This is a genomic window from Sporolactobacillus sp. KGMB 08714 (genome assembly GCF_036598985.1).
In the GTDB taxonomy this organism is placed as follows: domain Bacteria; phylum Bacillota; class Bacilli; order Bacillales; family Sporolactobacillaceae; genus Sporolactobacillus.
Map to the genome: position 1 here is coordinate 1 of NZ_JAUUBW010000004.1, position 57671 is coordinate 57671.

General features: G+C 49.9%; 55 protein-coding genes and 2 riboswitches (1 of these 57 running past the window's edge). Of the genes, 17 read left to right on the forward strand and 38 right to left on the reverse strand.

The window, feature by feature from the left end:
- Positions 1 to 679: 679 nt before the first annotated feature.
- From Q6A92_RS02595 to Q6A92_RS02610, 4 genes are read right to left on the reverse strand one after another with little or no spacing between them, the layout of a single operon-like run.
- On the reverse strand, positions 680 to 1045 hold the full coding sequence (locus Q6A92_RS02595; RefSeq protein ID WP_274397742.1) for a HesB/IscA family protein: 366 nt from the start codon (positions 1043 to 1045) through the stop codon (positions 680 to 682).
- Positions 1046 to 1103: 58 nt separating this feature from the next.
- A complete protein-coding gene (gene dapF / locus Q6A92_RS02600) occupies positions 1104 to 2006 on the reverse strand; it encodes a diaminopimelate epimerase (RefSeq protein ID WP_274397743.1) in 903 nt (300 codons plus the stop codon).
- A 20-nt stretch (positions 2007 to 2026) separates the two neighbouring features.
- Complete coding sequence (locus Q6A92_RS02605; RefSeq protein WP_274397744.1) at positions 2027 to 2257, reverse strand: hypothetical protein; 231 nt, start codon at positions 2255 to 2257, stop codon at positions 2027 to 2029.
- A gap of 22 nt (positions 2258 to 2279) precedes the next feature.
- On the reverse strand, positions 2280 to 2618 hold the full coding sequence (locus tag Q6A92_RS02610; RefSeq protein ID WP_274397745.1) for a DUF1462 family protein: 339 nt from the start codon (positions 2616 to 2618) through the stop codon (positions 2280 to 2282).
- 210 nt (positions 2619 to 2828) lie between these two features.
- Here Q6A92_RS02610 and Q6A92_RS02615 point away from each other — a divergent pair, with 210 nt between their 5' ends.
- Positions 2829 to 3050, forward strand: a complete 222-nt coding sequence (locus tag Q6A92_RS02615) for a NifU family protein (protein WP_274397746.1) — start codon at positions 2829 to 2831, stop codon at positions 3048 to 3050.
- Positions 3051 to 3298: 248 nt separating this feature from the next.
- Here Q6A92_RS02615 and Q6A92_RS02620 read toward each other — a convergent pair whose 3' ends face one another.
- From Q6A92_RS02620 to Q6A92_RS02650, 7 genes are all read right to left on the reverse strand, one after another.
- Positions 3299 to 4267 carry a spore coat protein YutH gene (locus tag Q6A92_RS02620; protein ID WP_332236950.1) on the reverse strand — a complete coding sequence of 323 codons (969 nt, stop codon included), beginning with the start codon at positions 4265 to 4267 and terminating at the stop codon, positions 3299 to 3301.
- Positions 4268 to 4320: 53 nt separating this feature from the next.
- Complete coding sequence (ligD, locus tag Q6A92_RS02625; RefSeq protein WP_332236951.1) at positions 4321 to 5241, reverse strand: non-homologous end-joining DNA ligase; 921 nt, start codon at positions 5239 to 5241, stop codon at positions 4321 to 4323.
- A complete protein-coding gene (locus Q6A92_RS02630) occupies positions 5225 to 6190 on the reverse strand; it encodes an ATP-dependent DNA ligase (RefSeq protein ID WP_332236952.1) in 966 nt (321 codons plus the stop codon). Before Q6A92_RS02630 ends, ligD begins: the two co-directional genes overlap by 17 nt.
- 3 nt (positions 6191 to 6193) lie before the next feature.
- On the reverse strand, positions 6194 to 7006 hold the full coding sequence (gene ku, locus Q6A92_RS02635; RefSeq protein ID WP_274397749.1) for a non-homologous end joining protein Ku: 813 nt from the start codon (positions 7004 to 7006) through the stop codon (positions 6194 to 6196).
- Between the two features lie 337 nt (positions 7007 to 7343).
- A complete protein-coding gene (locus tag Q6A92_RS02640; protein ID WP_332236953.1) occupies positions 7344 to 8114 on the reverse strand; it encodes a TIGR01457 family HAD-type hydrolase in 771 nt (256 codons plus the stop codon).
- Between the two features lie 29 nt (positions 8115 to 8143).
- Positions 8144 to 8590 (reverse strand): type VII toxin-antitoxin system HepT family RNase toxin, encoded by a 447-nt coding sequence (gene hepT, locus Q6A92_RS02645; protein WP_274397751.1) that lies wholly within the window; start codon positions 8588 to 8590, stop codon positions 8144 to 8146.
- 324 nt (positions 8591 to 8914) lie between these two features.
- Complete coding sequence (locus Q6A92_RS02650) at positions 8915 to 9211, reverse strand: YutD family protein (protein WP_274397752.1); 297 nt, start codon at positions 9209 to 9211, stop codon at positions 8915 to 8917.
- A gap of 221 nt (positions 9212 to 9432) precedes the next feature.
- Between Q6A92_RS02650 and Q6A92_RS02655 the strand changes: the two genes are divergently transcribed.
- The gene (locus Q6A92_RS02655; RefSeq protein WP_274397753.1) at positions 9433 to 10425 is read left to right on the forward strand and encodes a M23 family metallopeptidase; all 993 of its coding nucleotides are present in this window, start codon (positions 9433 to 9435) and stop codon (positions 10423 to 10425) included.
- 31 nt (positions 10426 to 10456) lie between these two features.
- On the opposite strand, the gene yunB is transcribed toward Q6A92_RS02655, so the two are convergent.
- The 11 genes from yunB to gcvH form a co-directional block, all read right to left on the reverse strand.
- Positions 10457 to 11284, reverse strand: coding sequence for a sporulation protein YunB (yunB, locus tag Q6A92_RS02660; protein ID WP_332236954.1), 828 nt, complete (start codon positions 11282 to 11284; stop codon positions 10457 to 10459).
- 143 nt (positions 11285 to 11427) lie between these two features.
- A complete protein-coding gene (locus Q6A92_RS02665; protein WP_274397755.1) occupies positions 11428 to 11730 on the reverse strand; it encodes a YunC family protein in 303 nt (100 codons plus the stop codon).
- 69 nt (positions 11731 to 11799) lie between these two features.
- On the reverse strand, positions 11800 to 13176 hold the full coding sequence (locus tag Q6A92_RS02670) for a bifunctional metallophosphatase/5'-nucleotidase (protein WP_274397756.1): 1377 nt from the start codon (positions 13174 to 13176) through the stop codon (positions 11800 to 11802).
- A gap of 303 nt (positions 13177 to 13479) precedes the next feature.
- Positions 13480 to 14883 (reverse strand): Fe-S cluster assembly protein SufB, encoded by a 1404-nt coding sequence (sufB, locus tag Q6A92_RS02675; protein ID WP_274397757.1) that lies wholly within the window; start codon positions 14881 to 14883, stop codon positions 13480 to 13482.
- Between the two features lie 157 nt (positions 14884 to 15040).
- On the reverse strand, positions 15041 to 15496 hold the full coding sequence (gene sufU, locus Q6A92_RS02680) for a Fe-S cluster assembly sulfur transfer protein SufU (RefSeq protein WP_274397758.1): 456 nt from the start codon (positions 15494 to 15496) through the stop codon (positions 15041 to 15043).
- Positions 15486 to 16706 (reverse strand): cysteine desulfurase, encoded by a 1221-nt coding sequence (locus Q6A92_RS02685; protein ID WP_332236955.1) that lies wholly within the window; start codon positions 16704 to 16706, stop codon positions 15486 to 15488. The genes sufU and Q6A92_RS02685 overlap by 11 nt, the downstream gene beginning before the upstream one ends.
- Positions 16706 to 18019, reverse strand: coding sequence for a Fe-S cluster assembly protein SufD (gene sufD, locus Q6A92_RS02690; RefSeq protein ID WP_332236956.1), 1314 nt, complete (start codon positions 18017 to 18019; stop codon positions 16706 to 16708). Before sufD ends, Q6A92_RS02685 begins: the two co-directional genes overlap by 1 nt.
- Before the next feature lie 30 nt (positions 18020 to 18049).
- A complete protein-coding gene (gene sufC, locus Q6A92_RS02695) occupies positions 18050 to 18832 on the reverse strand; it encodes a Fe-S cluster assembly ATPase SufC (protein WP_274397761.1) in 783 nt (260 codons plus the stop codon).
- 419 nt (positions 18833 to 19251) lie between these two features.
- Positions 19252 to 20211: an anti-sigma factor domain-containing protein gene (locus tag Q6A92_RS02700; protein ID WP_332236957.1), complete on the reverse strand. Its 960-nt coding sequence runs from the start codon at positions 20209 to 20211 to the stop codon at positions 19252 to 19254.
- Between the two features lie 14 nt (positions 20212 to 20225).
- Positions 20226 to 20981: an RNA polymerase sigma-I factor gene (gene sigI, locus Q6A92_RS02705; protein WP_332236958.1), complete on the reverse strand. Its 756-nt coding sequence runs from the start codon at positions 20979 to 20981 to the stop codon at positions 20226 to 20228.
- 308 nt (positions 20982 to 21289) lie between these two features.
- On the reverse strand, positions 21290 to 21679 hold the full coding sequence (gcvH, locus tag Q6A92_RS02710; protein ID WP_274397764.1) for a glycine cleavage system protein GcvH: 390 nt from the start codon (positions 21677 to 21679) through the stop codon (positions 21290 to 21292).
- Between the two features lie 265 nt (positions 21680 to 21944).
- Between gcvH and Q6A92_RS02715 the strand changes: the two genes are divergently transcribed.
- The 4 genes from Q6A92_RS02715 (at position 21945) to Q6A92_RS02730 (ending at position 24624) form a co-directional block, all read left to right on the forward strand.
- Positions 21945 to 22223 (forward strand): hypothetical protein, encoded by a 279-nt coding sequence (locus Q6A92_RS02715; protein WP_274397765.1) that lies wholly within the window; start codon positions 21945 to 21947, stop codon positions 22221 to 22223.
- 2 nt (positions 22224 to 22225) lie between these two features.
- A complete protein-coding gene (locus Q6A92_RS02720) occupies positions 22226 to 22561 on the forward strand; it encodes a spore coat protein (RefSeq protein ID WP_274397884.1) in 336 nt (111 codons plus the stop codon).
- A 489-nt stretch (positions 22562 to 23050) separates the two neighbouring features.
- Positions 23051 to 23800: a CAP domain-containing protein gene (locus Q6A92_RS02725; protein ID WP_443029675.1), complete on the forward strand. Its 750-nt coding sequence runs from the start codon at positions 23051 to 23053 to the stop codon at positions 23798 to 23800.
- A gap of 161 nt (positions 23801 to 23961) precedes the next feature.
- Positions 23962 to 24624: a GDSL-type esterase/lipase family protein gene (locus tag Q6A92_RS02730; protein ID WP_274397767.1), complete on the forward strand. Its 663-nt coding sequence runs from the start codon at positions 23962 to 23964 to the stop codon at positions 24622 to 24624.
- 245 nt (positions 24625 to 24869) lie between these two features.
- Here the strand turns inward: Q6A92_RS02730 and Q6A92_RS02735 are convergent, their stop codons facing one another.
- The 13 genes from Q6A92_RS02735 to Q6A92_RS02795 form a co-directional block, all read right to left on the reverse strand.
- Positions 24870 to 25520 (reverse strand): YpjP family protein, encoded by a 651-nt coding sequence (locus Q6A92_RS02735; protein ID WP_274397768.1) that lies wholly within the window; start codon positions 25518 to 25520, stop codon positions 24870 to 24872.
- Between the two features lie 283 nt (positions 25521 to 25803).
- A complete protein-coding gene (gene nrdF, locus Q6A92_RS02740) occupies positions 25804 to 26784 on the reverse strand; it encodes a class 1b ribonucleoside-diphosphate reductase subunit beta (RefSeq protein WP_274397769.1) in 981 nt (326 codons plus the stop codon).
- A 92-nt stretch (positions 26785 to 26876) separates the two neighbouring features.
- The gene (gene nrdE, locus Q6A92_RS02745; RefSeq protein WP_274397770.1) at positions 26877 to 28982 is read right to left on the reverse strand and encodes a class 1b ribonucleoside-diphosphate reductase subunit alpha; all 2106 of its coding nucleotides are present in this window, start codon (positions 28980 to 28982) and stop codon (positions 26877 to 26879) included.
- Positions 28945 to 29328 carry a class Ib ribonucleoside-diphosphate reductase assembly flavoprotein NrdI gene (gene nrdI, locus Q6A92_RS02750; protein ID WP_274397771.1) on the reverse strand — a complete coding sequence of 128 codons (384 nt, stop codon included), beginning with the start codon at positions 29326 to 29328 and terminating at the stop codon, positions 28945 to 28947. The genes nrdE and nrdI overlap by 38 nt, the downstream gene beginning before the upstream one ends.
- A gap of 458 nt (positions 29329 to 29786) precedes the next feature.
- On the reverse strand, positions 29787 to 31925 hold the full coding sequence (locus Q6A92_RS02755; protein WP_274397772.1) for an RNA degradosome polyphosphate kinase: 2139 nt from the start codon (positions 31923 to 31925) through the stop codon (positions 29787 to 29789).
- Positions 31926 to 31931: 6 nt separating this feature from the next.
- Positions 31932 to 33491, reverse strand: a complete 1560-nt coding sequence (locus Q6A92_RS02760; RefSeq protein WP_274397773.1) for a Ppx/GppA phosphatase family protein — start codon at positions 33489 to 33491, stop codon at positions 31932 to 31934.
- A 195-nt stretch (positions 33492 to 33686) separates the two neighbouring features.
- Positions 33687 to 34868, reverse strand: coding sequence for a trans-sulfuration enzyme family protein (locus Q6A92_RS02765; RefSeq protein WP_274397774.1), 1182 nt, complete (start codon positions 34866 to 34868; stop codon positions 33687 to 33689).
- A 592-nt stretch (positions 34869 to 35460) separates the two neighbouring features.
- Positions 35461 to 35560: riboswitch (SAM riboswitch) on the reverse strand.
- A gap of 310 nt (positions 35561 to 35870) precedes the next feature.
- Complete coding sequence (locus Q6A92_RS02770; protein WP_274397775.1) at positions 35871 to 36491, reverse strand: YcnI family copper-binding membrane protein; 621 nt, start codon at positions 36489 to 36491, stop codon at positions 35871 to 35873.
- Between the two features lie 24 nt (positions 36492 to 36515).
- On the reverse strand, positions 36516 to 38216 hold the full coding sequence (locus Q6A92_RS02775) for a copper resistance protein CopC (protein WP_332236961.1): 1701 nt from the start codon (positions 38214 to 38216) through the stop codon (positions 36516 to 36518).
- Between the two features lie 64 nt (positions 38217 to 38280).
- Positions 38281 to 39288, reverse strand: coding sequence for an ABC transporter substrate-binding protein (locus tag Q6A92_RS02780; RefSeq protein ID WP_332236962.1), 1008 nt, complete (start codon positions 39286 to 39288; stop codon positions 38281 to 38283).
- Entirely contained in the window at positions 39264 to 40016 is a 753-nt protein-coding gene (locus Q6A92_RS02785; protein WP_274397778.1) for an ABC transporter permease, read from the reverse strand. The genes Q6A92_RS02780 and Q6A92_RS02785 overlap by 25 nt, the downstream gene beginning before the upstream one ends.
- 36 nt (positions 40017 to 40052) lie before the next feature.
- Complete coding sequence (locus tag Q6A92_RS02790) at positions 40053 to 40844, reverse strand: ABC transporter ATP-binding protein (RefSeq protein ID WP_274397779.1); 792 nt, start codon at positions 40842 to 40844, stop codon at positions 40053 to 40055.
- A 10-nt stretch (positions 40845 to 40854) separates the two neighbouring features.
- Positions 40855 to 41757: an ABC transporter substrate-binding protein gene (locus Q6A92_RS02795; RefSeq protein ID WP_332236963.1), complete on the reverse strand. Its 903-nt coding sequence runs from the start codon at positions 41755 to 41757 to the stop codon at positions 40855 to 40857.
- Positions 41758 to 42345: 588 nt separating this feature from the next.
- Between Q6A92_RS02795 and Q6A92_RS02800 the strand changes: the two genes are divergently transcribed.
- The 3 genes from Q6A92_RS02800 to ssuE all read left to right on the forward strand — a co-directional run bounded on the left by Q6A92_RS02800 (position 42346) and on the right by ssuE (position 45089).
- Positions 42346 to 43407, forward strand: coding sequence for an LLM class flavin-dependent oxidoreductase (locus Q6A92_RS02800; RefSeq protein ID WP_332236987.1), 1062 nt, complete (start codon positions 42346 to 42348; stop codon positions 43405 to 43407).
- A gap of 63 nt (positions 43408 to 43470) precedes the next feature.
- Entirely contained in the window at positions 43471 to 44436 is a 966-nt protein-coding gene (locus Q6A92_RS02805) for an ATP-grasp domain-containing protein (protein WP_274397781.1), read from the forward strand.
- A 98-nt stretch (positions 44437 to 44534) separates the two neighbouring features.
- On the forward strand, positions 44535 to 45089 hold the full coding sequence (gene ssuE, locus Q6A92_RS02810; protein ID WP_274397782.1) for an NADPH-dependent FMN reductase: 555 nt from the start codon (positions 44535 to 44537) through the stop codon (positions 45087 to 45089).
- 237 nt (positions 45090 to 45326) lie between these two features.
- Here ssuE and Q6A92_RS02815 read toward each other — a convergent pair whose 3' ends face one another.
- Positions 45327 to 46274 carry a LysR family transcriptional regulator gene (locus tag Q6A92_RS02815; RefSeq protein ID WP_274397783.1) on the reverse strand — a complete coding sequence of 316 codons (948 nt, stop codon included), beginning with the start codon at positions 46272 to 46274 and terminating at the stop codon, positions 45327 to 45329.
- A 216-nt stretch (positions 46275 to 46490) separates the two neighbouring features.
- On the opposite strand from Q6A92_RS02815, the gene Q6A92_RS02820 reads away from it, so the two are divergent.
- From Q6A92_RS02820 to Q6A92_RS02850, 7 genes are all read left to right on the forward strand, one after another.
- Complete coding sequence (locus tag Q6A92_RS02820; RefSeq protein WP_274397784.1) at positions 46491 to 46763, forward strand: glutaredoxin family protein; 273 nt, start codon at positions 46491 to 46493, stop codon at positions 46761 to 46763.
- 56 nt (positions 46764 to 46819) lie between these two features.
- Positions 46820 to 47839 (forward strand): methionine ABC transporter ATP-binding protein, encoded by a 1020-nt coding sequence (locus tag Q6A92_RS02825; RefSeq protein ID WP_332236965.1) that lies wholly within the window; start codon positions 46820 to 46822, stop codon positions 47837 to 47839.
- A complete protein-coding gene (locus tag Q6A92_RS02830; protein WP_274397786.1) occupies positions 47836 to 48495 on the forward strand; it encodes a methionine ABC transporter permease in 660 nt (219 codons plus the stop codon). Before Q6A92_RS02825 ends, Q6A92_RS02830 begins: the two co-directional genes overlap by 4 nt.
- A gap of 115 nt (positions 48496 to 48610) precedes the next feature.
- Positions 48611 to 49618 carry an MsnO8 family LLM class oxidoreductase gene (locus tag Q6A92_RS02835; RefSeq protein WP_274397787.1) on the forward strand — a complete coding sequence of 336 codons (1008 nt, stop codon included), beginning with the start codon at positions 48611 to 48613 and terminating at the stop codon, positions 49616 to 49618.
- Between the two features lies 1 nt (position 49619).
- Positions 49620 to 50972: an LLM class flavin-dependent oxidoreductase gene (locus Q6A92_RS02840; RefSeq protein ID WP_332236966.1), complete on the forward strand. Its 1353-nt coding sequence runs from the start codon at positions 49620 to 49622 to the stop codon at positions 50970 to 50972.
- Between the two features lie 212 nt (positions 50973 to 51184).
- Entirely contained in the window at positions 51185 to 52060 is an 876-nt protein-coding gene (locus tag Q6A92_RS02845) for a MetQ/NlpA family ABC transporter substrate-binding protein (protein ID WP_332236967.1), read from the forward strand.
- Between the two features lie 135 nt (positions 52061 to 52195).
- Positions 52196 to 53353: an amidohydrolase gene (locus Q6A92_RS02850; RefSeq protein ID WP_274397790.1), complete on the forward strand. Its 1158-nt coding sequence runs from the start codon at positions 52196 to 52198 to the stop codon at positions 53351 to 53353.
- Between the two features lie 428 nt (positions 53354 to 53781).
- Positions 53782 to 53894: riboswitch (SAM riboswitch) on the forward strand.
- A gap of 53 nt (positions 53895 to 53947) precedes the next feature.
- Here the strand turns inward: Q6A92_RS02850 and Q6A92_RS02855 are convergent.
- Positions 53948 to 54196, reverse strand: coding sequence for a hypothetical protein (locus tag Q6A92_RS02855; RefSeq protein ID WP_332236968.1), 249 nt, complete (start codon positions 54194 to 54196; stop codon positions 53948 to 53950).
- Between the two features lie 89 nt (positions 54197 to 54285).
- On the opposite strand from Q6A92_RS02855, the gene Q6A92_RS02860 reads away from it, so the two are divergent.
- On the forward strand, positions 54286 to 55416 hold the full coding sequence (locus tag Q6A92_RS02860; protein WP_332236969.1) for a vitamin B12 independent methionine synthase: 1131 nt from the start codon (positions 54286 to 54288) through the stop codon (positions 55414 to 55416).
- Positions 55417 to 56745: 1329 nt separating this feature from the next.
- Here the strand turns inward: Q6A92_RS02860 and Q6A92_RS02865 are convergent.
- A protein-coding gene (locus Q6A92_RS02865; RefSeq protein WP_332236970.1) for a glutamate synthase subunit beta crosses the window boundary here: on the reverse strand, positions 56746 to 57671 show its 3' portion. It continues 544 nt past the right edge of the window; the window shows 926 of its 1470 coding nt (coding positions 545-1470); its start codon lies off the right edge, out of view; it ends in the stop codon at positions 56746 to 56748.

A 57671-nucleotide genomic window follows, 5' to 3' on the forward strand; every position in this document is an offset into this window, starting at 1 on the left:
ACGATTCGGTGCGTCTTTGGCCCGATTCGGTGCGACATTTCGGCATTTTGGTGCGGCTCTGGCTGCATTCGGTGCAACCGCTCTGATTTGGTGCGACTTCCCGACGATTCGGTGCGCGTTTGGCCTGATTCGGTGCGACATTTCGGCGTTTCGGTGCGGCTCTGACCGCATTCGGTGCGACCACTCTGATTTGGTGCGACTTCCCAACGATTCGGTGCGCGTTTGGCCTGATTCGGTGCGACATTTCGGCATTTTGGTGCGTCTGATTAGGTTCAGCATAACTTATCGGCGTTTCGGTTTTCTGAATTTGATCGGACGATTGTGTAGGTCCGTTTACTGCGTGGTCGTCTATTTTTTTAATATAGAGTCGTATATCAAATCTATGTATCCAGCCATGGGATAGCTGCCTGAATCAACAGCCTTTTTTGAAATGATTGCTTATTTTAACGAGAAACTGCTGATTCGCACTTTTCCGAGCAAAATTTCTAATGCACTCGTTGATGACGGATTTTTTTCAACAATAAAAAAACACCTCCTAGTCTGCTGCTAGAAGATGCTTAAACAACAATTGTTCACCTTAGTTTCGTGATTGATTTTATTCTTCAATCATGATTGTAAAGTGTCATTTTCTTATCGTTATTGACAGCACTCAATCGTCGATCCTTCTATAAAGCAATCATCAGCAGCCGCAGTCTTTAACGGGTTCGCCCTGATCGTCGGCTGTTTTAAACGAGTGTCCGCAGCCGCATGTTGAGATGGCGTTCGGATTGTCAATCGTGAATCCGCCGCCTGACAGATTCTGTCTGAAGTCAATGGTCACACCGTCAAGCAGCGGAGCGCTGTTCCTGTCGACAACGACTTTTAATCCGTCATTTTCAAACGCCAGATCGCCATCGATCATCTTATCGTCAAAACCCATGCCGTACGACAGGCCGGAGCAACCGCCTCCGCCGACGCCGACGCGGAGAAACAGGTTTTCTCCGGGTTCTTCATTCATCATTTCTTTCACATGATGATTTGCTGCCTCTGTCAGAGTGATTTTCATCTTTTTCAACTCCTTTGCATTTTAAGTATATTATATCGTGCCGTGATTATGATCACAATCAAACAGTCGATGATCGTTCCTTATTCGCATCATGAACAAACAAAGTGCCTTCGCAGATTGTTTCGGCATCTCCGGTCATGAATACATGATTGGAGCGGGACTGCCATTCAATCGTCAGGTCTCCGCCGGCAAGATGAACCGTCACCGGCCGGTCGCCGGCCATTCTCGATTCGAGGACCGAGGCAACGACTGAAGCGCAGGCGCCCGTTCCGCAGGCCTGAGTGATACCCGAACCGCGTTCCCAAACCCGATAATCCGCCTCGTGGTCGGAGCGCGGATGAACAAAGCCGACATTGACACCTGCGGGAAAAAGGGGATACGTATCGGCAAGCAGCGAGCCAAGCCGACGGATCGGGGCCCGATCAACATCTTCCACAAAGAAAAGGGCATGAGGATTGCCCATCGACACCGCGGTAAAACGGTAATCCACACCATCGACAGTCAAAGGTTCGCGGATGACTTTGCTGCCGGGGTCGCCGCCCTGCAGCGGTATTCTGCCGCGCTCAAGTATCGGCTCCCCCATGTCGATCGTTACTTCGTCCGCATGTCCGAAGCGGAGGTGTACTTCTGCCTCTTTATTTCCGGACAGCGTCTCGATCGTAAAGTGTTTTCGATTCACCAAACCGTGCTCATAAGCGTACTTCGCAACGCATCGCAGCCCGTTTCCGCAGTTTTTCGCTTCCGATCCGTCCTTATTGAATATTCTCATCCGGACATCGGCCTGATTCGAGGGAAGAATCAGGATCAGGCCGTCCGATCCGATCCCCTTATATGGATCCGAGACCCGGATAGAAAGGTCGGCAGGCGAAGGGATGTCGAGTTCGCGGCTGATCCCGTCCAGATATATATAGCAATTGCCAAGTCCGTGCATTTTTGTAAAAGCAAAAGTTCTATCCCGCATCGTTCACTCTCCGCTTCCTTTTATCTGAGCGCCTGAGTCGTCCAGATATAATCGCCGTCCATACTTTCAATCACAATTTTTTCATGACAGCACGGCATAATAATATGTGTTTTAATTCCCTCGAATGCCTCTTCGATCGCCTTTTTCCTGATCGGAATCATCACCGGCGACCGATGGCAGAACGGGCATTCCTCAAAATAAATATCGCTCATGACGCGTTCGTACGGCCAGCTATGGTGAAAATCAAGCATCAGGCTCCCTTCCTTCTCAATTTTATTCTCCCCGGCTGTCGTACCTGCGGCTTTCGTTTATGTCCTTGAATCCGTGATTATCAAGAAAACGGAAAATCGGTTTAAGCGATATAAAGCCGTCGCCAAGCACCACATGATCCGAAACTACAAGCGGGTAAAAATATTCATCCGCCACAATCTTTTCACAGTACAGTCGGTCACTTTCAGTTATCGGATGCTCCAGATCGACATAACGGACGGTCACCGGATTTCCATACTTGCGGGTCACCGCCGCTTCGAGCCACTCGGCCGTTGACCTGGAGGACGGGGCCTGAATGCAGCTCGCACAGAGAGCCTCCGTTCCATAAACAGTCAGCTCCAATTTATTTTCACCCCGTCGTTCAAAGCTTTATTCATACTATAACACGGGTCCGTCTTCCTGTCATCGATCGGGAGACAACGACGCTTTCTCATTGGGAAGGCAGATAAAAATTACGTTCCGCGGTAAGGAACGCTTCGGACATTCATCATAGATTTTTTTTAATAAAACAGATATAATGACTCTATAGAGCAATAGGAAGGAGTGTTTCGTTTGTACGACCAAGTCGAAGAGGTTCTCGAGAAGCTTCGTCCTTTTTTGCTGCGTGACGGCGGGGATGTCGAATTGCTTGAAGTGGAAGACGGCATCGTCCGTGTCCGGCTGATGGGGGCATGCGGCAATTGCCCAAGTTCGACGCTGACGTTGAAAGCCGGAATTGAACGTGCCCTGGTTGAAAACGTCCCCGGAGTGCGGGAACTCGAACAGGTTTTTTAATCAACTGAGAAAATGACGCACCGCTTTGCCTTGACGGCAAGCGGTTTTTTGTTGCTCACTGAATATTCCCCCGGCTCCTGCCTCTGGCCGGAACACCACGCAAAGACGCCGCCGCTCTTCCGGCTAATTTTGGGGAATGCGGGCGGCGATAGACTGCTTTGTATGGTGAAATCGGTGTTGAATTGCAGATGGTTCGATTTTTTCCCCCGCCCGCCGCTGATGAAAACGCCGTCCGCTCAGAATCGAACTTACCGTGTTCCGCCGGAAGCCAGCCATTCCGGCGCTTCAAAACGATTCGCATATCGTTTGGTTAAAAAGGCAAGCATCGATTCGATGTTCCCGGCCTTTTCCTCGTTGGCCCGGATCGTTTCCTCCAGCAGCTGCCGGTCCTCCCGATCCGATCCGGAAAAATACCGTTCACAGCATTCCAGGAAAGAAAGCGGGAAGAGCAGTCTGCTGAACAGATGGGCGGCCAGCGGATCCGTCAGCGGGAAACGGGCTTCATAATCGTTCAGGAAACTCTCGGCCGCCGCTTCCTGGTCCGGCCCGCTCCTCGTCCACGCCAGCATACGGAGCCATTCGGCCAGATCACGCGAGCGGTCGTCGGCAACCCAGAATGCCGGATTTTCCGGATACAGCGATTCGGAGCCTGAAAAGCGAAAATGTCCGATCACCGCCGTTTCCCCGTATGAATGATCGATGAAGGTATCAACGCCGAGCTGGATCGCATTTTCCGCGCACCCCGAGAAGTAAGGAAAATTTGCCAGAAGGCGCTGTTCAAAAAAATCGGTCTGCTTCTTCGTCTGAATCTCGGTATATTTTTTCGCCAGTGCATCGATCCGGCCGACCCACTCCGATGTCCGGCCGGCGACCGGCGATTCCGGAAAACGCTGGGTATCCTGCAGAGCGGTGCGGCGATGAAAGTCCGCGAGCGCAGCCCCGAGGGGCAAAGACGGATGTCTGTTTTCATCGGGCAGCGACATCAGAACTGAGGGAACGCCGTCCACTTCCGTGACGTACTGGTTTTCCCGGTTTCTGAACATTCTGCAGACCGGAATCGTCCCGAGCGCCAGATTGTCCGCTATATCGGCCAGCACTTCCAGATTGCGATGATAAAAATGGTGCAGCGGCTGAAAAAAAAAGCGGGCATGAGCCGTATCTTCCTTCTGCAGCCGGTACTTCCTGCCGGCAACAGCCGGCCAGTCTGCCCCCGCCAAATGCAAGCACCTCCCCGCACGATTTCCTTACAATTTATGCGGCGGGCGCCGATTCAATGCCGGCCGGCAGAAGATAATACGGGAACCTGTTTTTTAAGAGAAGCGACAACGGTCGATAGGGATCGGTTTTCCTGCCTAAAAAAGTCCTGCATCGGACAGGGTCCCCTTGCAATCCGCCCGAGCACAGAAGGTATAGTATAGTGTTCCATTCTGAGGCTTTCATTCACTTCCTCCCAGCAAAGCGGTACGGCAACCGTCGCGCCCTCTTTTCCGCGCGGAGAATAGGGGCAAATGATCGTTTTCCCCGGAGCATGCTGGACGTAATCGATATAAAGCCGGTTTCCGCGCTTCTTCTTCAGCCTTTCAGTCGTAAAATCAGCCGGAAAATTTTCGACGAGAAGGCGGGCAATGAATGAAGTAAAGATTCGCGAGTCCGGATAAGTCAGCCCGCTTCCGGCCGTTGGAATATGAATCTGAAGGCCCCTGCTCCCGGAAAGTTTCGGATAACCTGTAATTTCCAGACGGTCGAGAATCTTCTTTATCTGCAGCGCGGCTTTGACTGCCAGCGGAAAATCCGAGCGGTCGGCCGGATCCAGATCAAAAACGATTTCCAGCGGCCGGTCTGAACCAATGGTTTGAAATGGGACGTGATATTCGACGGTCATTTGGTTGCCGAGCCAGATCAGTGTTGCAAGATCGTTGCATATAATATAACGATGATCGCCGACGGCCGCCGTCTGAATGAACTCGGGCGCATAGTCCGGACAGTTCTTCTGAAAGAACGATTCCCCGGGGACGCCGTGCGGAAAACGGATCGCTGTCAGAGCCCTGTTTTCTAAAAAAGGAAGCATGAAGCGGGAAACCTCGGCCAGATAAGAAATGAACAGTGCTTTGTCAATTGGGGGCTGTTTCCAGACAATTTTATCCGGATGCGTGATTTCGGCATCCTGTAAAGGCTTATCTAAAATTTTCATGATGATCATCCTTTATCCTGCATTTTTCCGGATCCCGGCCGACAAAGGCCTGGATGCTCGGCTGTCTCAGAGCATGGCCGGCCCAGTTGATATATTTCACTCTTACCGTGATCCGCGGTTCCAGCCAGCGGACGCCCTTTGAGCCCGGCGGCCGGCCGGCAAAAGGCATGGTGTCCGTGATCAGCGGAACGATAAATTGCGTGAAGGCCTGCCACTCCGCCATCGTCAGATTTCCCGTTCCGCAACGGCCGATATAAATCAGCCGGCCTTGTTCATCATAGAGCCCCAGCAGTACGGAACGAACGATATCCGAGTGGTAAGCAACACCTCCGATCACGGCGATCAGGTCTTTGTAATTTTTGATTTTTCTCCAGTCCGCGTTTTGTCCGCCGATCATATACCGGCTCCCGCTATCTTTGGAAACGATTCCTTCCAGGCCCATTTTCTTCACCGTATGAAATAATGCCGGCCCGTCGCGATGAACCGGTGTCAGCTGAATCCTTTCGGACGGCGTAACAATGGCGGCGAGCCGATCAAGCCTTTCCTGAAGCGGCCGATCGTTCAGCCACTGGCCGTTGCAATAAATGAGATCAAAGATCATGTAATAGATCGGAATATTTTTCATGGCCGCTTTGATCCGATCCGGCTGCCTGATTCCGTCCCGCCTCATGACATCGTGAAAGGAGGGCCTGCCGTTTTGATCCAGAGCGATGACTTCGCCGTCCAATATGAACGATTCGGCAGCCGTGCACTTGGTAACGGCCTGAAGCTCCGGAAAAACTGCTGTCCGCTCGTTCTTTTTTCTGTTAAAAAGACGGATTTCCCTTCCGCCGAAATAGCAGAGCACCCGGACGCCGTCCCACTTGATCTGATGGATCCACTCCGCTCGGTCCGGGATCGTTTTGGCAGGAACAGGTTCAAAAGGAATGACAGGATTCAGTTTGCGCATCTGTCAGACCGTCTTTTTCCGTCTTGCCGTTCTCTTTTTCGGGCGGGTTTCTTTGACGCTTGCCTCCAGGGCTGAGAGCAGATCAACGACGTTTTTCGGCTGGGGAGCCCCTGCCTTCTTGCGGGGCTCGATCCCGGCGATTTTACTCTGGATCAGGTTTTCCAGTTTCAGTCGGTATTCATCCTTGTAGTTCTCCGGCTGGAATTCGGCTGCAAGCTGATTAATCAGCTGCGAGGCTATGTCGAGTTCTTTCTGCACATTTTCTCCGGCAACATTCGCCATTCCCGGAACTTCGTCCATACTCCGGACCTCATCGGGATAGTATAAAGTTTCAAGAATCATTCCTTTTCCGTGGCTGCGGATCGCGGCGAGATGCTGCTTCGCCCGGATGATGATATTGGCAATCCCGATTTTGGCCGAGTCGCCGATCGCCTGGCGGAGCAGCGAATAAGCTTTAAGGCCGTTCCCGCCGTCCGGACCGATATAATAAGATTTTTCATAAAATATCGGATCGATTTCGCTGAGATTGACAAAATTGACGATCTCGATGCTTTTATCGATGTCTCCCTGCAGATCGTTCAGTTCTTCCTCACTGACGGCTACAAACTGCTCGGGAGAATATTCATACCCTTTGACAATCTCTTCATATCCGACTTTTTTGCCGCATTTCGAACAAGTCCGTGTATAATTGATTGGAGCCATACAGTCTTTATGGAGCATACGCAGTTTGATATCTTTGTCTTCTGTCGCCGTGTAGAGTTTGATCGGGATGTAGACCAGTCCGAACTGAATGCTGCCTCTCCACATTGTGCGCATAAAATCACCTCGTCGCTTAGGTTGCGCAAAATAAAAAAATGTATCAGGAAAACGCGGTTCCGTCTGCAGCGGAGGCAGCCCTCGGTGCCGATGCCTGACCGCATAAAAAAAGCCTTCTGCTCGAGAAGGAATTTTTAACGTCAAAATTTTTCTATAATTTTTATGCGAATAGAACAATCTGTTCACCCAAGCGGGCATGATTCCGTATCTCAAGTCCGGCGGAATATTGCGCGTTTCGCGGCGCTCATCTCCTCCGGTCAGGGCCGTGCAGCATTTTTCCGGCAACGGTACGGAGGAACAGGAACCATCAGACCGCGCAATGAAAACCGGCGAAGCTTCAAAATACCCACTCGCTCAATGATCGAAGTGCATACGTCGGCTGAACGGTCCGCGTTTGCAGGTTCTGCTGCGACGTCACTCCGGTCAGTACAATCAGCGTATCCATGTCAGCGCGGATTCCTGCCATGATGTCGGTATCGTAGTTATCGCCGATGATCAGGGTCCGCTCCTTCGCCGTTCCCAGTTTTTTAAGTGCCTGATCGATAATGATCGGTTCCGGTTTGCCGATAAAAACCGGCTGAACGCCGGTCGAGACACTGATCACCGATGTCAGGGAACCATTGCCCGGAAACAGGCCGTATTCTGTCGGCAGAGCGGCATCGGGATTCGTTGAAACAAATTTGGCTCCCTTGCGCACGGCCAGGCAGGCCTTCGCATATTTTTCATAGGTGATCTGCCGGTCCATGCCGAATGCAACGTAATCGGGATCATTTTCCTCATATTGCAGGCCCTCTGCTTCCATCGCCTGTTTCAGTCCGCGCTCGCCGATATAATAAACAGTCGCGTCCTCTTTCTCATTCTTTATGTAGCGAGCCGTTGCCATGCTCGTCGTCAGTACATTGTCAGGTGTGCACAGAATACCGAAACTGTTAAGCTGCCCCGCTACCGTTTCTTTTGTCCGCGTCGAATTATTGGTTACAAATAAATAAGGATGCTCTCTTTTTTTAAGTTCCTTGACAAATTCCACCGCTTCGGGAATTTTCTCTTTTCCACGGTAAACCGTACCGTCAAGATCAAGCAAAAACCCATCGTATGACTTTCTACCCATCAATAAACCCCCAGCCTGTCTATTCTCTTTTACTGTCCGGTATCGGGCGAAAAAGCCGACACCGGCCCAAGCTCGTTTTCCAGATATTCCGTGATATGGGTTGAAAACTGTTTCAGAGGAGTCAGATGATCTTTTATCACACCGCGCACTTGCTCATGATCGACCGCCGTGTATTCCTGGACAAGCATTTTGCGCAGATGCACGACCGCCTTGACAGCTGACGCGTCGTCCGCAGGCAGCACCGATTCGTCTTCCAGAATATCGATAACATCTTCATATCCGCCCGGATCGCGCATGATAAAACCGTCAATCATTTGATTTCCGACATCGATCATCGATTCGATCAAAATCTGCGCCAGCCGCTCCAGTGCGAGGCGGCCGACCGGAGAATCCCAATTTTCGCTCTCGAAAAGATCCAAAAGCGAGTTCATATAGTTCAATGTTCCGCCGATTTTTCGCCGATCTACAAAATACATGACATTCCCCTCTTTAATCCATAGTAAAATTACCCGGGCCAGACCGAAAGCTTATGGACAGCGCCGCATGTCAGGACTTTACAGATCTTTTCGGACCCGCTCATCAATTAACCGTTTTCTGCACAGAATACCGGGAAAGGGGGTGATGGACCGTCCACAAGAATCGCTGCGTTCAGATGTTCACAGTCCGGGACGAAAACGAAATCCATCCGTACCCGAAGAATCCCCCGAGGGCGCTTACGGTATCGGAAAAGCCGGCAGCGCCGACGGTCGTTCGGATAGCCGCGGCCGGCATAACGGGGAACAGCCCCGGCAGTCATCCAGTCAGTTCCGGCTGTTTGTCTTTTTTTTAAGTACAAAATAAGCGCAGCCGAAACTGCAGTACTCAACCAGATAATCGACGAGCGTACTGATTTTCGTGTCAAATGTCGACTTTTGATTCTGATCTTCATAGAATCCTCTGAGCCGAAGCTGCTGGTAGCCCCAGTCTCCGACGATATAGTCGAATTTATTCAATATGTCGCTGTATCGCTTGCAGAACGCCTCCTCATTCCAGCCATTGCGTACATTTTCAATGACTTCGTAACGGTGGTGATCGACGGCGACAGTCACATTGCTCAACGGATAACCCTCCTTACTCTCGACGAAGCTGTGCGGATCCTTTCCGATCTTTTTCGGACGTACCCTGTCCGGACGCATTCAGGGCAAACGCAGGCAGAGATCTAAAAAACAATCTGCACAGATTTATTATAACAGATCCGGCAAATTCCGGAGATGACAGCTCCCAGCCGTCCGGAAAACCGCTTTACTCATATTTAATTAAGAAAGGACAGTCATCGACCATGATTTATTTTTCACGGATTGCAAGCTGTGTCGTTCTGCTTTTTATTCTGTCGTCGGACTTTGCATCGGCAAAAACACTCGGTGAGAAGGCCGTTTCAGCAGAACGGAAATCCCTCTATCTTAAAACATCTGCGCTGACCGGAGTCCCCTGGAGCGTGATTGCCGGATGCGATCAGTACGCACGCAATACAGTGCCGTCTGCACGATCCGGCAAGGCGGACAGCCCGCTGGTCGGTCTGAACTTCGGTCAAAAAACATGGGTCGGCCTGCTCAATCCGGACGAAAACGATGAGGATCCGAAGACGATTGCTCTGTTCGGCGGCGCGGGAAAAGATGGGAACGGCGACGGCCGGGCCCGCCTGCACGATCCGGAAGACCGCCTGTTTGCTTTTGCGGAGCGGATAGCCGAATTCGGACCGGGTGAACAGAATTACAGAATCGCCATCTGGAATATTTACCGGAGGGGCAAAGCCGTGGACCTGATCGAGGATTACGCCCGCCTGTTTGAGGCCTTCAATTCCACGGATTTGTACGGCCATGCCTTCCCGCTTCCGCTCCGGTCCAATTACGATTATAAATCGACTTGGGGCGAACGGCGCGGCTGGGGCGGATTGCGTCATCATGAAGGCACGGATCTGTTTGCCGATTACGGAACGCCCGTCCGGGCGACGGCTTACGGGATTGTCGAAATGACCGGCTGGAACAAGTACGGCGGCTGGCGCCTCGGCATCCGGGATATCCGGGGAAATTATCATTATTTTGCCCACCTGAGCAGCTACGCGCCGCATATTCACAAGGGAACGATTACAAAGCCGGGACAGGAGATCGGCTATGTCGGCAGTTCCGGCTACGGCCCGCCGGGAACGCAGGGCAAATTTCCTCCCCACCTTCACTACGGCATCTACCGCGATAACGGACGCACGGAATTTTCCTTCGATCCTTACCCGGTCCTCCGCGTATGGGAAAGGCAGGCCAGAGCAGGCAAACATTGAATGCACTGATTTCGGCGGCCCGTTTGCCGGATCAATTTTTCGTCGCCTGATCCTTCGTCGCCGAACCCGGTACCGGATTGACCGATAAAGACGGCGACGACCCGCTTCCTCCCGAACTGTAATAATAGGGGACGCCCTGAGGGAGCACTTTCGAGCCGATCGGAATGTGCTGATTGATGGTTGCCGCCTGTAGCGCAAACGGGACAATGACATTGACTTTGACACTGACATTCAGATAAATAACGAAAATAATATTATTTATACCGACATTTCGGTAATCCCACTGAAGATCGGCCGTCACATTGCTGACGATGTCCATCTCAACGGGTATGCGCGGTCCGTAATTGCTGATCAGAGCGTTGTTTAAGACCTGGCCGAGCGGAATATTGGCGATCAGGCCCGTACCTTCGCCGTCCTGGACGTACCGAAGATCCTGAGCCGGCCCGTTGGTCATGGTAATTTTTCCTTTTTCGGCCATTCTGAGAAACCATAAAATCCGGTCGGAGATGGCGCCCTTGATCCGGCTCGCTTCTGCGGAATTGAGCTCATAGTCGCTGATCTCGTTCTGAGCATTCCGGTGCGTGACAATTAACTTATCCGTATCCATATTCGGGAGCGGATTCGGATCGTTATTTTTGCGGATATTGGCCAGCACGTTCTCTCCGACACCGTAGTTCACCGCGTAATTGCCCAGTTGTTCGGCCTGGGAAACGGCAATGTTCATCACTGCCGGTTTCATTTGATCGTTCACAATCCAGATTCCTGCCCACGTACACATAATAAAAATAAACAGGGAGAGGAAAAAAACTCGTCTGAGCGGCATCGTCCTTCTTCTGTACCGTCTGCTGGGCTTAAACATGACAAACCCCCTTCTCCTCATCTATATGCCGAGCGGAAGGGGGATAAAAGTCTTTTTTATGCAGACTGAAGAAGCGATCTTTTCACACACTCAAAAGCGGACCCTTTCATGCAGTTTTCGGAATGTCCAGGCCTTTGCGCTGCTCATCCCATTTTCAGCAGCGCCTCGCGCCCGGGCATTCCCGCTTTGACGCCGCGATTTTCGGCTTCCGCCGTCACTTCGGCGAGCGGCGCGTTCAGCAGTTCTGCAAGCGTCCGTACACCGACAGCTTTTCCGGCAATGATTCCCCGGTCGGCGAGCTGATCATTAAGCAGCCGCACATCGAGCGCGCCGCACATAATGTAACCCGACTGACCGGCAACCGCAAGCAGCGTCGTTTTCGGCAATTTGACCGTAATTCCCTGAAAAGGCAGGCCGTCAATCATCACCGGTTCCAGTTCAATCATTTATCTACCGCCCCCTCTCCTTTTTCATTCTATGGAAAAAAGGGCGGAAAGTGACAACTATCCGGCTTTTCAGCCCAGCTGATGCAGCCTCCAGGCCAGCAGGTCGCGGAGCGTCTCAGGAAGGAAAAAGGATTGATCGGCCCGGACAATCGGGGGAAGGAGCGTGCCGAAGGTGAAAACATCGATGGTGCCGACACGGTACCGGTCATCCGGCTGAATCGGAAGGCCGCCGATCCGTACATCAAAGGGTTCCTGCAGATCGCCGTCCGGCTTTGTCCTGTACGTCAGATTGCTGAAAACAAGCTTGCCGAGCACCTTGCCGCGAAACCCGAACCCTTTAAGTTCATATGTCTGGAATCTCTTTTTCAGTCCGATTCGTATCATCTGGACAATCTCGCTGCCCGTAACCTGCACTTTACACGGGTTAATCGGATGAGGGCAGATATGATGAACGTCGAATCTTGTGACCGGTCCGGCTTTGAGTCCGTCAAGAATGACGCCGGCATTGACAAGTCCGATATCTGCGCGGCACCACTTTTGCAAGGCATCGGCCATAATCCGGCTCAGTTCCGTATCCTCAAACCAGCTGATCGGCAGTGCATGATCCAGCCGCGTCACTTCCTGCTGCATATGGGCCATGCCTTCCGCTGTCAGTCTCTTCACTTCAGCTTCGGCCGTTTGATCCGGTTTCTCTCTTAAGGTCACCAGATCGGCTCCTATGTGCGTCACCCGGTGCATTTTTTCATCATATTCCAGCACAATGTGCCCCACGTAGCGGCCGAATTTGCCTGCCTGGGCGATCAGCGTCGAGCCGACCGTCAGGCCCTGTTCAAGCGTATGATGTGTGTGCGCACCGATAATCACGTCAATTCCGTCCAGTTCTTCGGCAATCCGTTCATCAAAAGGAAGGCCGACATGCGACAGCAGAACGACCACATCGGCCTCCGTGCGCACTTTTTCAAGAAGCGGTTTGAGGATGGAAAAGGGATCGCGGATGTCCCAGCCGAGCTGCCGATAAAATTTGGAAAAAGCCGCCGTCAGCCCGATCAGGCCCACTTTCACGCCCGCCATATTTTTGATCGTGTACGGCCTGCACCAGTTCGGGCGCTCACCTGTTTCTTCGAACAGGTTGGCCAGCACAATGTCGAAAGTCCGGTCGTCATAGACCGTATTCAATGTATCTTTTGTAAATGTAATGCCCTCATTATTGCCGATCGTCACAGCATCGTAATGCGCATCGTTGAGCAGCCGGACATTTCCTCTGCCGAGAAGTCCCTCTGTCATCGGATTTACACGGTCCATGTGATCCCCGAGATCCAGTGTCAGATAAGGCTCGCCCTCCTTCCTCAGCCGATGCCGTTCAATATCCAGATAACTGACAAGACTTCCCCAGTGGCCAAAGTGGCTGTGCAAGTCGTTTGTATGAAAAAAATGGAGCGATATCAATCCAAAACCTCCCGATCATTCACCATTAAGCTGCTCCCTGATCAAATGTATTCCTTCTCTGTAAAAAACAGACAGTCGGCTTCAGCCGTAAGAATATTAATGGATTACCCGCAGGTCTCCGCCCCGGGCGGAGCAGGAAAATCGCAGACCCATTTTCTATTGTAGCGCTTCTTCCGAACTTCCTTCAATCTGTTAGGCCTGCATGTACTATTATATTTTCCCGGTTGAACAGACAGAAAAAAGCCCCATCAATCCTCCTGAAAGATTGACGGGACTTGATCTGTCTTAAAGCAGGACAATCGATCAGCCGATCGAACCCTCCATGTTGTACTTGATCAGCCGGTTCATCTCAACTGCGTATTCCATCGGCAGCTCCTTGGTGAACGGCTCAATAAAGCCCATCACAATCATTTCCGTTGCTTCCTGTTCCGTAAGTCCGCGGCTCATTAAATAGAAAAGCTGTTCTTCGGACACTTTCGACACTTTTGCCTCGTGTTCCAGGGAAATATCCTTGTTCAGCACTTCATTATAGGGGACCGTATCGGATGTCGACTTGTCGTCCATGATCAGCGTGTCGCATTCAACGTGCGACCGGGAATTGGTCGCATTCGGGCTGAAGTGGACCTTTCCGCGATATGTCACATTTCCCCCGTTTTTGGCAATCGATTTGGAAATGATCGTCGACGACGTATTCGGAGCGAGATGGATCATTTTCGAACCTGTATCCTGGTTCTGCCCTCTGCCGCCGATCGCGATCGATAATGTATTTCCGCGCGCCCCTTCGCCCTTCAGAATAACAGAGGGATATTTCATTGTGACGCAGGAACCGATATTGCCGTCGACCCATTCCATCGTCGCATGCGCTTCACAGATCGCACGTTGGGTCACAAGATTATAAACGTTGTTCGCCCAGTTCTGAATAGTCGTATAGCGGCAGTATGCATTTTTCCGTACATAAATTTCAACAATCCCGCTGTGCAGCGAACTGCTGGAATAGACGGGAGCGGTGCAGCCTTCGACATAGTGAACGGACGCACCCTCATCGACAACGATCAGCGTACGCTCAAATTGTCCCATGCTTTCCGAGTTAATGCGGAAATATGCCTGGAGAGGCGTTTTGCATTTGACGCCTTTGGGCACGTAGACAAAGGATCCGCCCGACCAGCAGGCCGCATTTAATGCGGAAAACTTATTGTCGGCAAAAGAAATGACCTTGCCGAAGTATTCCCGAAACAATTTTTCATGCTTCTGCAGCGCCGAATCCGTATCCATGAAGATAATTCCTTCTTTTTCAAGATCTTTCTTCATGCTGTGGTAGACAACTTCAGATTCATATTGCGCCGATACTCCGGCCAGATATTTTCGTTCGGCTTCCGGAATCCCGAGCTTGTCGAACGTATCCTTGATCTCTTTTGGAACCTCATCCCATGATCGTCCCTGGTTCTGTACAGGTTTGACATAATAAGTCAGATCGTCAAAATTCAGACCGCTGAGATCCGCACCCCACTGCGGCATCGGCCGTTTGTAAAAATGATGCAGCCCTTTCAGCCGATAGTCGAGCATCCACTGCGGTTCATGCTTCTTCCTGGAAATTTCCTTGACGATCTCTTCAGTCAGTCCCCGTTTGGTACGGAACACTGAAACGTCTTTTTCCCTGAACCCGTATTTATATTCATCAATTTCAGGCACTTGCTGCTGTGTGGCCATGACAGGATCCCTCCTTGTATAAGGTTTGAAAATGACAGGACCGTGCCGAAGGGCACTCCTGACACAGGATTTTTCTAAAAACCGTATTGACAAACGTTAAAATCATATCTTTTACCGGATATAAGTTCATCTTATCATGATTCACAAAATTGTTAAACTATTTTAGAGCCCGCTTTTCAGCCGCCTCACGAAGTCCTTTTTCCATCGCCTTCCAGGGAAGCGTTGCACATTTGATCCGGGCCGGATATTGTGAAACGCCCTGAAGCGCCTCTGCATCGCCCAGCTCGAGATCGTCGTCGTGTTCCCGTCCCTGGACCAATTCCGAAAAGTCGAAGGCCAGTTCATGGGCCTCTTTTATCGACAGTCCCTTAATGGCATCGGTCATCATCGAAGCCGACGACTGGCTGATCGCACAGCCGCTGCCGCTGTATTTAATATCGGCGATTTTCCCGTCCTTTACAATAAGCGAAACCTGAATCTTATCGCCGCAGGACGGATTGTTCATCGATACAGTAATACTGTCTTCATCGGTCAGTGTTCCGTGATTATGCGGACGCTTATAATGATCCATAATGACAGAACGGTATAATTGGTCGAGATTATTAAAGGACATGTCCGAAATACTCCTTTGCATCCTTGATTCCCCTGGTCAGCTTTTCGATTTCTTCCAGTGTGTTATAAAAATAAAAACTGGCCCGGACCGTCGATGCGCATTCAAGCCGGCGATGCAGCGGCTGAGCGCAGTGGTGGCCGGCACGCACGGCAATTCCCTCGGCGTCGAGCGCCGTCGAGACATCGTGCGGATGGATGCCCTCAATATTAAAGGATACCATTCCCGCCCGCTGTTCCGGGCCGTAAACGGTTACCCCGCTGATTGCAGAAACAGCCTCATAGGCGGCCCTGCCGAGCTCCGTTTCATATTCGCTGATCGCATCCATGCCGATCTGATTCAGATAGTCAACCGCCGAACCAAGCCCGATCGCTCCGGCAATATTCGGGGTGCCGGCCTCCATTTTCCATGGAAGATCGGCCCAGGTTGCACGGTAGTAGTCGACCTCGTCGATCATTTCCCCGCCTGTTTCAACCGGTTCCATAGCATCGAGCAGCGCCTGTTTTCCGTATAAAATGCCGATTCCCGTCGGTCCAAGCATTTTGTGGCCGGAAAACGCGAAGAAATCGGCATCAAGATCCTGAACGTCGATCGCCATATGCGGCGTACTCTGGGCTCCGTCCACCACCATGACCGCTCCTTTTTCATGGGCGATTTCGGCGATTTCCTTCACCGGATTGATCGTCCCGAGCACGTTGGAAACTTGCGTGCAGGCCACGATTTTTGTATGATCCGTGATCGTCCGGCGCACGTCTTCCAGATCGAGCGTGCCGTCCGCTTTCATCGGAAAATACTTCAATGATGCGCCTGTCGCCTGAGCCGCCTGCTGCCACGGAATCAGATTGGCATGGTGCTCCATCGGCGATATGACAATTTCATCCCCTTGCGTTAAGTTTGCCCTGCCATAACCGGTGGCAATCATGTTCAGGGAATTGGTGGTTCCTTTCGTATAGATAATTTCTTTCGTGCTGCGCGCATTGATAAATTTCCGGATTTTTTCCCGCGCTTCTTCATAACGTTCCGTCGCAATCGTTCCCAGCGTGTGCACACCGCGGTGAACATTCGAATTATAGTTTTCGTAATAAGTGACAAGTGTATCAATCACCGATTGTGGTTTCTGAGAAGTCGCGGCATTGTCCAGATAGACCAAGGGGTGCCCGTTGACTTTCTGACCCAGAATCGGAAAATCCGTTCGAATCGATGTTGTATCCATTAGCCGACTTTCCTTTCGATTAATTCTGCCAGTTGCCGTTTGACACCTTCAACGGGCAGTAAATTGACTACAGGCTCAAGAAAGCCTTCAACAATCAGCTTTTCAGCGGCTTCTTTGCTAATGCCGCGGCTCATCAGATAATAGAGCTGCTCCGGATCGACTCGTCCGACCGAAGCCGCATGCCCGGCAATGACATCGTATTCGTCAATCAGCAGAATCGGATTGGCATCGCCGCGTGCCTGATCGCTGAGCATCAGCACACGCTGCGTCTGTTCGCCGTCGGCCTGGGACGCCCCGTGTTCGATTTTAGTCCGGGCATTGAATATCGAATTGGACGCATCCTTTTGTACGCCGCGGACAAGCAGACGGCTGACCGTTGCTTTTCCGACGTGCCGGATGTAGTTGTCAAAATTCTGTTTTTGCGTCCCGCTCCCGATGCTGACCGCCTTCGTATCCGCAGAAGCACCGTCGCCTTCCAGATTCGTTGAATTTTCCGAGACTGTATTTCCGTCATTAATCTGGCCGAGCGCCCACTGCAGGCTGCCGTCCTTCTTAACCTCGGCCCGCCTGCCGACATAGGTGACGACTCCCGCCGAAAAATGATCGACGGCACCGAAGCTGACGTGTGCATTATCGCCGACGGTCACTTCGCCGATCAAATTGGCAGCACCGTTACCTACGGAATCATCGGAAAGATAATTCTCAACATAGGTCACCGCGCTTCCCGCTTCCGCAGCGACGATTGTATGAGCCACGAGACCGGACGAAGGGATATCCTGAAAATAGACGGCCTGCACCGGTTTTTCGACAACGACATTTTTCGGGATATAAAGAAAAGCCCCGCCGTTAACCAGTGCAGCATGCAGTGCGGTCAATTTATGCTTGTTGATTTCAGCTGTTTTAAAATAATAGCGTTTAACCAGTTCTCCGTGTTCTTTAATCGCTGTCGCCAGATCTGTAAAAATGACGCCCTTATCTTTAAGATTCTGCGCCAAACTGCTGTACACAGACCGGCCGTTCTTATGGACAAGAATATTTTCCGCCTTCCCGTCCTCGCCGATCAGGCGCCGGACAGAAGCAGGAAGATCATGGACCAATGCTGTCTGATTCTCTTCAGGCCCGCAATGATAATTGAAATCCGTAAAGTTCCAATCGTCAATTCTTGTTTTTTCCGGTTTGGGAAGCGGTAATTTTTCCGCCAGCCCCAACCCTTTCAATCTGATTGCTGCAAACCATTCCGGTTCGTTTCGTTCCGCAGAAAAACGGGCGATGTCATCCGCACCGAACGGCAGAGTCTGCAATTGTGTCGACATAGTGTCCCTCCTGTCCCCGACTTCATTCCATTAAGCTTCTACTGTCTCGTCGTCCTTGATCCCGAGCTCCGCCTTCATGCCATCGTAGCCTTCCTCTTCAAGCCGGAGCGCCAGTTCCGGGCCCCCGGTTTTAACAATGCGGCCGTTCATCATGACATGCACCTGATCCGGCTTAATGTAATTGAGGAGCCGCTGATAATGCGTAATAATCAGACAGCCGAATTCTTCAGAGCGCATTGAATTGACGCCTTTGGCCACCCACTTCAGGGCGTCAATATCAAGCCCTGAATCAATCTCGTCAAGAATGGCGAATTTCGGTTCCAGCATCATCAGCTGCAGAATTTCATTGCGTTTCTTCTCGCCGCCTGAAAAACCTTCATTAACATAACGCTCTGCAAACGCCTGATCCATCTCAAGCATCTGCATTTTTTTATCCAGTGTTTTAATAAATTTCATCAGCGGGATTTCATTGCCCTCACCGCGCCGGCCGTTGATCGCCGTTCTCAGAAAATCGGCGTTGGTTACTCCGCTGACTTCGCTTGGATACTGCATTGCCAGAAAGATTCCGGCGCGTGCCCGTTCGTCAACCGCCATATCCAGCAGATTCTTGCCGTCAAGCTGCACGGTCCCCTGTGTTACTTCATACTTCGGATGTCCCATGATCGCCGAGGCAACCGTCGATTTTCCCGTACCGTTCGGTCCCATCAGGGCATGGATTTCACCGCCTTTAATGTTCAGATCGAACCCTTTGACAATCGACTTTCCTTCAACGGATACGTGAAGATCCTTTATCTTCAACTCCGATACAGTCATTTCACGACCTCCAATACAGAATATCTATACAGCCGAAACCATGGAAATCAATTCTCAATCTATTATCATTATTATCTTATATCAGATCTAAACAGATATCAACCCATGATTCCAGAGTTACTCACGACAAATCTCAGAGAGGACTGAGAATCTTTATCTCCGTCTGATTATCATTATACTGCTGTTTTCGATAAAGATAAAAAGCGAAAGCTGTTTTCATTCAAATTTCACGGACAGTCCCTAATCTCCCGTCCCCGGTCCTTCTTTGCGGACAGCTTGTTTTTATAGTATCTCTCGGCGGCGGTCAAAAAAAACACACCCGGTTTCTTGAGACCGGGTGCGGATTTTTTTTATGTACAGCAAAAGAAAACAGGTTTGAGCGGCCGCACTTGTACTAATCGAAAAAACAAACGGCTGCGTCAGGCCTGCATAATCATCGGCACTTTCAGGGCCTGTACAGCCGGATTCCCCGGCAGACAGATGACGCCGCCGCTGTCCGCTCCGGTTCCGTTTATAAATGAATCCGGATCAAGCGACACGCTCCCCGGCAGGCTGAAAAAAATCTTTCCGATTTCAGGACCCTGAATATGATTACTTTTATTCATCTTCATCAGTCCGCTCCAAGGATTGGTAAACAAGAGACGGGTCGAATCGGGAATGGTCCCGCCTGTCTGCCAATTGACATCCTGAGAACGTGTCTGCCTGCCAAGCAGATATTCTCCGACAGGGATTCCATTTTTTATCGCTTCCGAGCGGCCTTCAGGGGTTGCATGCATCCATTTGAATGTCGCGCCGCTCGACTGAATAGACTGGGACGAGGCGCTTTTCACTTCCTGGACCAGATCCGCGTCAAACGCATCCCGATGAGCGCGCGGGACCCTGCCGGTAAAGACCGTTGTAACCAGATAAAGCGATCCATTATTCAGATAGCCCTTTTCGTCCAACCGTGCGGCCAGGACTGAACTGAACTCTTTCAGCGACATGTCGCTGAAAAAATCCGGATCGGGAATAACTTTTTTGGCATCCTCATTTAACGGCTGAACCGATATTACATGAAGGCTCTGATCGACGGCCGCTTCAATACTCGGCACCAGATCAAAATCAAGGTATGCGGCAACCGGCCGGTCCGCGACATGCGTATTTTGTGAAAAAGGCAAAAGACATAGAAACGACACGGACACCGTAATTACCGATTTCAAAAGAAACCTGCAGAACTTAAAAGTGTGGGAGAGATGTTTGGATAAAACCGTCTGTCCGATTGAAATATCAGCCGACCGCCGAAGTTTTACCGGCCTGAAGTCCCCTTCATTGGTCAGTAAAATGGCGTGGCGTCCCTTTCTGGACACAAGGATTCCCTGATTTTTCAGTCCCCTCGCCACCTTTCAGCTCGCCGCTAAACCGTTTCCTTCTCCGGTTCAATGTACGATTTCAGTGCGCTGAAACCGCCGATATAAATCAGCGCCAACGCTATTATATACTTTCGATTTCTTTCTATGGTTTTGCGGCTGCAAGAGACAAATTGCAGTAAATCTTTTATCGGCAGCTGTTTCTTTTTCTTCAGAAATTGGACGAGTGCTTTGTGTTCTACCAATTTCTTTGCGGCAATTTTCGCATTTTCACGTGCATCGGCGTGTTTCGGGCAATGTTTGCTTAGCACATCAAACGTGATTCCGTATTTCAGCAGCAGCTGCTGATAACTGTCAATCTGTTCCATCCGCTCATTGATCTGACATTTTTCCTCATAGTAATCAATGGCCGCCCGCTGCTCAACAAAACTTTCCTCCATCCCGTTTTCATCGCCGGGCTCCGTCTGATCAAGATAAATATTCCGCATCTGCCTGGATTCCTTGCGAATAAAATCGATGATGCGGCGGCGGATCACCATGTCGGCAAAAGTCAGAAATTTGCTGCCCTGACCTTTCTGATACTGATTAATTGCTTCATTAAATGCGACCATGCCGACACTGAACTCGTCCATTGTCTGGTCGATAAATCGATTGCACACTTTTGAAACAACCTTTTTAATGAAAGGCTGGTAGGATTCAATAATAAAATTGCGCAAAGGCTCGTCGCCCTGCTGAACCTTAAAGATGTTCTTTTCAAGCGGAAAATTGTATGTTCCGCCCATTGCAAGCTGGTTCGTGCTCATCACACTGCCTCACCTCTCGCTTTAATCTGGTGAACCTCACCTTGAACAAAGCATATCATGTCCGAATCATTCAGAAGAGTATTGTCAAAAATTTTTGTTAATGTAAGGATCTTCTGCTTTTTTTTGTCGGAAGGGATCGAAAAACCCCTGTCTCATTTATACCATGCTTTCATGTCATAATGAAAGCGACAATCCGGTAACAAAAAGATGACAAGGGTTGTTACTTAAGTGTGATGAGCGGGCCGTCTGCGTTCTGCGCACGGCATGCCCTGCTTTCTTCGTTTATTTAATTTGTTTGTTTTTAAGTATCAGGCGTCTTCGCCGATTAACTTTTCATAAGCATCGGCATCGAGCAGCCGGTCAAATTCAGCGGCTTCCACGGATTCCAGTTCCACCATCCACGCTTTTTCATAAGGGGATTCATTGACAAGTTCGGGAGCATCTTCAAGCGAATCATTGGTTTCCGCTACCCGGCCGCTGACCGGGGCATAGAGTTCGGAAACAGTTTTTACAGATTCGACGCTGCCGAAGGAATCGCCGCTTTTCAACTGTTCGCCGGACTCCGGCAGTTCGACAAAGACGATATCGCCCAGTTCTTTCTGGGCAAATTCCGTAATCCCTACACGAACTTTTCCGTCTGCTTCCTTCTTTACCCATTCATGATCTTTCGAATAAAGCAAATCTTTCGGTACATTCATTTTTCTGCCTCCGTTTCAGTTTCCCGATTATTCCAGACAAAAATCATTCCATTGGATTGAACGCCATACCCATTATATCGTAATTATACCGTAAAACGGGAAAATAAGCGGTTTATTTTTCTCCATCGCCGACGGGCTCCGTCCGTATCCTGCAAACGGTTCAAAATTGCTTATAATTTCTTTCTCCGGCCGATTTTTTCAGCAGCGGGGGACATAATACAACTGAGTACTGTCACCAATTCAATCCATAGGAGTGTGAATCAACATGAACATGCAGCAGCAGGGCGGGCAGGCACCCATAAATTTTGCTCAGCCGCCGGCAATCCTTTCCACAAAGGATTGTCTCTATATTGAAGACATGCTGTCCTGGAATCTGGATGTCATCAAGAAGGCGCATGCCTATTCGTCGTTGTGCCAGGATCAGGATGTGACTCAGGCGATGAACCGTACGTACCAGCTTCACATCCGCCAGTATCAGGCTATTCTTAATCATCTTGGCAAACACGTCCAGGCAGCAGCGAATACGAGCGGGGGGATTCTGTAATGATGGAAAAGCAACCGGTTCAGTCAACAACGATCCAGAATACGGAGACTCAGGTTCCGAAAACGCCGCAGATGAACGATCGCGATTATTTGAACGACCTGCTTCTTACAGAAAAGTATCTGACGGTTTCTTACGTCCATGCGCTCCAGGAAGCCAGTCACCAGTCGCTTTTTCAGGACATCAAAAATGTTTTCGATCAGACGTGCGACCACCAGCGCGACCTGTACAACCTGATGTTTAATAAAGGATGGTACAAGGTTGAGTCTCAGGCACCGCAGAAAATACAGCAGACGTATCAACAATTCACCCAGTATGCACAGCAGCAGTTCCCCAAATAAATCCGATATTCTGCCTGTAAGGAACCCCGTCCGGTATTGATCCGGGCGGGGTTCCTTGCCTGTTCAAAAAGTCCTTATTTCCCGGGAAACAAGGCAAGCCGTTCTGCCCCAAAAATAAAAGTCTTGTATCTGCCCATCAATTCTCCGGGCACTATTGATTGAAGCCGGATTTTCGGCTCCGGAACGGTGTCCGCACCGTGGAGCGATTGCTTCCGTGTACTTCAGACAGTCGGGAAAATTTCTCCCATTATCTGTTCTACAGCAGTGCAGATCATCTGCCCGCTCATGAACCAGCAGAATCATCGGAAGAAGAAGCGGCCCGCGATCAATTTGAGAATCGATTTGCCATTTAGCCTGATATTCATTGAAAAATCCGCTTCCCGGTTAATTTCTTCCATTATATTGGTAACATCATGTAATTCCTGTTTAACCCCTCCACAATTCTCATAGTCTCGAAACCTATGGACTAAGGAGGGAGTTACAAACATGTTGAAAAAGATTCTCGCAGTTGCACTTGCAGGTTTTTTCACTCTGCCGTTCATGACGACGGGACATGCCGAGGCGGCGTCACTGCCGCAAGCCGGCGCGACCCCGGTCACTGTTTCCGGCACGCTTTATTCCTGGAATCTGAATAGCAATCAGATCTCAGAATTAAACGCCCTGATCAAAAAATCCGGCATTCCTTTGAACTTTTTCCCTGCAAAGAACAAGCCTGCGGCAGCAAACCCGGCCACTCGGACTGCTCAGCCGTCCGGCTCGAATATAACCGGAAAAACGGGGCAGTCGGCAAATACCGCTCAGGCTCAGAAACCTGCCGCCGCAAACACGTCGAATAATTCCAGCAGCCAGATGAATGCTTTCGAAAAGAAAGTTGTCGATCTGACCAATCAGGAAAGGGCAAAGGCCGGGCTGAAAGCACTGAAAACCGACAACAGCGCCCTTTCGAAAATGGCGCGCGACAAAGCGGCGGACATGCGCAACAACAATTACTTTGATCATCAGTCGCCGACCTACGGCTCTCCGTTTAACATGATGCAAAAATACGGCATCAAGTTCTCAACCGCCGGCGAAAATATCGCCGCCGGACAAAAAACACCGGAAGAAGTCGTCAATGGCTGGATGAACAGCCCGGGACACCGTGCAAACATTCTGAACGCCAACTATACCACGATCGGCGTCGGCTATGTACAGGGCGGATCCTACGGCAGTTACTGGACTCAGGAATTTATCGGTTCATAAAATTCTGTCATCTCATTTAAATAGTCTAATAGAACGGCGTCCCATTATGCTTCAGCAACGGGGCGCCGTTTTTCCGCCTTTATTTTTCGTTTCTTCCGAGTCGCAGGCCGGCCTGCCGCTGAATAAACTAGAGTAGTACACGATCACGGCACACTCCGGGGGTGAGCTTTCTGAACAATTATCCGCTTTACACGGCACTTGGCGACTCTTTGACAGTCGGTGTCGGATCGACCCTGTTCATGCCGAATTTTGTCAAATGCTTTCACCGCGACCTTAAATCGTATTTTCAGATGCCGGTTGCTTGCCGAAAATTTGCCAAGAACGGGGCAACAACAGGCGACATTCTGGCAACGCTTTATCGCCCCGATGTCGCTCGCACCGTTGCTTCTGCAAGATTCATTACATTAACGGGAGGCGGGAACGATCTGCTCCGCGCAGGAAAAATATGGATCAGAATGAGAGACCGGACTTTGCTTTCCCGTGCGCTGGGCGAAAGCCATACAAACATTGAACGGATCATCGCCGCAATGATTCATTTGCATGCCGGCCATTCGGAATCCTTTATGATCCGGATCCTGAATCTATATAACCCAATGCCTCACATTCCTGAATCCCGTCTATGGCTGGAAGCCTTCAATGAGAGGCTTCTTTCGCTGGAACGTTTTGCCGAGGTTAGGGTAGCCGATATTTATCATGCCTTCTACGGCCGTGAATCCTCTCTGCTGGCCATGGACCATACCCATCCCAACCCCCTCGGTTATAAAATAATGGCCGATACAACGGCCCGCCTCGGTTTTGACCCCGTCGCCCGCCGGGGAGCCTGAAAGAATTCCGCCGCCCGCGGGAATCCTGATCCGGAATCATTTTCCCGGCGATTTCGTCTTTCCAGAGAGCGTCGGGCCCCCTCGTATAAATACATGCGGTTTTCATCCTGCGGCCAATTGCGGCATACTAAAAACCGGCGCAAGAAATAAAATCATTTCTCTGCACCGGTTTCCCAGATTGCCTGCTTGTCCCGCAGACCGTTGGTTGCCTTCGCATGTTCGTACGTTTTTATTGCCGGCCGGACTCAGGCGCGCCACCTGGGCGGTATGTTCTTGCCCCAATATATTTTTTTCAATTCGTGGTGTTTCTCAAATCCGTCCAGCGCCGTATGATAATGAAAGTCGAACCAATAACCGTCGAGCGGCGGATGATCCCGGCGCACATGCAACTTCAGTACATCCTGCCCGGTATCTGTCTGGTAGACATGCAGGATCCGCTCCCCCCTGCCCGCGGACGGCGAATGGGTCACTGCAAGACTCCTGACCCAATTCTTATCGTGCTGCCAGCTGACGTCCCTGATTGCAGCAGCAAAAGCAGGTGCGATTTCCCTGACGTACTGGTCGCCGATCTGTGCCGACACGCGGCTGCCGAATTTGTACAGTCCCTGATCTTTTGCCTCGCTTGCGGCATAGACGGAAAAAGCATCGATCAGCCGGTCCTTTGAACCATTTTCTCTGATCGCTTTTTTCCAGGGGCTTTCCTCTGCCTTCGGATCATCCTGGTCTTCTTCCTTATAATAGGGACCGATTGCCGGTGTCCGGGTCTCTGTTTCCTGAAGGCTGCCTTTATCAAGCTGTTTATCGACATGACTGGCCGGCAGATTGGGGACAACGGTCCCGAGCGTTAATACCGCAACCAGTGCAACAAGAAATTTTTTCAGCAAAACAGGAATCACGTTCCGATCTCCTCCGTCCGCGCTTTCATTCGCATCAGCGGCGATCGTCCCGGTTTCCTTATGAATCGGTTATCCAAAAGAGAATCATCCGCTTCCATCCCCGCTTCCGCGCCGATCAATGAAAATCGGCACAACGGCAGCCCGGCCGGCCGCTTATCAAACGGGCACATCTATACCAGACTATTCGTTGCCCGTTGATTTTTCGGGCAGTATGACGGCCTCTTCAGTTTTATTTTACGAAAAAACGGCCGGAACAGACGGCATCGCACGGAGGTTGGATCGCTCAGACATTGTCGAACTTAAAATCCTCATCCGTGAGCGGCTCGATATTGAGCGGAACCACATAATCGCCCTTCGTAGAAAAGAAATCATGATTGATTGTACCGGTGTCGATGCCGTTCAAAACAATCTGGCTGACCGGATCATGCGTGTAGCGGTCTTCACGCCCCAGGTTCTGCAGCGCCCGGTTGGCATTGTACAGGACGTAGTCGTTGACTTCTTTAACGAGGCTTATCTTTGAATATATTTTCACTGTATACTTTTTTTCGATTTCGACCAGCCGGTCCAGCAACTGATAAAGCTCCCGGTCTGCCGTCTTTTTTTCTGCTTCGTTCAGGTTCTCACGGTACAGGCGCTGTGCGACCATGCCCGTAAAACTGCCGTGGATGGATTCATCCTGTATAATTTTGCGGATAATCTCACCGCTCGCAATCATCCGCCCCTGTCCGGATAGGAAAACAGGATAGAAAAATCCGCTGTAGAAAGAGAAGCTTTCCAGAAAAACCGAGGCGGTCATCGCCATGTAGCGCTTGAACGGCGTCACATTTTCCCTTTTATCGTAAAGATTGTTATACCAGCGGGCAATCAGCCTGTATTTTTCCTGAAGTTCGGATTGATCGTTTACCCATTTGCCCAGATAAAAATCCGTTTTCGGCGACGGAATCAGCGTTGAAAAAATATGGGAATAGGATTTCGCGTGGATGTGCTCCATCATCCCCATCCAGGCGAATACAGCCTGTTCATGCATATTGTCATGGTGGATGGCGATGAGAGGCATGCCCACGTCGCCCTGCTCGCGGTCCAGGCCCGTCAGCCCGGACAGAACTTCTACATAAGTATCCTGCTCATCCTGAGACATCGAGCCCCAGTCCGAGAGGTCCCGCGAAACTTTGAACGCCTCTTCTGTCCAGAATTGATTGATGTTCTGTTTCCAGTATACTTTTGCGATCTGGTTATCGCTGTTGTTCCAATTGATAGCTTTCATTTTCCGACCTCTTTCCGAAAATCTGCGAAGCAACGGGCTGCCCGGCTCCGGCGGCTGCCGCAGCGGGACAGCGCGATCCCTGCCGCCTGCTGTCACACGGAGCAGGCCGTGCATTCCTCCGGGGAGAGAAGCTGCGTTCTCGTGTAGTAAAGCGACTTCAGTCCCTTTTTATGTGCGTAGACATAGAGACGCGCGAGCTGGCGTGTACTCGTCATGCTGTCAACATAAAGGATGGTTGAGATGCCTTGATCGACATGCTGCTGAATCTCCGCAATCATGTCGATGACGCGGTACTGATTCGTCTGATAGGCCGACTTGTAATACCACATTGTCTGAGGCGAGAGGAACGGCATCGGATAAATCGTTTCGCTGTTGCCGTACTTTCTCCGTTCGATAATATTCACGACCGGCATCACCGAACTCGTCGCATTCTGCACATAGCTGATCGATTGCGTCGGCGCGACGGCCAGACGGTAGGCATTGTACAGACCGTATTTTGCAACCTGTTTCTTAAGCTCTGTCCATTCCGCGGTTGTCGGAATATGGATGCCCTTAAACAGTTCAGCCGCCCCGGCTGTTTTCGGGCCGAAGTATTCCTGTTCATATTTTTTGAAATAAGAACCGTCGGCATAATCGGTCAGCTCGAACCCCTTAAAGGTCGTTCCGCGCTCTCTGGCAATCATCATCGACTTCTCAATCGAATAATAATTGACCATTGAGAAGAATGTCCGCGCAAAGTCCCTGGCTTCCGCCGACTCATAAGACAGACGGTTTTTCGCCAGATATCCGTTCAGATTCATAGCGCCGAGGCCGACCGAATGCAGTTCGCGGTTGGCCAGACGGACACCCGGAGCGTTCGTGATATGCGTCATGTCGCTCACCTGTGTCAGTGCCTCAATACCGCAGTGAACGGAGTCCCGGATCTTGCCGCTTTCCATTACATTAACGATGTTCAGCGATCCGAGAATGCAAGAGACATCGCGGCGGATCTGATCGGGAACATCATAATCGTTAATCGTTGACGTTTCCTGCATCTGAAAAATTTCCGTGCACAGGTTCGACATCTTGATGCTGCCGAGCCGGTGCAGCGGATGGTTTCTATTGGCATTATCCTTGTAAAAAATGTAAGGATAACCGGACTGCATCTGCATCTGGGCAATCCGATTGAGAAACTCGCGGGCATCCGCGCTCTTCTTTTTAACTGCCGGATTGGCAACCAGTTGATCGTACATCTTGTCCATGTCCATATCATCCAGGTGCTGCCCGTATGCCTTATAAACCGTGTACGGTGCAAACATGCAGAACGGCCTGCCCTGTTCGGCCAGTTCGAAAAACTTGCCGGGGACGATCAGCCCGATGGACAGCGTCGACAGGCGAATATCCTCATCGGCGTTTTCCTTTTTTGTATCCAGAAATTCAGGAGCGTCCCAATGGAAAATATTCAGATAAGCAGCACCCGCGCCGGGACGCTGCCCCAGCTGATCGGCATAAACAAATCCAAGCTGAAGCTTCCGGGCGACCGGCACGACACCCTTTGCCACACCCTCAACGCCCTTGATCGCTTCGCCGCGGCCGCGGATCTTCGATAAGTTAAGCGCCACACCGCCGCCGATTTTCGACAGCTGCTGCGACGTGCTTTCAATATAATTGATCGAATTCAGCGAATCGTCCGCTTCAATCAGGAAGCAGGAGACCATTTCGCCGCGCCGGGCCTTTCCGGCATTGAGAAATGTCGGCGTCGCCGGCTGATAGCGCTGTTCCATCAACGCACGCATGAAGCTGACGGCTTTATCATAATTCCCGTGTGCTAAATACAGGGCTACGATGGAGACGCGTTCGAAATAATGCTCCAGGTAGTGAGATTTGTCATTGGTCTTCATCGCATAATCACGATAGAATTTACTTGCTGCCATGTAAGACTGGAATTCGAACCCATAGTTGCCGGCTATTTGATGAAGCTGTTCGATATTTCCTTCTTCGTATTCGGCGAAAACATCATAATAATAATGATGACCGACCAGGTAGTGGAGTCTGTCCAGCACGGTGGGGAAATGAAGCATCTTCTGCTCGACTTCGGTTATGTAGACTCGGATCGCTTCCCGATCTTTCCCTAGCTGGTAAAAACCGTCCTCCCCGCGCGTCAGTACTTCATTATTCAGTTCAATATAAGACTTTGTTTTGGTCGCTTCGTTCAGCAAATGTCTTCACCCTTTCCCGAAATTGAATCACGTCGTCTGCCGTCCCGCCTAATTCAAACTTATAAAGAACCGGCACCCTGTACACAGAGGAAATTACATCGGCCGCACGGGCAAAGTTCCGGCCCCAGTTGCGGTTCCCGCTTGCTGCCACCGCTCGCAGGAACCGTCCGTTTTTTGCAAGAAAAGCCTTGACGCTTTCCGGCGCGTCGCCGAACCCGATCGTATTCGTCACCAGTATAAAGGGTTGCTCAACTGCCGGACGATTGCTGATCGGCTCATGCGGAAGTCCCGTCTTTGCCAGAAATCGTCTGACGTTTCCGGTCATTGTCTCATAAAGAATCAGCATCAGCGGTCCTCCTTTCTTATCAGAAAAGCTGCATGTCTTAGTGTCTGACAACAGGTTGTACATACTATATATAGTTTATGTTTATTAATTTACCACAATATATTGTTTTTCACAAGGAACTTTTCCCGGACAAAATGAAAACACTGTTTATCATAAGCCATCGGGCGACATGATTCAACAGGCAGATTCCTGCGAAAAAAAGAGGCAATTCCCGATCTCCGGCCGGAACAGACGGAACCGCGGGAAAATGCTTCTTTTTACATTACAGATATCAAATTTTCAAGGATTATAGGACCGGGATCGGCGGCCGGACATTAGCACAGCGTCCCTGCGGCCGGTTCAGACGGGCCGTCCTGACCGCCGCACCGAAGGCTTCTTCTATCCAAAGATCCGGTTTTCTCATCTTTTGCTGTGTTTCGATTATTTGATGCGCCGCTGGCAACCCCGCCGTCGGACTGTCATTGCAGGCCGGTCTCTTCCCCTCTGCCCCGGATCGGTGTGAACGTACGCCTCTCATCTAAAGATTTACGGCGCTTGATTGCCTGCTGTTCGGCTAGGCAGGCAAAATACTCCTGTGCATTCACGGACTCCTTGCCGCGCCGGTCCCGTTTGCGGTACAGCCCGTCGTTGCCCAGGATCCTTGTCTTGACATTATCCGCCATCATCGTATCGAATAATCGAATAATGGTCTCCCGGATTTCATCATCATCAATCGGAAACATCAGCTCAACGCGCCTGTTCAGATTGCGGGTCATCAGATCGGCGCTGGAAAGGAACGCCTTAGGCTCCCCGCCGTTCCCGAAAATATAGATTCTGCTGTGCTCAAGATAGCGTCCGACAATAGAGTGCACCTCGATGTGATCGCTGACTCCGGGAATTCCCGTGCGCAGACAGCAGATGCCCCGGACAAGCAGCCTGATCGTGACTCCGGCCGCAGATGCCCGGTATAATGCCTTAATCATGTCCTCGTCAGATAAAGAATTCATTTTAGCGTGAATATACGCGGGCTTCCCGGCGCGGGCATTTTCAATTTCCGCTTGAATAAGATCGAGCATCGTATTGCGCAGCCACAGCGGCGCCATAACCAGTTTATGAAAATAAGGCGGTTCCGAATAACCGGACAGCATATTGAAAACGTTGGACGCATCCACGCCCATCTGTTCATTGCTCGTCAGCAGCCCCATATCGGTGTAAAACTTGGCCGTAATATCGTTATAGTTCCCGGTACCGAAGTGCATATAGCGCTTGATTCCCGTCTGTTCCCTGCGGACAACCAAAGCCATTTTGCAGTGAGTTTTCAGTCCGACCAGGCCGTAAATGACATGGCAGCCCGTTTTCTCCAGTTTTTGCGCCCAGTTAATGTTATTCTCCTCATCAAACCGTGCCTTCAATTCTACGAGCACCGTCACCTGCTTCCCGTTCTCCGCCGCTTTTTCAAGATAACGGATAATCGGCGAATTGCCGGACACACGATAAAGCGTCATCTTGATTGCCAGCACATTCTGATCGATCGAGGCCTGGCGGATCAGCTCAATGACGGCATCAAACGAGTCGTACGGGTGATGAAGGAAGACATCCTGTTCGCGCAGCGTATCGAAAATGGAGTGCTCCATCAGTTCGTAATGCACGAACGGGCGGTGCGGCGAATAAAGCAATTCTCCGAAACCGTCCAGTTCCCCTACAAGCTTGGACAGGAAGGTCAGGTCGATCGGACCGTTTACACGGTAAACATTTTCCGAACCGACATCCAGCCTTTTGATCAGCTTATGGATCAGCCGGTCGCCGATTCCCGCCTCGACATCAAGATGAATCACATTCCCACGCTCGCGCAGGCGCAGCTGTTTCTCAATCTCTTTGAGCAGATCCGCCGTCTCTTCCTCATCGACTTCAAGATCCATGTCGCGCATGACCCGATAGCAGGAAGCCTCGTCAAGTTCATAGCCGACAAACAGTTCCCTCAGATGGCGGCGGATAATATTTTCGAGCAGAACAAAACTGTAATGTCCCGACTCATCAGGCAGTTTCACAACCCGCGGAAGCACGTTCGGCACCTGAACCGTGACAAATTCTTTCTGATCTGAACGGCAGCCCCTTTTATGAATCAGTGCGGCAATATTAATGCTCTTGTTAAGAATGAGAGGAAACGGGCGCGAAGAGTCAACCGCCATCGGTGTCAGCACAGGATAGACTTCCCGGCTGAAGTAATGATCGATAAAATCCAGCTGCTTTGAAGTCAGCTCGGCAATTTCCAGAATATAAATGCCATGCTCCTTCATCAGCCGGCTCAGCATGCGATTGTACGTCATATACTGCTGGCCGATCATCCGATGCGCTGCTTCGCTGATCTTTGTTAATTGCTGGCTCGGTTTCAGACCGGCGGGATCCGTTTTTTCATAATTGACATTGACCATGTCGATCAGAGAAGCTACACGCACCATGAAAAACTCATCAAGATTGCTGGCCGTAATCGACAGAAATTTGACCCTTTCGAGCAGCGGATTATCTTTATCGCGCGCCTCTTCCAGGACGCGTTCGTTAAAGAGCAGCCAGCTCAATTCGCGATTGCTGAAATACTCTTTTTTATCAAAATCCCCCATGGTCCCTCATCCTCTCAATATCGGTTTCAACCCGAAAACCTCTTCAAAATAGGCCGCTTTTTCTTCAAACGTCAGCCTTTCAAGCGACAAATCATCATCCGAACGGGCTGTAATCACGACTTGATCGTGTTTCAAAGAAACGGTGATTTTTTTTACCTTCTGCTGATGGCTGTCATCTAAAGCATCCGCCACACGCAGGATGGCGGCAAGCTTGGCCGTGATCAGCCTGCTGCGGGAAGGAAGACGGCGAAACGAAGCCGAATCGTTCGACGGGGTTCCCGTACTATGATAACGTGCGACATTGGCAATGATGTCCCTTTCGTTATCCGAGATTCCGATAATTTCCGACGACTGAATGATGTAATAAGAATGAATATAGTGCGCATTCATATCAATGTAGCTTCCTGAATCCTGCAGGATGGCAGCAAGCTGAAGAAGCAGCCTTTCTCTTTTTCCGAGGCCGTGCAGCGTCTTAAGTCGGTCAAACAGATGCAAAGAAAATTTTTCGACAACTTCAATGTGGCGCGGATCGCACTTGTAACGTTTGGCGATATTCCGGGCGGACACGATGATGTCCTCGGCAAAAGAATGCTCAACGGGACGCCTCTGATTATCCAGCTCATCGTGTATCAGTATTCCGTCCGCAAGATCGGCCTCAGAAAGCAGAATGCTTTTCGCATCCGTCATTTCAAGCATTTTTTTCAAAATCATCGCCGAAGGAAGAATCTGGGTTGCCGAATCGTAAGGCACCCTGTATTTTTTGGCCAGTACCTGAGCCGGAAGATCGAGAATGTGGCGATACAGTTCATTAAATCGTTCCCGGTCGATTGTATCGCTGCTTGTCTTCATAAATGCCCGTTTAAAGGCAAGCAGATCCGTTCCGACAAGGACAAAATGTTTGTACTGGACGTTTTCCGGCGCAAACTGCTGATATCCCGAAATTTTGCTCACGATATAATCTTCCATAATATCCACGACATCGCCCGTCTGATCTTCCAGGTCGCCCAGCATTTCACGGATCCGGAGCGGACCGAGCTTAATATTCCTCGAAAAAATAAAGTGGCCGTTATTATAAACGGTCAGCTGGATGCTCCCTGAACCGATATCGATCAGCATCGTGCCTTCTTGGATTAATTTGTTGAATTCTTTCGTTTTATAGGCAACAGCCTGGTTGTGCAGGTAACGTTCCTCCGCGTTTGCCAGCCACTCCAGATTAAGCCCCGTCCTCAGTCGGATCTGTTCTTTTACGTACTCCGCGTTCGCCGCTTCCTGAACCGAACTGGCGGCAACCGCCCGGTAGTCTTCTACTCCGTAATCGTCCATAATCTGAACAAATCCGGCAAGCGCCCGGCACGCCTGTTCGACGGTCTGAAAAGCAATCATCTGCTGATTATAAATGTCGGCTCCTATCGTCACATCGGCTTTTACATGTTCTACGACAGTCAATTTCATCATATCGGCAATCTTTAATACAATCATTTGCAAACCAATCGTTATGGAAGCAAAGAGTCTGTGTTTACCCGTATTGCTCACCCCACTGCCTGAATCTATCTGTTTCCTGTGCATATAAACAATATCTCTATTTTATTATAAAGCATATTCCGGACAGAAAAAATCTTCTCCGGACACTTAACAGAAAAAATAGAATGGCAACACAGGTACATCGACGACACGACGGTACAAAAAAGGTCCGGAATCCCGGAAGCTTTCAGGATTTCGAACCCCCTTAACCTATTTCCCGATCCGCGGCCGGCTGTCGGATCACAGCCCCGCCGTGCGGAAAGCCTGTTTCAGATCGGCGATCAGATCGTCCGCATTCTCAAGCCCGACACTGAATCTGAGAAAACCATGCGTCCTGAACTCCGGGGGATAAAAATCAATGCGTTCGTCATCCGGGCCGATAAACACGATCAGGCTTTCATCATGGCCCAACGATACAGCCGAGATGATAATCTTCAGTGAATTCACAAATTGATTGATCGTGTCTGGATCGGCGTCAATACCGAACGCGATCATCCCGGAATACAGGCTCATCTGTTTCCGGGCGATTTCGTGCTGCGGATGGCTCTTAAGTCCGGGATAGCGGGCAAAGGTCACGGCAGGATAAGATTCCAGAAACTCGGCAATTTTCTGGGCACTCTCGCTGTGCCGCTCCATTCGCAGAGGAAGAGTCACGACACCTCTCATGATCAGCCAGGCATTAAAAGGACTGATGCATCCGCCGAGATTGACCATTGCTTCTGCTTTGATTTTATTAATCAGATCCGTTTTCCCGATGACTGCTCCGCCCATGGCGTCGCCGTGGCCGTTGATGTACTTCGTCAGGCTCTGGACGACGAGATCGGCGCCGAGCGCCAGCGGGCGCTGGAGATAAGGCGAAGCAAATGTGCTGTCGACGGAGAGAAGTGCGCCGGCATCATGCGCGATTTTCGCGATTTCCTGAATATCGCTGACCCGGGTCGTCGGATTTCCGGGCGTTTCCACATGAATCAGTTTCGTATTCGGACGAACTGCTTTTCGCACCTCATCCAGATTGGAAGTGTCTACCAGCGAAACACTGATCCCGTACTTTTCCGGAAGATACTGGCCCAGAAGCCGATAGACAGCTATATAGGAAACCTTGGAGCAAATCACATGCGAATCCTTGTCCAGAAAACTGAAAAAGATACCCGACAACGCCGCCACGCCGCTTGCCAGGACGACACAGTCCTCACCGCCTTCAAGCGAAGCGAGCCGCTCCTGAAGGTAGATCTGATTCGCCGACGTCGTCCGCGTGTAAAACAGATTGTTCGGGTCGCTCCAGTTCAACGCTGAGGCATCGTCGGGCAGCCGGTAACAGTTAGCCATTGTAATCGGCCGCCGGATGGCACCCGTTTCTTTATCTACATCGTTGCCGACGTGAATACACCGTGTACTGAAGTCCGTGTCGCCGTAATCCGCCATTTTTGTCAGCTCCTCTTTTCATCTCTCTATTTCGAAAAATTGACGATCCATATCCCTGCCCACCAATTTTTCCAAATTATTGATATATTCTTACTGTAAAATTGATTCAGCTGCAAGTCAATCTTAATTCTTAGTATTTTTATCTGTTTATTACATTTTAACACAATATTCACAAACCCACACAGGAAATATCCCGGCCGAACGGTCAGTCAGATATCCGCAGCTTTTTCAAAAAGAGAGCGACACGATCCCGTGCAAACCTCTTATTTGACATGATCTCATTTAATTGAAATATGACTCCCGATCTTCCATCTGCAGAATCGCATCGCAAAAGGCTGCCGAATCCCAGGGCAGATAAAGAGGATCCCAGATCAGCAACTGAATCAGTTGGAACAAATGTCTTGCCATTGCGTTCATACATGATCAGCTCTTTTATAAAAGTCCCGGAATTATCCGGGTGAGACAGGCAAGGTTTTTCTGCATGCTTCGGAAGGAAACTTTGATACAGACTTAAGCGGACGGGAAATGGTAAACGCGGATAATAAAAAATGTTTTCTTAAAAGATTTAAAAAAACACCGGCTTCGTCCCGTTTTCTTATCTCTCAGATCTTTCTGCTGGAATTGACACCATTACACTCTGTGCTGGTTGTCGGGCTTCATTAGGCCAGTCCCTCCGCCGCTCTTGATAAGAAGGTTTGCTATTCAGTATAAGAAAACTTGCAAAACGTTGTCGTCCGGGCAATCCGGGTGCCTTCCGCAAGGCTGGCACGGCGCTCATCAGCTGAATTATAATTCATACTGTCCGTATGTCAACAGGATTAATTACGGCCCTCTATAAAGTGTCTTTTGCATCGGCAAGCAGTATCCGCATCCGGTCCAGCCAGGAAACAACGGGCTATGCAACCTGCCCGGTAAAGGGCGGCCGGAGCCTTAAATACCGCTGCCGGGCACCCGCTGTCAGCTAATCAGGATCCGGAGTCTGTGCGGCCTGAATGCAGCCGATTACTTTGCGCCGCTGCCGCGCTTTTTAGCAATAATAACCAAAGTGACGACTGCCAGAACAGCTGAGATGACGGACAGAAGGAGGGCGATAATCGAAAGAACGAAAGCGCTCCGGCCGGCCGGCTGACCGGCACTCGCACCGTCAGCTGGACCGCTGACGATCTGAGTGATTGCATGAGGCGTTTCAGCACCCGCCTTTTGTGTCCACTCAACAATACTTCCATCCTGATAGTACTGATACGCATTCCACGCTAACTGGGTATTTTTCTTAGGATTCAGTGCCGTAAACTGGAATTGCTGAAACTGGCCAGGAGCAATGCCCTGACCCTTCGCCGACCAGGTGACGGTCTGAATATTGCCGTCGGCTCCCTTCGCCGTTGTTACGGACCAGCCGGGCACTGCCTGATAGTCGACAAACTCAACCTGACCGGGGACGCGCAAAGCTACTTTAATTGTCGGCACGTTCTTTTCCGTCGGTACCTGAACCGTATACGTCTCATAAGCCCCCGCCTGAGACTGGACCGGTTTCACCGCCACGTGTGCGGAAGCACTGGTTTGAACAATAAAGAATAGAGCAAGGCCAAGAAAAGCAGCGATGATTGTTTGAAAAAAGCTTCTCATTTTCAGGTACCCTCTTCCTCCTGCTTAATTATTAATTTTAACAATGATGTCCTTATCAAGATCCTGAAACGAATTCGTTAAAGCGTGGATCCGGATCAAATAACGGCCGCTCATAATAAACGTGTCATTAACGGGCACGCTCCCCTTGCCCAGTTCTTTTAACGGATACTGAACCTTAGTCGAGCCCATATCCATCTCCAGCGATTTGATTGTCAGAACCGCCTGCTGCAAATCCGCCGCCGGTTTCCCTTTCCGGGTCACTGCCAGTGAAATCGTATTCCCGCCGACTTTTCCGGGCGTGACTTTTACCTTAAAATCATAACCGCCGGCTTCGGCTGAGGACTGATTCGACGCCTGCAGCGCCGCCGTTCCCTGTGACGATTTCAGAATTCGGTCGGGTATCGGAGGGGGGCTATTCGACAGCGCCGCTGCCGCCAGCAGCACGGCCAGTCCGACCGCCAGTTCGCCGATCACACTCCTCTTTAGAAACTGAGTAGGCCGGCGGCGGACACGCAGAAAGGAATAAAGGGCAAACAGCAGCATCACTCCGAGAAGGGCCGCCTTGATCAGCAGCAGCCATCCGTATAAGGATGTGTATAGCGAGCGCAACGTCGGCAGATGAATCACACTGCCGATGACCCCCGACAGTAAGATCAACGCAACAAACGTCAGAGCAAAAGGCGAAAACCGGTTGATCGTCTGCCGGTAAATCATTTTCTGCCGTTCTGCCGGATGATCCTGTTTTATTAAGCCCGGCAGGAACAAGATGCAAATCAGCGAGCCGAGCCAGACCGAAGCAGACGACAGATGCAGAAAATCGGCAGACACCGCCAGGATACGGATTGGAATACTGTTGACACTGGCGGCATGTCCGATCCACGCCTTTGATAAGGCAAATACCAGCATCAGGAAGATCAGGCCCGTCCAGAGAACATGAGCGGTTCTGTCTGATCGTGACCTGAACAGCCAATAATGACTCAGAAAGCATAGAATCAGAATGGCAAGCTGCACAAACCATAGGGTTCCGAATGATGTGGAAAAGAGCGTCGCCTTCAGTGACTGAACATTGAGCGACTGAAGCCAGCTCACGCCGGCATTCAGTGTCACTTGCAGCGGCAGCGAAAGCATGACCCCAAAGAGCAGGATCCCTGCCGCCGCATTGAGCGCAATTTTCATTGTTCTTCGTTTAAACAGGAATAGATCATGTGCCGTATAAATGAATTTTAAAAAGAACAGCAATCCAAGATAAAATGATAAACCGCTGTACAGTATCCACCTGATCGCCAGATTATCCGCACTGGGAAGATTGCCGGCTGCCGCTGTATCCGGCGGCGGGGATTGGATCCTGCCGGGATGGCCGACCTGAAAGGCAATGATCCCGTTAACGGGATGGCCGTCCGCTGAAATCACTTTCCACTTGATCCAGTAGTAACCCGTCGGCAGGCGCCTGTTTAAATAGTTTTCCAGTATCGCCGGATTGTGCGGATCGGTACGGACCTGATTTGTGTCGACGCGGTGCCCGGATTGATCGAGCACGTCGAGAGAGAAGAAGGTCGGCTGAATTTTCTCGTCAAACTGTATTTTGACTTGTTTCAGGTTGCCGCTGACTTGCTGCTGCGCAGCAGGATCGGAGCGGATAATGTAAGCATGTGCCGAAGCAGTATTGGCAGACAATAAAAAAAACAAAGAAAAAACAATCCACGCGCAGATCTTTTGTTTCATCATCACTCACCCACTTGCTCGCTCTGCAATGATTACAGCTGCCATGAAGCCCCAATCATTGCCTGCATCATTGCTGCCGCGCAGACGATAGGATATAGTTTCCTATATTATAGCGTTTTTTTATAAGTTTAAGGCTGACCAGATCGTCCACCCGCTGCTGCTGCTCGCGGACCATTCCCGGGAAGAAGGATAAGGTGCCGAACAGCTTATCATCGAAAACGGACAGCCATTGCAGATGTGACACATCTGTTTTTTCCTTCAGCAATGCTGCCGCAGTATGCGGATTCGTCTGGATCGTACCGTCCGCCTGTTGAATCGCCGCCATGATTCTGTCGACCGCTGTTTTATCTTTCCTATATATAGAATCATTCACTACATAAACATCACGATTGCTTTGAAACGACGACTGTGCAGCCAGTTTCATGAATCCGGAACTCAGTGCTTTGCTCTGGTACGGCTCTCCTACGGCCAGTGCATCGATTGAACCGCTTTTCAATTGATACAGTCCCTGTTCAGGGGTTATGTAGACAGAATGGATATCCGTTAAGGACAGATGAGCCGTTTTCAGCATCTGGGCCAGAAAGAAATGCTGGTTGGAAAACCGTTCATAGCCGATCTTTTTCTTCCGTAAATCTTTCAGGGAATGAATCGGCGAATTCTTGCGGACAAAGATTCCCTGAGCGTTCGGATTGGGCGGCTCTGCAGCCAGATAGTCTATTTTCGGCTTGTCCGCGTGCTGGAAAACAGGTACCGCATCGCCGACAGCGGCAAAATCGACCCGGCCTTTATTCATTGCCGCAAAAATCGCGCTGTCATCCGGGTATTGAATCCACTGGATGACGGTTTTTGCCTTCTTTAAGCGCTTCGTCAAATTCTGATTTGCCTTAACAAGGTTCAGCGTGCTGTCTTTTATATAACCGATCCTGATGATTTTTGTACGCTCGGCCCCGGCTCCGGAACAGCCGGCGAGCAAAAGGCCGAAACAGATGCAGAAAAGTGAAAGGAACCGGAGCATTCTCTTGCTCACAGCGATCATCGCAGGGTGTTTTATTAATGGGACAGTCCTTTTTTCCATCCGGTCAGTCTCTTTTCAATTATAGTAATAATAAAATTAATGGCCAGCCCTAATAGTGCCAGAATGACAATTCCTCCGTACATACTGGGAATATGAAAAGTCTGCTGAGCCGTGAGTACAAAGATGCCGAGTCCGGAAGGCGCTCCGATCATCTCGGCGGCGACAAGCGCCGTGATCGAATAGGCGCCTCCCAGCCGGATGCCTGTCAGAATTCTCGGTATCGATGCCGGAACAACGACCTTTCTGAAGATATAAAACTGAGAAGCGCCCATTGAAATTGCCGAGTTAATCAGCAGCTTTTCGACATTTTCCACACCGTTGATCGTATTCAGCAGAATCGGCCAAAACGCCGACCAGAAGATAATCGCGTCCTTCGACAATTCGCCGATTCCAAGGAAAAGGATAAAGACGGGAAACAGGGCGAAAGACGACATCTGTCTGAAAAACTGCAGCACGGGATCGACGATTGCTTCAAGCCGTCTGAACCATCCGAGCGTGACCCCCAGGGCTATCCCGATCACAATGGCCAGAAGAAATCCGGTCAGTGAACGCTGGAGGCTGCTGATCAGGTTGCCCCATATCTCCCCCGACGCGAAAAATTGGTAAATGGCCGCTGCGACCTGCACAGGTGAGCTCAAATAGGCTCTATCGACGATACCGAAAGAAACCACAGCTTGCCAGATCAGCAGAAGTAAGATCCAGCCGATTGATTTATCAAAAATGACCATGAATTTTCTTCTCAAAACCACCATTCCCTCTTCGGATCATTGTAAGGAATTCACCACTTCATCCTTAATCAAGCTCCACAGATATTTTCTTATCTCGGAGAATTCATTTGCATTTCGCATGTCGACCGTACGGTTTCTGGGCAGTGTGATCGGGACAATTTCCTTCACCTTTGCCGGCCGGCTGGTCATCACCGCAACACGATCGCCGAGAAAGATCGCTTCGTCGATCGAATGGGTCACAAACAGAACCGTTTTCTTTTCCACTTCCCAGATTCTCAATAATTCCAGCTGCAGCATTTCCCTCGTTTGCGCATCCAGTGCCGCAAAGGGCTCGTCCATCAGCAGAATCGCCGGATTATAAGCCAGCGCCCGGGCAATCGCCACCCTTTGCCTCATCCCTCCCGAGAGTTCGTGCGGATAACGGAGTGCGAATTTTTTTAGACCGACTCTGTCTAAATAATTTTCTGCGATTTCCTTTCTCTTTTTCTTTTTTACGCCGCGTATTTCCAGTCCGGCCGCGACATTGTCTAAAACCGACCGCCAGGGAAAAAGGGCATAACCCTGAAAAACAACGCCGATATTTCTATTGACGCCATTGAGGAGTGCCCCCTCCACTTTGATCTGCCCGCTGGTTTGTTTATCCAGGCCGGCCAGTATATTCAGAAATGTTGACTTCCCGCAACCGCTGGGTCCTAAAACGGTCAGAAATTCGCCCTCATTGACCGACAGATTAAAATCATTAAGAACGGTCAGGGTTTCGTTCCTGCCTTCTTCATTTTTCACTGCAAATTGCCGTTTTAAATGTTTGGCTACAATGACCTGATTCATATTTTCCCCCCTACTTGCCCGCGTAGGCAATGGAACTGCTCTCGGCATACGGATTATACGCATTGGTGGCAATCGCAGAGGCTTTGATCTTGCCTTTAGGGATCTGGTTGGCATTTTCCAGCGTATTAATCCAGTACTGCAGCGGCTGCTGCTGAATCACTAAGTTCTTGACGTAAGCGTAGCGCTCGACCTGACTGACGTTCATGTGCAGCCGTTTAGCGATATATTCCCGTGCCTGTGTCGGATGAGCATCGACCCAGTTGGCCGTTTTCGCAATGATGCCGACGAATTCCTTAACTTCCGCCGGATGCGCCCGCAGAAATTTGCCGTTTACTGTGTACGGCTGCATGCCGCTTAAGCCGTGATCAATGTCCCAGTCGCTGAACAGATCCTTAAGATTCTTGTTCTGCTGCGCAATACCCGACTGCGGCGGATGAATGATTGCCAGATCGATTCTTTTTTGATCCAGCGCCTGTTCCAGCTGCTCGTTCGGCATTGCGACCCATTTAATTTTAGCGGGATCGACATGATTTTCACGCAAATATTTTTTGGTTACATATTCAGCACAGGCACCGAACCCATTCATGGCGATCGTCTTTCCTTCAAGATCTTTCAGATTTTTGATGCCCGAATCTTTGCGGACAAAATATTTCATGTGCGGTGCATTCTGCAAGGTTTCATTGCCGGCTGAAATGATTTTGACATCCGCTCCTCCGGCGACCGCCGATACCGTCAGTGAGGCCATCCGTGTACCAAAATCAATATCCCCCGTGCCGACCAGCGGAATGACCTGGTTCGCGTCAATTTTGCCGACATACTTCGGCTGAATATGAGCATTTTTAAAATAACCGAGGTCTTGTGCCAGGTAAACGAGATCGAACGTCGGATTATCCGGATATTTAAAATAAACCACATTTCCTTTCTCCGATGAACCGGATGTTCCCGGCTTTTGAACCGAACATCCTGAAATAGCGATCAGAAGAATGCACAGTGACAAAATCAACGGCCATTTAAAAACCGAGGAAACCGACCTGCCAGCCATCTTCATCATAACCCCCAATATTTTTTTAATTTTTGTTGCCCGCCGAGCTGTCTCTCCGTTTCATCGTTCATCTTCCAAACGCTAAATTGAAACAAAATTGTCGAAATTGAAGAGTGAATTCAGTATAATCATGACAATTCACATCTGTCAACTATTATTTAGTTTTTCTATGAACCCATTTATCAGGCACTTGCCGGCCTGCAAGCTTCAAAATCGATCGGATTCCGCTGCAGTACAAATGGCTCCGGCCCTTTTCTCATGCGGTCTGAACGCAATTGACCAATATTTTTTTGTATATATACAAACTCAGATTTTTCTGATTGCTAATAGTCTAGTAAAGTGCTAGGATTTTAGTGAAATGATGTATGTTTCGTCACATATTACGTCTCTTTCATGCCTGGATTGCTTGGACGTATGCGTGATTAAAGTCATTGTCTATTGACTGGAGGGGTAAACATGATTAAATACGGTTTTTGGGCACCGGTTTTCGGCGGATGGCTGCGGAATGTCAAAGACGAACAGATGCCCGCCACATTCGACTACGTTAAAAAGGTGGCGCAGACGGCGGAGCAAAATGGATTCAGTACGACTCTGATTCCGGAACTGAATCTCAACGACATAAAGGGTATTGCATCTCCGTCATTGGAAGCCTGGTCGACAGCGGCGGCACTGGCCGCCGTTACCAGCAAGCTGGAGATTATGGTGGCCGTCAGGCCGGTTTTCCACAATCCGGCACTCACCGCAAAAACTGCGGCAACTATTGACCGGCTCAGCCACGGACGTTTTTTGCTTAATGTCGTCTCCGCCTGGTGGAAAGAAGAAGCCAGACAATACGGAGCTGAATTCACGGCCCATGATGAACGGTACGACCGGACAAAAGAATTCGTCACTATCATCAAAGGCCTGTGGCGCGACACGCCCTTCAGTTTTTCAGGAAAATATTACCATCTGAAGGATACGTATCTCAGTCCGAAACCGGTTCAACAGCCAGGCATCCCGTTATATGCCGGCGGAGAAAGTGAAAAAGGGAGGCAGACGATTGCAGAGAGCTGCGATGCATATGTGATGCACGGCGGATCAGTCGATGAAATTGCCGGAAAAATCAGCGAGATGAAAGAGCGCCGCCGCAAGCTGAACCAAAAACCCTTCTCTTCTTTCGGGATGGCGGCTTTCGTCATCTGCCGGGATACGGAAGCCGAGGCAGAGGCGGAACTGGCCCGCATAACCGACGTCAGGGAGGCGGCCGGTTATGCCGGTTTCAAAGATTTCGTCACCGAATCGCAGCTTGAACGAAAAATCCAGCTGCAGGATTATTCGGTGTCCAACCGCGGCCTGAGACCGAATTTTATCGGAACAGCGGAACAGATCGCCGACCGTATTCTGGCTTATGAACGGATCGGCATCGAACTGCTGCTGCTCCAGTTTTCTCCGCAGCTGGAAGAAATGCAGCGTTTTTCCGAACAAGTGATACCGCTTGTCGAAAAGAAAAGGGCTGAAAATCGTGTGTCGCCGCAGGCATAATCGCAGCGTGCCGCTTTGTATCCGGATAAATTAAAAAGAACGGCCAAACAGGAGGGTCCACCTATGGGAAAGATTTATCTTATTCATGAAAATGACGACTGGACGAGACATTTGACCGCACGGCTTGACGAACTGCATCTGCCCTATGAATCCTGGTTCCTGTCGGAAGGTCTCGTCGATCTGACAGCCGAACCGCCGGAAGGTATCTTTTACAGCCGGATGAGCGCTTCATCGCATACCCGGGGGCACCGCTTTGCTCCGGAACTTGCCGAAGGTGTATTTGCCTGGCTGGAGCATCACGGACGCACGGTTTTCAACGGGAGCCGCGCGCTGCGGCTGGAAGTAAGCAAGATCAATCAGTATACTGCCCTGCAGGCGCACGGTTTCCTGACGCCGAAAACGATCGGTGCGGTCGGGAAACAGAACATCCTCGCAGCCGCTCATCGTCTCGGCCCCGTTCCCTTTATTACGAAGCATAACCGCGCGGGCAAAGGGCTCGGCGTGCAGCTGTTCAAATCGATCAATTCGCTGAAAGACTATCTGTACAGCGAGCGATACGAAGAACCGATAGACGGCATAACACTGATTCAGGAGTACATCCGCCCCCCTGAATCCTTTATCACACGGGCCGAGTTCGTCGGCGGAAAATTCATCTATGCGGTACGTGTCGACACATCGGAAGGTTTCGAACTGTGCCCTGCGGACAGCTGCCAGATTAACGACGCTTTCTGCCCGGTCGGCACCGAAGCTGAGGTAAAGCCGAAGTTCCGGATTATTGAAAACTTTGACGAGCCGATCATTGCACGTTATGAGGCCTTTCTAAAAGATCAGCAAATCGCCGTCGCCGGCATCGAGTTCATCCGCGACTCAGACGGCACGCTCTACACGTACGACATTAACACCAATACGAATTACAATTCCGAGGCCGAAGCCGAGGCCGGCAAGTACGGGATGCTGGAAGTCGCAAAATTTCTGGGAAACGCTCTGGAAAGGGAACAGGCCGGGAACGGGACAGCTGTGAATTCATAAGCGGCAAAACAAGCATGCCGCACAGACGGGTTTTGATCGCCCGCCGAAACGGCGTGACAGGAAGATGAATCGTTTATTAAGAAAGGAGGGCTTTCCGGATGAAAATGATAACGGTTATCTCCGGATCCTATGGTTTATTGTCACGATTGAACGGACTTGTCGACTATGCCGTGCACACGCTGAAACCGGCGTTTCATGTCTCTGTCATTCATGTGCACCAACTGCCGCCCGCAGCACTGATCGCGGCAAACAGCCATGATCCGGAAATTACCGCGGCTAATTGTCTGGTAGCCGAAAGCGACGGTGTCATTGTCGTGACACCAACGTTCAAAGCCGCCTACTCGGGAATTTTAAAAACTTATCTGGATCTGCTGCCACAGCATGCACTGGCTGACAAAGTTGTACTGCCGCTGGCCATCGGCGGATCTCCGGCACATGTGCTCGTCCTGAACTATGCACTGCAGCCGGTTCTGTCCGAGCTGGGTGCTCAGCGGATCATTCACGGCGTATACGTGCTGGATCGCCAGATTTCAAAAAACGAAACTTCATTTTCACTCGACCGTGAGGCTGCCGGCCGCCTCGATCCGGCACTGCAGCAATTTGCAGCAGCTCTGGAACAGAACCCGCTTCACACGCTGACAATTAAAAATTGAACCCTTCACAAAGTGATGGATTCTGACAAATTCATGATCGGCCCATTCAAAAAACTCCTGAACCCGGGGTCATAGTCCTTCCGGGTTCAGGAGTTTTTTGCCGAAGTCCGCTATTGAATGAACCGGCGCAGCCGGTCATAAGGGTTACCCGTTTCGGCTTTCATCGATTGATTCTTTTCTTTCAGCACACGCTGCTCAAGGCGCTCCGCGTCCGATAACGGCAGCCGGCCGGGTATCCTAAAGGATGGATCTGCCGGCCTGCTTGAAGACATTCTCTCTACGATCGGCAGCAGCGGACTGCAAAAACCCGTCCTTTATCTCTTTAATCAGTGCTTTTGCGTGAATCGAAAGCTCAGACTGTTTTCGGCTGGTCAGTATTCCGATGGCCGGATGAATGTTCATATCAGTGATTGGAATCACTTTTGTTTTTTTAATCGGAGAAAGATTAGCAGTTTGGGTGAAGATCGAGATGCCGAGGTTCTGCTGCACATAATATTTATGTGCCGAACTGCTGCTCAGCATGATTTGGCGATAAGTATTGCCGATTTTTCTCTGCAATTGCTGCTCCACTTGAATGCGGATCGGACAATTCGCAGGTGTAAAAATAAAACGCTGATCTTTTAAATCGGATAATGACACTTCAGACTTTTCGGAGAGCGGGTTTTTCTCGCTGACAAGCAAAACGAGCCGATCATAATAAAAAGGGCGATAATCGTTTTCCAGTTTAATCTCCGGTTCCCCGCATACGGCAAAATCAATACTGTTCTTTTCGATCAATTCACTGCAAACATTGGCATCCTCAACATAAATTTCTACTTCTTCATCCGGATATTGATTTAAGAATCCAGCCAATATTCGGGGGAACTTCAAACTGGCCGTCGGCTCGGAAATCCCTATCCGAATCTTCGGTGCCTGTCCCGACTTTATCAGTTCTACTTCATCACTAAATGCCTGATAATCACGAAGAAGCTTTTCAGAGTATTCGAAGAATAATGCTCCTGCTTTTGTCAATTCAATTGATTTGCTGCTTTTATCACGTTTTAGTAACCGGGTACCCAGTTCTTTTTCCAGCTGCTTTATTCGAAAGGTAATCGTAGGCTGCGAGTAGTTTAATAATGCTGCCGCACTTTGAAAGCTTCCGTATTTAGCTACTAAATGAAAGGTTCGTATCCACCTGATCTCCATATCTGCCCCACCCCTCTATTTTCTTTTTCTTCATCGTACGATGTTTTCGATTGATTATGAAACTGATTGCTGCAGCTTATATAAATTTATTAAATTGAATCGATAATTTTTTTAATTAGCTATTCGGGCCTGAATGAGCTATGATTTATATCACAGTAATACGATATGTTTTATATAAATTGAGGGTCATGCAATAAAAACATAAGGAGCGGTGAAATGACTTATCAGAAATCTATTGTTGTCTGGAGTAAACAAGCCTGTCCGTATTGTCAAAGGGTAAAAAAATATTTAAAGGAACATCATTTAAATTATTCGACTGTCGACGTCACGGACCACGACGAGCTGCGTGACGTACTGGAGACCAAATACGGAATAAGGCATGTCCCCGTGACCGAAATCGGCATAGATCGGCCGCATGCGTACGAAGCGGTTATAAGTATTGAAGTGGATGATTTAGAAAAAGCATTGAAAAAAAATCAGTATGTTTAGCTAAAAAAGCAGCATTCGTATGACCCACCCATACGATCGATCCGGAGGATAATACGATGATCCAAATTCAGCATGTTTCGAAAATCTTCGAAAGAAGCGGTGTCAAAAACCAGGCATTGAAAGATATCAGTCTTGATGTCAGCGACGGTGATATCTTCGGCGTCATCGGCTACAGCGGTGCGGGGAAAAGCACTCTGATCCGCATGGTGAACGCACTCGAACGCCCGACATCCGGAAAAGTCATCGTTGACGGAACGGATGTATCTGCCTTCAATCACCGCGACTTGAGAAAATTCAAAAGAAAGATCGGCATGATTTTTCAGCACTTCAATCTGCTGGAATCCAAAACCGTTTTTAACAATGTCGGCATTCCGCTTGTCCTTGAACGAAGAAGCAGAAAAGAAATCCGTGAAAGAGTTGTAAAACTGCTTGATTTCGTCGGACTGGCCGATAAAGCCGGAAGCTATCCGGATGAGCTTTCCGGAGGGCAGAAACAGCGGGTCGGCATTGCCCGGGCGTTAGCCCTTAATCCCTCAATTCTGCTCTGTGACGAAGCGACAAGCGCACTTGATCCGAAAACGACGGAACAAATCCTTGAATTGCTGAAAAATATCAATACAAAATATCAGATCACTATTTTACTGATTACTCATGAAATGGGTGTCATCCAAAAAATATGCAATCATGTCGCGGTCATGGAGAAGGGACAGATTATTGAACAAGGATCCGTGTTTGAACTGTTCAGGCATCCAAGGCAGAAAACAACCCGTGATTTTGTCGGTTCCATTATTCACAGTGATCTGTCTGATTCGATCCGCCGGCAGCTCATATCGGGCAGTCATGTACGGACATTTAAAATTGAATTTATCAGTGATTCTGCAACCCGGCCTCTGATTAACGATCTGATCCGGCAATTTGACATAACTGTCAACATTGTGTCTGCAAATATGTCTGAAGTCCAAGGAAAAACAATAGGGCACATGATCATCATGGTCAATGGCAATGATTCAGAAGTTGATGCAGCCGCCGCATTCTTAGCAGAACAAGGAACCACAGTAAAGGAGGTCAGCCAATGATTCAAACAACGGTTACTTTCAGCCAATTTGTCCAGGCACTGGAAGAAACGCTGACCATGGTTTCAGTCTCACTGCTCTTAGGCATATTGATCGGCCTGCCGCTTGGTATCCTGTTGGTCATTACCCGGCCGGGCGGCGTCATAGAGAATAAATGGATATTCGGCATACTGAATCCGGTCATTAACGTCATTCGTTCCCTGCCTTTTATTATTTTGCTTGTTGCCATTATTCCGTTTACGCGTTTTATTGTACATACATCAATCGGAACGCCGGCAGCCATCGTCCCTTTGATCGTATTTATTTCTCCTTATATCGCCCGATTAGTTGAAAATTCTTTATTAGAGGTGAATGAAGGAATTCTGGAAGCAGCAAATGCTATGGGGGCCGCCCCCTTTCAGGTTATCCGGCATTTTCTTCTGCCGGAGGCTTTCGGTTCGCTGATCCTCTCTTTTACGACAGCGACGATCGGATTGATCGGGGCTACGGCCATGGCAGGAGCTGTCGGCGGCGGCGGAATCGGCGATTTAGCAATCACGTTCGGTTATCAGCAATTTGACACATTTGTCATGGTTGTAACGGTTGTGATTCTCATTATCTTCGTTCAGCTCATTCAATCCATCGGTAATTTCTGTGCCCGCCGCGTCAGAAGGCATTGAAAAATCATAAAGGGCACTGGAAATCATCACGACCAATACCCGGCACATACTGAGCAGATCCGGTGCGATTGCAAAGAATTCCTTGCAGCTCAATTTCAAAGAAGGTGAAGGAAACATGGCGTTATCATTCGGGCTGCTCGACCAGAGCCCGATTACAGCCGGCGGCAGTGAGAAAGCATTAAAGCACACGGTCGAGCTGGCACAACTTGCCGATAAGCTTGGTTTTGACCGCATCTGGGTCTCTGAGCACCACGGCTCGCGTTATACGGCCGGGAAAGCACCGGAAGTATTGATTGCTTATCTGCTGGCGAGCACGCAGAAAATCAAAGTAGGTTCAGGAGGCATTCTCCTGCAGCACTACAGTCCTTATAAGATTGCCGAAGTATTTCATGTTCTTGCGGGGCTTGGACCGGGCCGGATTGAACTGGGAATTGGAAGGTCCCCCGGTGGACTTCCGCCTTTCACACAGGCTTTACAGCAAAAATTCAAAGCGGAGCAGATGCCGTTTGAAAGACAGCTGGCCGAGCTGCTGCACTACCTGCGCAGCAGCCGGCCGGGTCCGCAGATCCACACCTGCCCTCAGGCAGATAATCGACTGCCGGTGTTCCTGCTCGGATCAAGTGAAACCAGCGTCGGAACAGCCGTTCGGCAGCGTCTTAATTACGCATTTGCCAGCTTTTTCGATAATCAGAAAGAACTGGCGGCAAAAGTCATTCGTGCCTATAAAAAAGGCTGCGATCCGGCACATCAGGTACTCTATTCACCGGCTGTGATTATCGCTGAAACGGAACAAAGAGCAAAAGAATTAGCGGAAAAAGTGAAAATTATGACTCTTCACTTTAAAGGCGGCAAACAATTAGTCATTTCTCATGAAGACGATGCAAGAGCTTATATTCAGGAACTGGATGAACCTGTGAGACTGGATATCGCAGCCAATCAAAATATCATTTACGGCACAGGCATTCAGGTAGCCGAACGGTTGGCTCAGATTTGCCGCGACCTGCCGATCAACGGTTTCGTCTTTCATCTGCCGGTCGCGGACCATCAGCGCCGTCTTGACATGATCAGGGAATTGGCGCACATACGGGGAAAGCTGAAAACGGAAATCAAGGAGGCTGAATGAAATGGGTGAACAGCAGCGAAAGATTAAATTCGCACTTTATGTCGTCGGTACAGGGATGCATCTTAGCTCCTGGCGTTTGCCTCAGGCTCAGGCCAACGCAAGTATCGATATCGGCTTTTATCAGAAAATCGCTCAGCTTGCTGAACGGGCCAAAATCGATACAGTATTCATCGCCGACAGCCTTGCTATCGACGACACATCTCATTCACAGATTCTCAACCGCTTCGACCCGGTTGTACTGATTACGGCAATTGCTCAGGCAACGAAAAAAATCGGAATCGTCGCCACGGCCTCAACTACTTACAATCAACCTTTCAATTTAGCCCGTCAGTTCGCCTCCGTGGATATTATCAGCGGCGGGCGGGCCGGATGGAATTTGGTAACAACCGCCGATGCGACCGGGAAAACGGCACTCAATTTCAGCCGTGAGCACAATGTCAGACACGACGATCGCTATAAAATAGCCGAGGAATTTATCGATGTTGCAGAGGGACTCTGGGATTCATGGGAGGACGATGCGTTTATTCGCAATAAAGAGACGGGCAAGTTTTATGATCAATCGAAAGTGCATGATCTCAACTACCGGGGAAAATATTTTCAAGTCAAGGGTCCGCTTAATATCGCCAGATCGCCGCAGGGCCATCCGGTTATTTTCCAGGCAGGTTCATCAAAACCCGGTCAGAAACTTGCTGCACGCGTGGCAGAAGCTGTATTCTCTCACAAAAAGTCCTTCGAAGAAGCACAGAAATTCTATCATTCATTAAAGTCACAGCTTGCTGATTTTGGGAGAAAAGAAAGTGATCTGCTGATACTGGAGGGCATCTCGCCGATTATCGGACGCACTCAGGAAGAGGCGGACGAAAAAATAAAGAAGCTCAACCGCTACACGATTCAGAAACAGGCACTTCAATTTTTGTCGGGCTACGTCGGCAATGTTGATTTAACGCAGTACTCGCTGGAGACAAAGGCATCTGAAGTTGCCTGGAAAACCGTCGACAGTATTCAAAGCGATTTTGAGACGATCCAAAGGATCATCAGGGAAGAAGATCCGACCGTCGGTGAACTGTACGAACGGGTCAGCAATGTAGCCAGTGACCAAAGTTTTGTGGGAACCGCCGGGAAAATCGCCGATACGATTGAAAAGTGGTTTACAGAAAGAGCGGCTGACGGATTCGTCCTGATTCCCCCTGTATTACCGGACGATCTAAACGATTTTATTGAACAGGTCATACCGATTCTTCAGAAGCGGGGACTGTTCCGGACGGAGTACGAAGGGACTACATTACGGGAAAATCTTGGACTTCCCTTTGCAGAAAACCGCTATACATTGAGAAGGCAGCAGAAGGTCCAATAATCTTAATGCCTGATCGAATCCGGGCTGCGGTGTCTTGTCCGGATTCAAAGCCCGACTTTTTGTGCTCATTCTGATCGCTTGTACCGGTCGGGTAATGCTGCCAAAAAAGGATCGACATCCAAACTCTCCTGACAGCCAAAAATCCGATGCTGCCGGCGACAGCAAGAAGTCGCCATAAAAATAAAATCAACCGTCATGATAGGAGTCTAAAAATGTTAAAAAAAGCGACGATCATAATCACCGTATTGTCACTCTTACTGCTGGCCGCATGCGGCAGAGCCTCAGGTTCTTCAAGTAACAGCATCGGCGCGGCAAATCAGACCTTAGTCATCGGAACGACTCCGGCACAGGCCGATCTCTGGCAATTCATCAAGAAACAAGCCGCTCATAAAGGCGTGACACTTCAGATCAAATTGCTTACAGGCCAGGCCGATTTAAATTCCATGCTTTTAAACGGCGACGTGGATGCCAACTCTTTTCAGCACATCGCTTTTTTAACAAGCTGGAATCAGATCCATCATGCCAATATCATTCCGGTAGGAACAACAATCATTGCTCCGCTTGGTCTTTATTCAAAAAAAGTTAAAAGTTTAAAGGAACTTAAAAACGGGGATAAAATTGCGATTCCAAATGACAGTACCAACTTATCGCGTTCTCTGATTTTGCTGGAAAATGCGGGTTTAATCAAACTTAAAACCAACTTAAAGCGCCCGCCTCTGGTACAGGATATCACATCGAACCCCCATCACTATCAAATTATTACAGCCGAAAGTGCCATGCTGCCAAGATCGCTGGATGACGTGACTATAGCTGCTATTATCAATCAGACGGCCCTGAATGCGGGCTACACGCTGAAACAATCTCTTTATCATGAAAATCAGCAAGAGACCAAATATGTCAATGTGATCGCCACGACTGAAACTAAAGCAAGATCAAAGAAAAAAGCGCTGCAAATATTGAACGAGGTCTATCACTCCAAAGCCGTCGCCGACTATATCGCCAAACGTTATAAGGGTAACTTTGTACCCGTCACACGTTCTATAGCGGATGTCAAGGCAGCCTTTAAAAAAGAACAACAGAATCAGTAGTAAATGTCGTATCGGCGGACGTGACATTAAGTTGATATGTCCCGTTTTCCGCTGACTCTTGAACGGCAATTTAATGTAAGGATACCTTTTAGAGCCGACTGAAACAACTAATATCGCACAGGAGGAGAGTATGTTTTGCCACAAACTTATTCAAATACCGATCTCGGACAAAAACTTATTGCATACCGGCGCGAACTGCACGAGTATCCGGAACTTTCTTTTGAGGAATATGAAACAACGAAAAAGCTGAAAAGATGGCTCACCGATGCCGGGATTGAACTGCTTGATCTCCCGCTGAAAACCGGCGTATTGGCCGTCATCCGCGGCAATAAGCCGGGACCGGTCATCGGCCTGCGTGCCGATATTGATGCTCTGCCGGTTCAGGAGACAACCGGTCTTCCGTTTGCATCGAAGGTTCCCGGCAAGATGCATGCATGCGGCCACGATTTCCACACCGCCTCCATTCTTGGTGCGGCACTGCTGCTGAATGAACATAAAGCGGATCTTGAAGGTACGGTGAAGATCATTTTCCAGCCGGCGGAAGAAAACGGCGGCGGCGGCCGGCAGGTGGTCGACTCCGGTGTACTGGACGACGCCCGGGCGGTCTTTGGCATGCATGACATGCCCGATCTGCCGACCGGAACGATCGGTATAAAGGGCGGCCCATTGATGGCAGCCGTCGACCGCTTCACTGTCGATATTGAAGGCGTCGGCACACATGCTGCGGCACCGCAGAATGGCATTGACCCGATTGTCGTTGCTTCGCACATCATCACGGCACTGCAGACGATTGTCTCCCGCAATCTCTCGCCGCTCAGCAGCGTTGTAATCAGTGTGACCCGGCTTGAAGCGGGGAAAACATGGAATGTCGTTCCGCCGGCCGCTCAGTTTGAAGGTACCGTCCGCACATTCGAAGATCCTGTCCGCGATCGGATTCCGCTGAAAATGGAACATATAATTAAGAACATCGCTTCCGGTCTCGGTGCGAAAGGCACGCTCCATTACAGACGAATCGAACCGGCTACAGTCAACGACGAGAAGCTCGCCGGCTGGTCGCGCCCGATCGCAGAAGCTTCCGGATTGAAGGTGATTACACCGGACCCGTCGTTTGCCGGTGAAGACTTTGCCGAATACCGCCGGAAAATCCCCGGCGTCTTCTTCTTTATGGGCGTGTCCGGAAATTCCGGACTCCATCATCCGGATCTGATCATTGATGAAAAAGCCATTCTCCCGAGCGCAAAATTTTTTGCTAATCTTGCCGTTTCCATGCTGAAAAAAGTCGGCAATCTATAAAAAAGCAAAGCCAGAAGGCCATATTTAAAATTTTTGAGAAAGTCAGCCGAGGAGATAAAATACGATTCTGAAAAACCCATTTTCTTTCGCGATCGGGGTCCTGAAGATTCACCGCCGGCCAAGACCAGTCCCCTGCCCGGATGATCCAACCTTGCCGATAATCGTAATAATATAGATTTGCCGTCATCCCAAAAACGGATCGCCATGGGCCGATCCGTTTCAAAATAGAAAGCCGGATTAATTCTATATTCTGATAAACATCCGAAAAAATATCAGGCTGCAGGAGAAATGAGGAAGGCTCCACGCCATTTAATTGCAGCGCTTCTCGATTAAGTAAGATCGGATGTTTTAAATCTTCAAAAAAAAGCTTGAAAAAAACGTCCGTTTGTCGTACACTCATAAACAACCGAATAAATGGATCATTTATTTTCTTATCAAGAGAAGTCGAGGGACTGGCCCGATGACACTTCAGCAACCGTCGTAATATAAGCGACAAGGTGCTAATCCCAGCAGCTGCAGCCAAGCGGCTGAGGGATAAGAAGAGACCTGAGCATACAGCCTTCTTCTTCCCGGAGAAGGCTTTTTATTTTGCAATCAGGCAAAATGGCGCTTATTCAGTAGTACAGGCAGCGGACTTTCAGGCGGGTGCTGCTTGTACAGAGCCTCGAAAACCTGACGCGGGTCCTTCAGGACAGGCAGGAGAAGCGGGCAGCCGCGCGTAGGGACGGCCGGATGCCGCTGCGATCCTTCGCAACGGCCCCGATGCGCCTGATCGCTTCCTGCCAAATCCGCCGAAAAGCCGGTAATCGGCAGCAAACCGCTTTTTTTCGGATCCGGAGCCACGGGCACCGATCCGCAGCGGCCAGTGGAAAAAATCATCAACTTGGCAACTATGTTTCATTCATAGAAAAACACTTTTAGGGGGAAAAGAAATGACCGTTATCACAGCCAAAAAAGCACCTTTCAGATTCGACCAGGTAGGAAGCCTGCTAAGACCGGCGGCATTAAAATCCGCACGGGAAAAATTTGCGTCAGGAGAGATTAATCGGGCAGCATTGACCGAAACAGAAAATGAAGAGATTAGAAACATCGTGAACAGGCAAATCGATCTGGGACTGAAAGCCGTTACGGACGGCGAATTTCGCCGCAGCTGGTGGCATCTGGATTTTCTTGCCGGACTGAACGGCGTCGAGACGTACTCACAGAACAAAAGCTACAAGTTTAAAGGCGCTAAAACACGCGACACCAATGTCCGTTTTATCGACAAAGTTTCATATAATCCCGATCACCCGTTTTTTGCCGCCTTCAGCTTTCTGAAAAGCATCGTTCCGGAAGGAATCCTCGCAAAGCAGACAATCCCCAGCCCGACGCTCTATTTCCGCGATCATCGCGATGATGAGGCAGTCAATTTTTATCATTCCCGCGCAGACTTTCTGAACGATCTGGCAGCCGCATACCGGGAGACAATCCAACATTTTTACGATTTGGGCTGTCGTTATTTACAGCTTGACGATACAACCTGGGCTTTTCTGATCAACCAGATCATCCGTGCGAAAGATGCTGGTGAGAAAGCGAAATATGAACAATTGTCAGAGGACGCCGTGACCGTGATCAACGAGGCGCTGAAAGGCCGGCCGGAAGATCTGACGATTACCACCCATATCTGCCGCGGCAACTTCCGCTCGACCTTCTTGTTCTCGGGCGGTTACGGTCCTGTGGCAGAATATCTGTCCCGGCTTCATGTCGACGGTTACTTTCTGGAATACGATAATGAACGTTCCGGAGACTTTTCACCGCTCAGGGAAATTTTTGCCGGGAAATCGGGCAAGAAAATAGTGCTGGGCCTCGTCACTTCAAAATTTCCGGAACTTGAATCTGAGGCGCTGCTGAAAAAGCGCATTAAGGAAGCAACAGAATATGTCCCGCTGGACAATCTCTGTCTGTCGACACAATGCGGTTTTGCCTCGACTGAAGAGGGAAATCAATTAACCGAAGCACAGCAGTGGGCCAAGTTAAAGCTGGTCGTCGATACCGCAAAGAACGTCTGGGCGGAAGCAGATTGACTCATTTGCCGTCACTAACAAAAGCCTGATCGAACCCTTTTCGTTTATAGAAACAGCATTTTTCAACATAAATTTTTATTTGCAAAAAAATTGATCACTGAACAAACAAGTCCTTTACCGAGAGCGAATGTTGATGCGCAACAGTACCGGACTATGCATCAAATCGATCAAAATAAAATGATAGGAATAAAATAAAGAGATGGAAGAATATAAAATGGAGGAATTTCTAGTCGTGTTGACTTCAGCCGGGTTCAATTTGAATTTCGGCGCGACTCTGGCCCGATTCGGCGCAACATTTTGGCGATTCGGTGCGACCTAGACCTGTTTCGGTGCGACTGCCCAGATTCGGCGCGACTCTGGCCTGATTCGGTGCGACTTACTGAAGATTTGGTGCGACATTCCAGTGATTCGGTGCAACATTTTGGCGATTCGGTGCGACCTAGACCTGTTTCGGTGCGACTGCCCAGATTCGGCGCAACTCTGGCCTGATTCGGTGCGACTTACTGAAGATTTGGTGCGACATTCCAGTGATTCGGTGCGACCTAGACCTGTTTCGGTGCGACTCTGGCCTGATTCGGTGCGACTGCCCGGCGTTTCGGCATGGGTGCGCAGATTCTTTTTATCGCGTGGCAGCTCATTTTTATGACAGGAGACTTTTTTCATCAAATCTGTGCACCGGTCATGGAATGACTGCTTATTTTAATGAAAGACTGCTGATTCGTGCCTTTACGCGTACACATTTTCATTCGTCAATGTCAATCCATCCGATAACAGATGATCTGAAAATCAGAGAAAGGGAACCAATCACGCGCCGTTAAATCATTCAGACGGAAGTCTTATAACCGGTATGTACACGCTCAGATGCGGCGGGCCCATTTTCGAGTTCCGGCGCGAATGAGCGTTTTGTTTTCCGGATTATTCAGGTCACGGCAGAGGCCGGACATCAGCCCGCGGCCTTTGCTGCAGGGCCTCACCCCCGATGAACAACGCCGGCTGCCGATCGTGCAGGAAATAATATTAAAAATAAAAAAGGAGCAATCATGCCCCTCACCTGAAGATTATTTCATTTCATAGAAATATATCGGCGCCGGCAGAAAATATCGTCCTTCTGAAAAATCTCTCTGCTCAGCCGGATTGATCACTGTCCGCAAACTATATGAACGCTCAGCCGAATCCTATTGCCGTCCGCTAGATATATATTCCGGGCATAGAAAGCATCCTCCGCTCAAAGTTTATCGCTCCGGGCCGCAGGGATCAAGACTCTTGCCGGTGCATCTTCACAGATTCGGCCGCGCGCCTCCCCAGCTCGTTTTTGCAAAGTGCTTCATGTTATTTAAACAGGCTTTTAAGCAGAGATTGTTTATCGTCCAGATAAAGATCGACGGCAGCCGCGGCTTTTCTTCCTTCTTCTATCGCCCAGACAATCAATGTCGCGCCCCTGCGCGCATCCCCTGCCGCAAAAATTCCTTCCCGGCTTGTCTGATAGTTGTGTTCGTCGGCGAGAATGACGCGTCCGGACGGGTCCCGTTGAATCTCAAAATCATCAAAGAGCCGATCTTCGGCTCCGCGAAAACCGATTGCGATCAGGACAAGATCCGCGTCCCACTTCTTCTGCTCCCTGCCGTCTCTGTTCTTTTTAAACGAACCTGTCGTGAGTCCCGTTACATGACCGGCTTCATTGCCCGTAAATCGTTCCGTTTCTACATAATATTCACGCGGATCCCTGCCGAAGAGTTCTTCCGCTTCTTCATATGCATAATCAACGGAGAAAACATTCGGATGCTCCGGCCACGGATTGCCCGCCGTGCGCCGGTCGGGCAGGCGGCCGTGTTTTCCGAACTGGACGACGCTTCTGCACCCTTGACGGATCGCCGTGGCCACGCAGTCCTCTCCGGTATCGCCGCCGCCGATAACGATGACACGTTTCCCGCGGGCATTGAGATCCGGCGGCAGCGGTTCGCCGTACAGAAGATGACGATTGCTCACAGTCAGGTAGTTCATCGCCGGGGCGATTCCTTTCAAATCCCGGCCTTCAATCGGAAGCTCCCGGCGTTTTCCCGAACCCGTGCAGAGAACGACGGCGTCAAAATCGTTTTTCAGCTCGGCGGCTGTCACGTCCCTTCCGACATTCACACCCGTTTTGAACACGACACCTTCTTCTTCGAGCAGATGAACGCGGCGGTCCACCACATCCTTTTCAATTTTCATGCTTGGAATGCCGTACATCAAAAGGCCGCCGGGGCGGTCCGAACGTT

Excerpts from the sequence above, each read along its gene's own strand:
- Q6A92_RS02595 (WP_274397742.1), bottom strand. The coding sequence starts at position 1,045 with ATGAAAATCACTCTGACAGAGGCAGCAAATCATCATGTGAAAGAAATG.
- dapF (WP_274397743.1), bottom strand. The coding sequence starts at position 2,006 with ATGCGGGATAGAACTTTTGCTTTTACAAAAATGCACGGACTTGGCAAT.
- Q6A92_RS02605 (WP_274397744.1), bottom strand. The coding sequence starts at position 2,257 with ATGCTTGATTTTCACCATAGCTGGCCGTACGAACGCGTCATGAGCGAT.
- ligD (WP_332236951.1), bottom strand. The coding sequence starts at position 5,241 with ATGAAAATTTTAGATAAGCCTTTACAGGATGCCGAAATCACGCATCCG.
- Q6A92_RS02630 (WP_332236952.1), bottom strand. The coding sequence starts at position 6,190 with ATGCGCAAACTGAATCCTGTCATTCCTTTTGAACCTGTTCCTGCCAAA.
- ku (WP_274397749.1), bottom strand. The coding sequence starts at position 7,006 with ATGCGCACAATGTGGAGAGGCAGCATTCAGTTCGGACTGGTCTACATC.
- Q6A92_RS02640 (WP_332236953.1), bottom strand. The coding sequence starts at position 8,114 with ATGGGTAGAAAGTCATACGATGGGTTTTTGCTTGATCTTGACGGTACG.
- hepT (WP_274397751.1), bottom strand. The coding sequence starts at position 8,590 with ATGTATTTTGTAGATCGGCGAAAAATCGGCGGAACATTGAACTATATG.
- Q6A92_RS02655 (WP_274397753.1), top strand. The coding sequence starts at position 9,433 with ATGATTTATTTTTCACGGATTGCAAGCTGTGTCGTTCTGCTTTTTATT.
- yunB (WP_332236954.1), bottom strand. The coding sequence starts at position 11,284 with ATGTTTAAGCCCAGCAGACGGTACAGAAGAAGGACGATGCCGCTCAGA.
- Q6A92_RS02665 (WP_274397755.1), bottom strand. The coding sequence starts at position 11,730 with ATGATTGAACTGGAACCGGTGATGATTGACGGCCTGCCTTTTCAGGGA.
- sufB (WP_274397757.1), bottom strand. The coding sequence starts at position 14,883 with ATGGCCACACAGCAGCAAGTGCCTGAAATTGATGAATATAAATACGGG.
- sufU (WP_274397758.1), bottom strand. The coding sequence starts at position 15,496 with ATGTCCTTTAATAATCTCGACCAATTATACCGTTCTGTCATTATGGAT.
- Q6A92_RS02685 (WP_332236955.1), bottom strand. The coding sequence starts at position 16,706 with ATGGATACAACATCGATTCGAACGGATTTTCCGATTCTGGGTCAGAAA.
- sufD (WP_332236956.1), bottom strand. The coding sequence starts at position 18,019 with ATGTCGACACAATTGCAGACTCTGCCGTTCGGTGCGGATGACATCGCC.
- sufC (WP_274397761.1), bottom strand. The coding sequence starts at position 18,832 with ATGACTGTATCGGAGTTGAAGATAAAGGATCTTCACGTATCCGTTGAA.
- sigI (WP_332236958.1), bottom strand. The coding sequence starts at position 20,981 with ATGAGCACGAACCAGCTTGCAATGGGCGGAACATACAATTTTCCGCTT.
- gcvH (WP_274397764.1), bottom strand. The coding sequence starts at position 21,679 with ATGAATGTACCGAAAGATTTGCTTTATTCGAAAGATCATGAATGGGTA.
- Q6A92_RS02715 (WP_274397765.1), top strand. The coding sequence starts at position 21,945 with ATGAACATGCAGCAGCAGGGCGGGCAGGCACCCATAAATTTTGCTCAG.
- Q6A92_RS02720 (WP_274397884.1), top strand. The coding sequence starts at position 22,226 with ATGGAAAAGCAACCGGTTCAGTCAACAACGATCCAGAATACGGAGACT.
- nrdF (WP_274397769.1), bottom strand. The coding sequence starts at position 26,784 with ATGAAAGCTATCAATTGGAACAACAGCGATAACCAGATCGCAAAAGTA.
- nrdI (WP_274397771.1), bottom strand. The coding sequence starts at position 29,328 with ATGCTGATTCTTTATGAGACAATGACCGGAAACGTCAGACGATTTCTG.
- Q6A92_RS02755 (WP_274397772.1), bottom strand. The coding sequence starts at position 31,925 with ATGGGGGATTTTGATAAAAAAGAGTATTTCAGCAATCGCGAATTGAGC.
- Q6A92_RS02760 (WP_274397773.1), bottom strand. The coding sequence starts at position 33,491 with ATGCACAGGAAACAGATAGATTCAGGCAGTGGGGTGAGCAATACGGGT.
- Q6A92_RS02765 (WP_274397774.1), bottom strand. The coding sequence starts at position 34,868 with ATGGCGGATTACGGCGACACGGACTTCAGTACACGGTGTATTCACGTC.
- Q6A92_RS02770 (WP_274397775.1), bottom strand. The coding sequence starts at position 36,491 with ATGAGAAGCTTTTTTCAAACAATCATCGCTGCTTTTCTTGGCCTTGCT.
- Q6A92_RS02775 (WP_332236961.1), bottom strand. The coding sequence starts at position 38,216 with ATGATGAAACAAAAGATCTGCGCGTGGATTGTTTTTTCTTTGTTTTTT.
- Q6A92_RS02780 (WP_332236962.1), bottom strand. The coding sequence starts at position 39,288 with ATGGAAAAAAGGACTGTCCCATTAATAAAACACCCTGCGATGATCGCT.
- Q6A92_RS02785 (WP_274397778.1), bottom strand. The coding sequence starts at position 40,016 with ATGGTCATTTTTGATAAATCAATCGGCTGGATCTTACTTCTGCTGATC.
- Q6A92_RS02790 (WP_274397779.1), bottom strand. The coding sequence starts at position 40,844 with ATGAATCAGGTCATTGTAGCCAAACATTTAAAACGGCAATTTGCAGTG.
- Q6A92_RS02805 (WP_274397781.1), top strand. The coding sequence starts at position 43,471 with ATGGGAAAGATTTATCTTATTCATGAAAATGACGACTGGACGAGACAT.
- ssuE (WP_274397782.1), top strand. The coding sequence starts at position 44,535 with ATGAAAATGATAACGGTTATCTCCGGATCCTATGGTTTATTGTCACGA.
- Q6A92_RS02815 (WP_274397783.1), bottom strand. The coding sequence starts at position 46,274 with ATGGAGATCAGGTGGATACGAACCTTTCATTTAGTAGCTAAATACGGA.
- Q6A92_RS02820 (WP_274397784.1), top strand. The coding sequence starts at position 46,491 with ATGACTTATCAGAAATCTATTGTTGTCTGGAGTAAACAAGCCTGTCCG.
- Q6A92_RS02825 (WP_332236965.1), top strand. The coding sequence starts at position 46,820 with ATGATCCAAATTCAGCATGTTTCGAAAATCTTCGAAAGAAGCGGTGTC.
- Q6A92_RS02830 (WP_274397786.1), top strand. The coding sequence starts at position 47,836 with ATGATTCAAACAACGGTTACTTTCAGCCAATTTGTCCAGGCACTGGAA.
- Q6A92_RS02835 (WP_274397787.1), top strand. The coding sequence starts at position 48,611 with ATGGCGTTATCATTCGGGCTGCTCGACCAGAGCCCGATTACAGCCGGC.
- Q6A92_RS02840 (WP_332236966.1), top strand. The coding sequence starts at position 49,620 with ATGGGTGAACAGCAGCGAAAGATTAAATTCGCACTTTATGTCGTCGGT.
- Q6A92_RS02845 (WP_332236967.1), top strand. The coding sequence starts at position 51,185 with ATGTTAAAAAAAGCGACGATCATAATCACCGTATTGTCACTCTTACTG.
- Q6A92_RS02860 (WP_332236969.1), top strand. The coding sequence starts at position 54,286 with ATGACCGTTATCACAGCCAAAAAAGCACCTTTCAGATTCGACCAGGTA.